We start from the raw sequence: 45271 nt of genomic DNA on the forward strand, positions 1-45271 counted from the left end.
TTCGTTGACCGGATCGTCCCGGTTGTCTGCGCCGACGAGTGTGCGCCCGGCGATCAGGCCGAGCCGGGGGCAGGCGTCGAGCAATCGTTCGGCTTCGGGAAGCGCGTCGGCGGCCCACCACGAGTCGTCGTCACTGAACGCGACATACGGTGTGCGGGCGGCCGCGACGCCGATATTGCGCGCCGCCGCGCCGAGGTTGCGCGCCAGCCGGATGACCCGCACGTCCGGGAAGGCCGCCGCGGTCTCGGCGGTGTGGTCGGCGGACGCGTTGTCTACCACCACGATCGGCGGACGCGGGCGCAGTGCGCTCAATTCGGTGAGGGTACGGGCCAATTCGGCGGCGCGGTCCCGGGTGGCGATGACCACCGTGGTCTTTCCCGCGATGCCGGTACTCATACCGGCAGTCCGGCGCGCAGCTCGTCGAGTAGTTCCTCGGTCAGGGCGTCGGCCGCCGGGAAGTCGCGTCGCCGCGCACGGTGCCTGCCCGCGGGCGACAGGCACCAGCGCCACCAATGGTCGAATGCCCCGGCCTCGACGGCGTCTTCCGCGCTGACCAGTGCGGGCCAGTTCAGCGCCGCCGCCTGCGCGGTGACCTTCCCACCGCCGGCGATGGGATCCACCGCCAGCACCGGGACACCGGCCCGCAGGCCCATGACCAAGCCGTGCAGGCGAGTGGTGACCACCGCGTCGAGCCGGGCGAACACCGACGCGAGCTGGTCGGGGGTGCGGCATTGCCGCCAATCATCGCTTGCCAGCCTGGTATCCAGCGGCAGTCGCGCACAGTCGAGGTCCGCGAGCCAGCGCAGCAACGCCTCATGGACCGAGCGATGCCGCCGGGCCGCACCGTATTCGCGCTGGCCCGGCGCGAATACCGCACCGACCACCGGGACGGTCGTGGTGGACGCCGCGACCGCGATGTCCGGCCGCGGGGTGGACAGGCCGTCGCGTGCCAGCACCCGGTGGAAACCGGTGACCGCCGCATCGCCGGGATCGAGAATGGAAACACCCACCGCGATGCGCCGGCAGCTCGCATACCGCTCGTGCAAGGACCGCACCTGGTGCCCGTGCGCCGGCCCGCACACGAACACCAGGTGCGAATAACGTTCGGAATGGGCATCGCTCAGGTGCAACGCGTCGGCCCGGTAGACCGGGCTCAATGCCATGTCATGAGGTATTCCGGCGGCCGTGAGAGCCGCGCCGACCCGGCTCATACTCAACACATCGCCCGCCGTCGCTTCGCCGTGCACAAAACTGGCCCAGCCGGTGACAAGTACCCGCATGCGGCGCGCATACCCGCTGTGCCGCAAGCCAATCCACCGCTCCACCGGATCATCCCACGGCCGGAGCCGGGCGCAGATGCACCACCTTCATCTGGCTCATCTCGTCCAATAGCTCAGGGCCGTAACCGAACCCGTTGCCGCTGGCCCCGCGTGGCTGCGCCGCGCCGCCCGGCGCCCCACCGAACACCGCGTTGATCTTCACCGTGCCCACCGGCAGTGCGCGCCAGGCCTGCTGGGCGTTGGCCATCGAGGGGGTGAGCACGGTCGCGGCGAGTCCATAGTCGTCGCTCGCGGCCTCCGCGATGCCCTGGTCGAAGGTGTCGACCACGCGCACCGGCGCGACCGGACCGAACGTTTCTTCGCGCATCACCCGCATCGCCGGATCGCAGTGGGTCAAGACGGTGGCCGGATAGTGCGCTCCGGCACCGTCGGGCACCGCGCCGCCGACCAACAGCTCGGCACCCTGGTCTACCGCGTCACGCACCTGCGCATGCACCTGATCGCGATGACGCCGGTCGACCAGCGGCGCGGTATTCCACGACTCGGCTGCCGCGGCCAGGGCCGCGAGGAACGGCTCCGCGACGTCGCGGTGCACGAAGATCCGTTCCACGGACACACAGATCTGACCGGAGTTCGCGAACGCGCCGAGCGCCGCCTGTCCGGCGGCCCACACCGGATCCACCCCGGCGTCGACGACGAGTGCGTCGTTGCCGCCGTTCTCCAGCAAGGCTTTCGCACCGGTCGCCGCCACACTTTTCGCGATCGACCGGCCGGTGGCCGTGCTGCCGACGTGTGCGACGACGTCCACATCGGGGCGCGCGGCGAGCAACGCGCCGACTCGTCCATCGCCCTGCACCGTCTGCAGCACCCCGTCGGGGAGAACGCCTGCGAGGAGGTCGCCGAGCAGCGCACCGGTGTGCGGTGCGCGTTCGCTCGGCTTGTAGACGACCGTGTTCCCGGTGACCAGCGCCGCGCCGAGCAGACCACAGGACACCGCGACGGGATCGTTCCATGGGGTCAGCGCGACGACGACGCCGCGCGGTTCCCACACCATGAGGTCGGTAGCCTCGAAGTCACCCTGCAAGGTTCGACCGCGATGTACCGGTCCGAGTTCGGCGTATTGCCCGAGGGTCGCGGCACCGGCCAGCACGCCCTCTTCGGCTTCGCCCGTCGGGCGTCCGGTTTCGACATGATTGAGTTCGGCGAGTTCATCGGCCCGTTCGCGCAACAAGGCGGCGCCCGCCTGCAGCGCCGCCGCCCGCTCCGCCGCCGGGGTGCGCGCCCATCGGGGTTGGGCCCGGTTCGCCAGCCGCACTTGCCGATCGAGCTCCGCGGGCTCGGTCATGGGCACCCGGCCCACCGTAGCGCCGGTGCCGGGATCGATGATCTCGATCGGTTCGACCTCGCGACGTTCATCAGAAAGCGTGACAGTGTTCGACGCGCTCATGACCCCACCTCACCGGCACTCGGCTCCGTCACGCGCGAGGCGCGCTCTGCCACGGTTCGCTCGCTACGTTCGCTCATGTCGTCAGACTTTGCCGGACACTCGCGGTTCAAACCCGCCGGTGCGCGTCCAGGCGCCGGACGCTCGCTGATAACCGACAAACCGCCCGCGGTGTGGTAGCCGTGTTTGATCCGCCGGGAACAGGCAAAAGCTACCAACATGTCCGCGATGATCGAACGGCGCACAGTGTTGCTGTGGCATGTGCACGGTTCCTGGACGACCTCGTTCGTGCAAGGGCCGCACCGTTATCTACTCCCCGTCGTGCCGGACGGTGGGCCGTGGGGCCGGGGGCTTTGCGGCCGCGACTGGCCGTCCGCCGAGGAGGTACCCGCGCCGGAATTACCCGACCGCGGTCCCGATGTGGTTGTGCTCCAACGCCCGGAGGAAATCGAACTGACCGAGCGGTGGCTCGGCCGGCGTCCCGGCGTCGATATACCGGCGGTCTATGTGGAGCACAACACACCGCGGCCCAGCGCGGCCACCACCAGGCATCCGCTGGCGGATCGGACCGACATCCCGATCGTGCACGTCACTCATTTCAACAATCTGATGTGGGACAACGGACGCGCACCCACCCGGGTGGTGCCGCACGGCATCGTGGATCCCGGCCCGTTGTACACCGGTGAAATACCGCACGGGGTGGCGCTGATCAATGAACCGATGCGGCGCGGCCGGATCACCGGCAGTGATCTGCTGCCGGACTTCGCGATGGCCGGACCGGTCGACGTGTACGGCATCGGTGCGAACGAATACACCCCGGAAAGACCTGCCGGGCACCCGATTCGCGGCATCGGCGATTTCCGGCAGTCGGCCTTGCATCCAGACATGGCCCGTCGAAGGGTCTACCTGCATACCGCGCGGTGGACCTCGCTCGGGCTGTCCCTGCTGGAAGCCATGCACGTAGGCATGCCGGTGGTGGCCGTGGCCACCACCGAGGCGGTCAGCGCGGTGCCGCCGGAAGCCGGTGCGATCTCGACCGACGTCGCGGCGCTCACCGCGAAATTCCATGAATTCCTGCACGAACCCGACTTGGCGGTGCTCGCGGGCAAGTCGGGCCGGCAGTTCGCGCTGGAGCATTTCGGCCTCGATCGCTTTCTGCGCCGGTGGGATTCGCTGCTCGCCGAAGTCACCGCATGACGCAGTTCACCGACCGGAAGGCAGACTCATGAAGATCGCGATGGTGTCCGAACACGCCAGCCCGCTCGCCGCGTTGGGCGGCGTCGACGCGGGCGGTCAGAATGTCCATGTCGCGGAATTGGCTGCCGGACTGTGCAGGCTCGGCCACGAGGTCACCGTCTACACCCGGCGCGAGGACGCGCAGGCGCCGCCGACCGTGCGCACCGAGCAGGGGTATCGCGTGATCGGCGTACCGGCCGGACCGGCCCGCGTCCTGCCGAAGGACGAATTGCTGCCGCACATGGGCGAATTCGGCGAGTTTCTGCGCGAGCAGTGGCGCGTCGACCGCCCCGATGTGGTGCACGCGCATTTCTGGATGTCCGGGCTGGCCGCCCTCGCCGCCGCTCGCCCCGCCGGCATCCCGGTGGTGCAGACCTTCCACGCGCTCGGGGTGGTGAAACGCCGCCATCAGGGTGCCGCCGACACCAGCCCGGCGGACCGGATCCACCTGGAGCAAGGCATCGCCGAACAGGCCGACCGGATCATCGCCACCTGCACCGACGAGGTTTTCGAACTGGCCAGGATGGGGGTGCCGCGGTCAAGGACGTCGGTGATTCCGTGTGGGGTGCGGCTCGAGCAGTTCACCCCGGACGGGCCGAGTGCGGCGAAATCAGCGAACCATCGAATGGTCAGTGTGGGCAGGCTGGTGCCGCGCAAGGGATTCGACACGGCGATCACCGCACTCACCGACCTGCCGGACACCGAGCTGGTCTTGGTCGGCGGCCCGGATGACGGCGCGGTAGCCGAGGATCCCGAAGGCAAGCGGCTGCTGGCCCTGGCCGGTGAGCTCGGCGTACGGGACCGGCTGCACCTGGTCGGTCAGGTGCCGAGGACCGAGGTGGCCCCGCTGCTCAGATCGGCGGATGTGGTCGTGTGCACGCCGTGGTACGAGCCGTTCGGCATCACCCCGCTGGAGGCGATGGCCTGTGGCGTTCCGGTGGTTGCCGCCGCGGTCGGCGGACTCATCGACACCGTCGTCGACGGCGTGACCGGTCGGCTGATCCCGGCCCGGGCGCCCGCGAAACTCGCTGCGGCGGTACAGGATCTGTGCAGCACGCCGGGGGCCGCAGCGCAGTACGGGCGCGCCGGACTCGAGCGCGTCAAGGCTCGCTATTCGTGGGACCGGATCGCCGCCGACACGGTCCGCGAGTACCGGCGGGTGGCCGCCGCGGCCGCGCGGGCACAGGACAGCGCGCCACGGGGCAGCCGCACGCTCGACGCCACCGAACGCCGCGCCGGCCGTTCTACCGGGTAGGCGTCGCTTGGATCATGGTGCCGCCGTACAGAAATGGGAGATAACGTGTCCGAACACAGCAGACGCGCGCTGGTCACCGGCGGTTGCGGGTTCGTCGGATCACACCTGTGCGAGCAGTTGCTCGACGCGGGCAGCGCCGTGCTCGCACTCGACAACTTCGCCACGTCCAACCCGGACAATGTGGCCCAGTTGCTCGGCAGGCCCGGGTTCGATCTCGTCCAGCACGATGTCACCGAGCCGCTACCTCCGCTGGGCCCCGTCGACGTGGTCTTCCATCTGGCCTCGGCCGCGTCGCCGCCGGATTACCTGCGGCTGCCGATCGAAACCCTGCGCGCCGGATCGCTGGGTACCGCCAACGCGCTCGAGCTGGCCGAACGGAATCGAGCGCGCTTCGTGCTCGCGTCGACGAGCGAGGTGTACGGCGACCCGGCCGTGCATCCGCAGCCGGAAGCGTACTGGGGCAACGTCAATCCGATCGGCCCGCGCAGCGTCTATGACGAGGCCAAACGCTATGCCGAGGCGTTGACCATGGCGTTTCGCCGAGAACGCGGCGTCGATTCCGGCATCGCCCGGATCTTCAACACCTACGGTCCGCGCATGCGCACCGACGACGGCCGGATGGTGCCCACCTTCATCGCGCAGGCGCTGGCCGACGAGCCACTCACCATCGCGGGCACCGGGGAACAAACCCGGTCGCTGTGTTACGTGGAAGACACCGTGCGCGGCCTGCTCGCGCTGGCGGCGAGCGACCATCCCGGGCCCGTCAATATCGGCAATCCCCATGAGGTATCGGTGCATGGCCTCGCCGTGGAAATCCGCTCGGCGATCGGCAGCCGGTCGACGCTCACCTACATCGACGGCGCGATCGACGATCCGCAGCGGCGCTGCCCGGATATCTCCCTGGCAAGGCTCGAATTGGGCTGGTCGCCAACGGTTACCAGAGCGGACGGGCTGCGCCGCACGATCGACTGGTTCGCCGCCCGCTCGACCGGACCTGCCGCGCGCGCACTGCCGTGACCAGCGGTTTCCGGCGCAACCGTTTAATGATGATCTCACCGGGTAGCGCCGTAGCTGTCAGCGGGATCATCGTCCGACGTGACGTCTCGAGAGGAAAGGCGACCCGTGCGAATTCTTGGAATCAACGCGGTATTTCACGACCCCGCCGCGGCTCTGATCGTAGACGGTGAGATCGTCGCGGCCGCGGAGGAAGAACGGTTCAGCCGGCGCAAGCACGGCAAACGACCGGTGCCGTTCTCCACCTGGGAGCTGCCCGAACAGGCGGCCGCGTGGTGCCTCGAGCGCGCTGGCCTGCGACCCGACCAGCTCGACGCGGTGGGCTACTCCTACGACCCGGACCTGGTCGATCATTCGCTCGGCGGCCTCGACCGGCGCAGCGAGGCGACCCGGACGGATTACGCGCGTCGCGCGCCGGGCTTCCTCCAGGCCGCGTTGCCCGGTCTCGATCCCGGAATCGTGCGTTTCGTGCGCCATCACCTTGCCCATGCCGCGTCTGCGGCACTCGCTGCGCCCCTTGGTGATTCAGCGGTTCTAGTGGCCGATGGCCGCGGCGAGAGCCAGTCTTATCTTGCGGGTGAATACCGGGACGGCAAGTTCGTGGAATTGGCGGCACAACAATTGCCGCACTCACTGGGCCTGATGTACGAGGATCTCACCGAACATCTCGGATTCGCCAGATCGAGCGACGAGTACAAGGTGATGGCCCTCGCCTCCTACGGCACTCCCCGATTCCTGGACCAGTTCCGCGAATTGATCTACACGACCGGTGACGGCGGATTCCGCACTGAACCCGTGGACTGGGCAGCGTTCGCACCCGCCGTGTCCGGCGGCGCGCTCAGCCAGGACCACGCCGACCTGACCGCGAGCGTGCAACGACGGCTCGAAGATGTGTTGCTGGAGTTGACTTCCTGGCTGCATCAGCAAACCGGGCAGCGCAACCTCACCCTGGCCGGTGGCATCGCGCTCAACTGCGTCGCCAATACCCGGTTGCACGCCGAGGGGCCCTATGAACGAATCTGGGTGCAGCCCGCCTCGGGTGACGCGGGCACCGCGCTCGGCGCCGCACTGCAATTGGCCGCCGAATTCGGTGAGCCCGCCGCCCCGATGCGTGGCGCCGATCTCGGCCGCGAATGGACGGACGAGGAACTGGAAGCCATTCTCCGCACCGCCAAAATTCGGTATACGAAATCCGATGACGTGGCGGCGGAGGTGGCGCAAGCCCTCGCGGAAGATCAAGTGGTGGCCTGGTTTCAGGGCCGAGCCGAATTCGGCCCGCGCGCGCTCGGGCATCGTTCGCTGCTCGCGCACCCCGGCCGGTCGGCGAATCTCGAACGCCTCAACGATGTGAAGGGCCGCGAGCAGTTCCGGCCGATCGCGCCGATGGTTTCGGCCGACCGGGCGGCCGAGATATTCGAGCGCGGGCCGTTGCCGAGCCCGTACATGTTGTTCGTGCACGATGTCGTGCCCGCGTGGCGTGCACGCATCCCCGCGGTCACCCATGTGGACGGCACCGCGCGGGTGCAGACCGTCGATGCCGCGGACAATCCGGTGCTGGCCAGGATGTTGACCGAGTTCGACAAGCGCACAGGTTTGCCCGTGGTGGTGAACACCAGTTTGAACACCGCGGGCAGGCCGATGGTCGACTCGCCCCGCGACGCCCTCGAATGCTTCGGTTCCGCGCCGATCGATCTGCTGGCGCTCGGCCCGTTCCTGGTGCGTCGCCGATGAACGCGCACACCGTGGACTACAGCATCGTGATTCCGACCATGGGCCGGGACAGCCTCCGGTTGCTGCTCGAAGCACTCGGTGCCGCAACGGGTCCGCAGCCGCGGGAGATCATCGTGGTGGACGACCGGCCAGCGGGCGGCGCATTGCCGCTGCCCGACGCCGTGCCGCCGGTGCGCGTCCTCCGGTCCGGTGGCCGCGGGCCTGCTGCCGCGCGCAATACGGGCTGGCGAGTCGCCACCGGAACGTGGATCGCCTTCCTGGACGACGACGTGATCACCCCGCCGGATTGGCCGACTCGCTTGGCCGAAGATCTGCGCGATCTCGACCCGAATACCGCCGCGTCGACCGCTCAGATCGATGTTCCGCTGCTGGCACACCGCAAACCGACCGACGCGGAACGCGGCACCGCGGGACTGGCCACCGCCCGCTGGATCACCGCGGACATGGCGTACCGCCGGTCCGTGCTCACTGCGGTCGGCGGCTTCGACGAACGGTTCCCACGCGCGTTCCGCGAGGACGCCGATCTGGCGCTGCGAGTCTGCCTGGCCGGCTTCACCATCGCGTCCGGGCGACGGCGCACCCAGCACCCGGTGCGCGAATCCGGGTTCTTTGCCAGCGTGCGCGCCCAACGCGGAAACGCCGACAACGCGTTGATGCGGCGTAAGTTCGGTACTCGATGGCGCCAGCGCGTCGGCGAGGGAGCCGGAATGCTGCCGCGGCACGCGCTCACCACGGCCGCGGGCGCGGCGGCCCTCGCACTCGCAGGCACCCGCCATCGCCGCGCCGCCTTGGCACTTGCCGCCGGGTGGACGGCGCTGACCGGCGAGTTCGCTGTTCGCCGGATCGCACCCGGACCGCGGACAGCGGCCGAAATCGGACGAATGCTGGTCACCAGCGCGCTGATTCCGCCCGCCGCGTGCTGGCACCGCCTGCGCGGCGAACTTCGGCACCGCGACGCGACCCACCCGTCGCCGCTGGCGGTGCTGTTCGACCGGGACGACACGCTCATCATCGATGTCCCCTACCTCGCCGACCCCACCAGGGTTCAGCCCGTGCCGGGAGCTGTCGATGCGCTGAAGTCGGTGCGCGCCACCGGAATTCGGGTCGGCATCGTGAGCAATCAATCAGGCGTCGCGCGCGGACTGATCAGCTCCGAGCAGCTCGCCGCCGTGAACTCGCGGGTCGAGGAATTGCTCGGCCCCTTCGAGACGTGGCAACTGTGTGTGCACGGCGAAGACGATGGCTGCGCATGCCGCAAACCCGAGCCTGGCATGGTACGGCGGGCCGCGGCGGAACTCGGCGTCGACGTCAGCAGGTGTGTGCTCATCGGCGACACCGGCGCCGACGTCGCCGCCGCGATCTCCGCCGGAGCGCGCGCGATTCTGGTCCCGACGGCACGAACGCTGCCGGAAGAGGTGCGTCGCGCGCAGCACGAAGCGGCCGTGGCGCAGGATCTCACCGAAGCCGTCCGGCTGGCGATGGCGGGTGTGCCGTGACGCGCCGGGCGCTGGTGGCGCGCATGGACAACGTCGGCGATGTGCTGCTCGCCGGGCCGTGCGTGCGCGCCGTTGCGGCGCACGTCGATTCGGTCACGCTGCTGGCCGGACCGCGCGGACGGACCGCCGCCGAACTACTGCCTGGTGTGGATCAGGTACTGACCTGGTGTGCGCCGTGGATCGACCTGGAGCCGCCCGCGGTCGAGTCGGCGGGCGTCGCCGAATTCGTCGAACGGATCCGCGCGCTGCGTCTGGATGTGGCGTTGATTGTCACCTCTTTTCATCAGTCGCCGCTGCCACTCGCCTTGCTGCTCAAGCTGGCCGGGGTGCCGTGGGTCGGGGCGATCTCGGACGACTACCCCGGTTCGTTGCTCGACCTGCGCCATCGCGTCGACGGCGATCCGCCCGAAGCCGAACGCGCGCTCTCGCTTGCCGAGGCGGCCGGTTTCCGGCTGCCGCCCGGCGATACCGGGAAGCTCGCCGTGCGGCGGCCGCTGCCGGACGTCTCCGGTATGACCGGCGGCCCAGGCTATATGGTCGTGCATCCGGCCGCCTCGGTGCCGGCGCGGCAGCCGTCCGCGGACCGTTCGGCGGCGTTTGTCGCCGCACTGGCGAACGCCGGTCACCGGGTGATCGTCACCGGCGGCCCGGCCGACCGGGCGCTCACCGCTGCCGTCGCCGGTGCGCACGCCCTCGACCTCGGCGGCGCGACCAGCCTGCCGGAGCTCGCCGCCGTGCTCGGCGACGCGCGCGTTGTCGTCGCGCCCAATACCGGTCCCGCGCACCTCGCCGCGGCCGTCGGAACACCGGTGGTTTCCCTCTTCGCCCCGGTGGTGCCCGCCCAACGGTGGGCACCTTACGGCGTACCGGTGGCCGTGCTCGGTGATCAACGCGCGGCATGTCGAGGCAGCAGGGCACGGGAATGCCCGGTCGCCGGGCATCCCTGTCTCGAGTCGATCAGCCCGGAAGAGGTCGTCATGGTGGCGGAAGAACTGAGCGCGGACCAGCCCCAGCGTCTGCGGACAGGAGTGTGAGACATGATCGAGGAGCATTTCGCGGCTTTGCGCACAGCACTGGAACGCAACAGCTTCGCCACCGAAATCCGTAGGTGGGGAAGAGAATTGGCCGAAGTGCTGGACAACGGCGGCCGGTTGCTTGCCTGCGGCAACGGCGGCAGCGCCGCCGAAGCCCAGCACCTGACCGGCGAGCTGGTCGGCCGCTTCCGCAACGAACGACGCCCACTCTCGGCGATCGCCCTGCACGCCGACACCTCGGCGGGCACCGCGATCGTGAACGACTACGGCGAGCACGAACTGTTCGCCCGTCAGGTCCGGGCGCACGGCAGAGCCGATGACGTACTGATCCTGTTGTCCACCAGTGGCACCAGTCAGAACGTGGTGGCCGCGGCGAAGGCGGCCAAGGACATCGGCGTCACCACCTGGGCGATGACCGGGCCGGCACCCAATCCCCTTGTTGCAGTGTGTGATGACGCGCTCGCGGTGGACGCGCCGAGCACCGCCACCGTCCAGGAGGTGCATCTGGTTCTGGTGCACGCACTGTGCACAGCGCTCGACGAAGCACTCGGGATACCCACGTGAAGCCGTTGGTGGTGCTCGGCGACACCATTCTCGACGTCGACATCGACGGTGTCGCCGAGCGGTTGTGTCCCGAGGCGCCGGTGCCCGTCGTCGACGTGGAACGTGAGTGGATCCGCCCGGGCGGCGCCGGCCTGGCCGCGCTGCTGGCCGCGCGGGCGACGGCGGAGGTCTCGCTCATCACGGCGACCGCCGACGATCGGGACGGCCGCACCCTCACCCGGCTACTCGACCAGCATGTGCGGGTGGTGCCGATAGCGTTGCGCGGAGAGACGATTCGCAAGTCTCGCGTCCGCGCCGCCGGTCAGTCGCTGTTGCGGCTGGACACCGGCGGCGGGACGGCGGATGCCGGTGCGGTGAGCGACTCGGTGACCAGCACCCTGCGCGGGGCCGGTGCCATCCTGGTCGCGGACTACGGCCGCGGCGTCGCCGCGCATCCGCGGATCCGGCGGCTGCTGACCGAACTGGCCAGCACAATCCCGGTGGTGTGGGATCCGCATCCGCGCGGCCCGGCGCCGACCAGGGGTGCGTCGCTCATCACGCCGAACCTCGCCGAGGCGCGCCAATTCGCGCCCGGCTACGACCAGCCCGACGAACTGGCGAAGGTGCTGCGCGACGAGTGGACCGCGGATTCCGTCGCGGTCACCACCGGATCCAGCGGTGCGGTACTCGCCAACGGCAAGCGGCTTCGCGTGGTCCCGGTGCCCGCCGAGGTGCGCATCGCCGGACACCTCCGTTCCGACACCTGCGGCGCTGGCGACCAATTCGCCTCGGCCGCGACGGTCGCGCTGCTGGACGGCGCCACGGTGGCGGACGCGGTGTCGCACGCGGTGGCCGTGGCCGCCGGATTTGTCGCCTCGGGCGGTGCCGCGAATCTATCGACCTGCGAAAGCGCCTCCCCCGCAACCGAAGCCGAGGACACCGAACCGGACCGGTCGGCGTTCGAGTTCGCGGCCAGGGTGCGGGCGCGCGGCGGCCGACTGGTGGCCACCGGCGGCTGTTTCGATCTGCTGCATTCCGGCCATGTGAGCTTGCTGCGGCAGGCCCGCGCGATGGGCGACGCGCTGGTGGTGTGCCTCAACTCCGATGCCTCGGTGCGGCGGCTCAAGGGCGCGCCCCGCCCGATCGTCACCGCCCATGACCGGGCGCGGCTGCTCACCGAGCTTTCCTCGGTGGACGCCGTCGCCGTGTTCGACGAGTCCGAACCGAGCGCGCTGCTCGACCGCCTTCGCCCCGACATCTGGGTCAAGGGCGGCGACTACTCCGGCGCCGATCTGCCCGAGGCCGAGGTGGTCCACGGCTACGGCGGCCAGATCGCGTTGATTCCCACTGTTCCCGGGTACTCGACGTCGCGGCTGGTCGCCGCGGCCCAGTCCCACGATTGACCGACGAAGGAGCGCGATGCGAAACCTTGGCAATATCTTGATCACCGGCGGCGCGTCCGGGCTCGGCGCGGCGGTGACCGCCGCTGTCCGGAAAAACGGGGGCACCCCCTACGTCATCGATCGGGTTGCGCCCGAGGCGTCCGTCGACTACGTGTGCGCCGACCTCGCCGACACCGCGGCCGCCGAACAGGCGGTGCGCGAACTCGTCGAGCGCGCGGGCGGTCGCATCGACGGCGTGTTCACCGCGGCCGGAACCGACGCCTGCGGCGCACTGGATCAGGTGCCGACGGCGAAGTGGGAGAACGTGATCCGGGTCAACCTGCTCGGCACCGTGGCCGTGGTCCGGGCCGCCCTGCCTGCCCTGCGGGAAAGCAAGGGAACGGTGGTGACCTGTGCTTCCACCCTCGGCATCAAGGCGGTGGGGGACGCGACCGCCTACTGTGCCTCGAAATTCGGCGTCGTCGGATTCACCAGGGCACTCGCCGCCGAAACCGCGGGCAGCGTCGGCGTGACCCTGCTGATCCCCGGCGGCATGCACACGGCGTTCTTCGACGACCGCGACGAGCAGTACAAGCCGCCGCCGGACGCGAAACTCAACCAGCCCGAAGACGTCGCCGACGCAGTGGTTTTCGCGCTCAGCCAGCCGCCCGGCTGCGAGGTCAGGGAAATGGTGGTGTGCGCGTCGGTCGAAGGATCGTGGCCTTGACCCGCTCCATTCTCGTGCTCCGCGCGCTCGGCCTCGGCGACCTGCTGACCGTCGTGCCCGCGCTGCGCGGAATCCGCCGCGCCTACCCGGACGACCGGGTGGTCCTCGCCGCCCCGGCAGCGTTGCGCGACTTGGTCGACCTCATCGACGCCGTCGACGAACTACTGCCGACCGCGGGTTTGGGTGCGCTGCGGTGGCCGGACGAGCCGCCGAGACTGGCCGTCAACCTGCACGGCAGCGGGCCCGAAAGCCTGCGCGATCTGCTGGCCGCGCAACCGGAAGTGCTGCTGACGCATCGTCATTCGGAGTTTCCCGAGCTGCCCGGTCCCGAGTGGCGTTCGGACCTGCACGAGGTGGATCGCTGGTGTCGGCTGCTGCGCTACGGCGGGATCGACGCCGACCCCACCGCATTGCTACTGCCCGCACCCGCTCGGCCCGCCGCCGAGTCGAACGCGATCGTGATCCATCCCGGTGCGGCCTTCCCAGCACGCCGCTGGCCGCCCGACCGATTCGCCCGCGTCGCAAGGGAACTCGCCGCCGACGGCCACCGCGTAGTGATCACCGGCGCGCCGGACGAAGTGCCGCTGGCGAACGCCGTCGCCGAACTGGCCGGCCTACCGCCGCACGCCGTCTACGCCGGACGCACCGACCTGGCCGAACTCGCCGCGCTGGTGGCGGACGCGGCCCTGATCGTGTGCGGCGACACCGGTGTAGGGCATCTCGCCACCGCGTTCGACACCCCGTCGGTGCTGCTGTTCGGCCCGACACCGCCGCACCGGTGGGGTCCGCCGGCCGACGCGAAACACCACCTCACCCTGTGGGCCGGACGCGCAGGCGATCCGCACGACGACCACCCGGACCCCGGGCTGCTCATGCTGCGACCCGAACAAGTGCTGACCGCCACATCTGATCTGCTCGGAGAGAAGGTACGCCATGGGTAGTCGAGTCGGAGTGATGGGCGCCGGGTACGTCGGCCTCACCAGCGCCGCCTGCCTCGCCCACCTCGGACACCATGTGGTTTGTGTGGACAACGACGTGGCCAAGGTCGAACAGCTTTGCGCGGGAACGGTTTCCATCGTCGAGCCGCGCCTGCCGGAACTCGTCCGGGAGGGCCTCGCGGAGCACCGTCTCGGCTTCACCGCCGACCCGACGGCACTGCGGGAATGCGAAGTGGTGCTGCTGTGCCTGCCCACGCCGATGAGCCCCGACGGAACGGCCGACCTGAGCGTCCTCGAACAGGCGCTGCACACTTTGTCCACCATCCTGTCCCCCGATTGCGTGCTGGTCACCAAGTCCACCGTGCCGGTGGGGACCGCGGCGCGCATCCCCGCCATGTCCGGCTCGGCGGGGCTGACGGTCGTCAGTAATCCCGAATTTCTGCGGGAGGGTCACGCGGTCGAGGACTTCCTGCGCCCCGACCGCATCGTCGTCGGCGCCGAACCACCGGATCGGGATGCGGCCGACCGCGTCGCCGCGCTCTACGCCGAGACCGGCGCGCCGGTGCTGCGCAGCGACCCGGCCAGCGCGGAACTCGCCAAGTACGCCAGCAACGCGTTTCTCGCGGTGAAGCTTTCGTTCGTCAACACCATGGCCGAACTGTGCGAACAGGTCGGCGCCGACATCGGCACGGTGACCACCGCGATGGGCATGGACGATCGGATCGGCCCGGCCTTCCTTGCGCCTGGCCCCGGCTGGGGCGGCTCGTGCCTGCCCAAGGACACCCGCGCGCTGCTGCGGACCGCGGAGGCGGCGGGAGTGGATTTCGCGCTGGTCCGGGATGCGTTGCGCGCCAACGATCATCAGCACGCCCTGGTGATGCGCAAGATCCGGCGCGCGGTCACCGGTGCGGTCGACGGCTCGCTGTCGGGTTCCCGGATCGGCGTGCTCGGCCTCGCCTTCAAAGCCGGGACCGGCGATCTGCGCGAGTCGCCCGCCGTCGCGGTCGCGCGGCAGCTGTGCAGGCACGACGCCACGGTAACGGCCTACGATCCGTGCGTTCCCGAGTCGGACTGTCCCGACCTCGGCATCCGCGTGGTCGACGACCCGTACCTGGCCGCGAAGGACGCCGACGCGCTCGTGATCCTCACCGAATGGCCCGAGTTCCGTTCGCTGGACTGGCCGAAACTCGAGACCTGCGTCGACCAGCCGGTGATCGTGGACACCCGCAACCTGCTCGACGATCGGGTCCTGACCGGCACCGGCTTCACCTTGCTCGGCACCGGCACCGCGAGGTAGCGCTACTTTCGGCGCGCCCTCGCGGCGACGAAAACCGTTGTCAGTGCTGAGGTTTGCTGATCGCGTCCTTCACCCGGTCGAGTACCGCGACGAACGGGCCTGCGAACATGTTCGCCGGCGCGGACTCCACGCCCGGATGCGGCCGAGTGGGGGCGGTCTTCTCGGCGAATTCGACGACCTTACGCATGCGGTCGAGCTCGTTCTGGTCGAGCTGGGTGCGCAGCTGCTTGAATTCCTCGCTCTCCTCGTGCCCGGCGTGGTTGAGTACCGCGTCGCGCAGCGCGGCCAGTTTGGCCACGAATTCTGGTGTGGACACGTCCATCTCATCGAGTTCGGACAGCGCCTTCTTCGCCTCGTGCTCCTCGTGCAGCCTGGCGTCCACGACGGCGTCGCCGTTATCGAGCTCGCGGCGGGCCCGCGGATGGACGATCTCCTCCTCCGCGGTCTCGTGCACCGCCAGCAGGCGGCGCAGCTCGAAAAACTTCTGCTCCCGCTCCTGCGGGGTCACCGCGTCGGTGGTTTCGGCGAAGAGCTGACGAATCCGGTTGTGCTGTTCCAGCAGAAAGTCGATGACATCCGCAGTGCTCTCGATGCGTTGTGTGGCCATGATTGATATCTCCCGATCGGCATCGACGGCTGGGCTGATAGCCGTCTACCGACGCCGTACCCCACCGGCACAGTGGCAAACGACACACCGGAACCGTTGGTGTCGAAGACCTTCGGGCCCCTGCGCCGTCAGCACCTCGCCACAGGATCACCACCGAGCTGCCCGCCTCCTGTCAGGACAGTTTCAAGCTGCGCCCGATGATCTCCTTCATGATCTCGGTGGTGCCGCCGTAGATCGTCTGGACGCGAGCGTCCATGTACGCCTTGGCAATCGGGTATTCCTTCATGTAGCCGTAGCCGCCGTGCAGCTGAAGGCAGCGGTCGATGAGTTCGACCTGTTCCTCGGTGCTCCACCACTTGGCCATGGCGGCGTCCTCGACGGAAAGCTTGCCGCGGTTCAGGTCTTCGATGAAGCGGTCGACCAGGACGCGGACGGCAGTGGTCTTGGTGGCGAGTTCGGCCAGGACGAAGCGGGTGTTCTGGAAGGTGCCGATCGGCTTGCCGAACGCCTTGCGGTCGCGCACGTACTGGATGGTCATGTCCAGGCACGCTTCCATGGCCGCGGCGGCCATCACGGCGATGGACAGGCGCTCCTGCGGCAGGTTCTGCATCAGGTGGATGAAGCCCGCGCCCTCCTGGCCGAGCAGGTTGGCGGCGGGCACCCGGACGTCGGTGAAGCTGAGTTCGGCGGTGTCCTGCGCCTTGAGGCCGAGCTTGTCCAGGTTGCGGCCGCGCTCGAAGCCGGGCATGCCGCGCTCGACGACGAGCAGGCTGAAGCCCATCGCGCCCTTCTCCGGGTCGGTCTGGGCGACCACGATGACGATGTCGGCGTTGATGCCGTTGGTGATGAAGGTCTTGGCGCCGTTGAGCACCCAGTCGTCACCGTCGCGGACCGCGCGGGTCTTGATGCCCTGGAGGTCGGAACCGGTGCCGGGCTCGGTCATCGCGATCGCGGTAATGATCTCGCCGGAACAGAAGCCGGGCAGCCAGCGCTGCTTCTGCTCCTCGTTGGCCAGCTCGGACAGGTAGGGCGCGATCACGTCGTTGTGCAGGGCGAAGCCGAGGCCGGAGTACTGGCCACGAACCGATTCCTCGGCCACGATCGCGTTGTAGCGGAAGTCCTTGACCCCGCCGCCGCCGTACTCCTCCGGCATGGCCATGCCGAGGAAGCCCTGCTTGCCCGCCTCGAGCCACACCGCGCGGTCGACAATCCCCTGCTCTTCCCACTTCGCGTGGTTCGGCGCGACGTGCTGATCGAGAAACTTGCGGAACGACTCCCGGAACAGATCATGCTCGGGTTCGAACAGTGTGCGCTCCACACCAACCTCCTAGTGACCACACCGGCCGGTCCACACCGACCCGTCATTGCCTCATACGGTACCCGGAACGAGAATGCCAGTTCACTTCTGGGGCGGAATCGTTGGTTAACCAGGCGCGCCGTGGAGTAGCGCGGAAGAAGGGCGAGATTCTCGACAAACCGCTCGGGCGCGCGCAGTGTCCTCGACCACAGAATTCCGACGCTGTGTTAACCCGCTGTCCAACTTTTGGTGAACATCAGCGTGCGACGGTGGGGCGATGGCGGCGACCCTCATCGCGACGGCTCCGACCGGTTCCGTCGCCTCAACCCCCAGTCCGACAACCCTGCCACCGGCCCGGCCGGTGGAACGTCTCGGATTGACCGTGCTGCTGCTCGGTACCGCGATCGCATACCTGTGGCGCATCACCGTCAACGGCATGGGCAACAACTTCTACGCGGGCGCGACCTGGGCGGGGTCGCGGGACTGGAAGGCGCTGCTGTTCGGGTCGCTGGATCCGAGCAACTTCAGCACGGTCGACAAGCCGCCCGTCTCGCAGTGGGTGATGGGACTGTCCGGGCAGTTGTTCGGCTTCAGCAGTGCGAGCATGCTGATTCCGCAGGCTTTGATGGCGGTGGCCGCGGTCGGGTTGACGTACGGGGCGGTGGCGCGAGCGACCGGCAATCGGGGTGCCGGGCTGTTGGCCGGGGTGGTGCTGGCGGTTACGCCGGTGGTGGCGTTGATGTTTCGGTTCAACAACCCGGACGCGGTGTTGGTGTTGCTGATGACCGCGGGCGGCTACTGCACGATCAGGGCGCTGGAGCGGGCGAACGGACGGTGGCTGATGTTGGCCGGTGTCGCGCTCGGGTTCGCGTTCTTGGCCAAGTTGCTCGAAGGATTGATGGTGTTGCCCGCGCTGGGCATCACGTACCTCATCGTCGCGCCGACCTCACTGCGGAATCGGTTGTGGCACTTGGTAGGTGCTGCGGCAGCGTTGGTCGTCTCGGCGGGCTGGTATGTGTTGCTGACCGTACTGTGGCCCGACTCGTCGCGGCCGTATCTCGCCGGCTCGACCGACAACAGCTTTATGGATTCCGTCTTCGGCTACAACGGATTCGGCCGGTTCCTCGGCCATACTCCGGCGACCGGGCAGATCGCGTTGCCGTCCGGCTATCAGACGCCGCCCGGATTACTGCAGAGCTTCAACGATTTCGGTGCGCCCGGGGTCGGGCGATTGTTCGTCGGCGAGAGCGGGTTCGAGATTTCCTGGCTGGTTCCTGCCGCCCTGTTGTCGTTCGTTGTGGTGTTGATATCCAGGTGGAGCGCGCCGCGCACGGATCAAATACGCGGCGCGGCATTGGTTTTCGGGTTATGGTTGATCACCATGGGCGGGGCCTTCAGTGCGATGAAGGCCATCGAGCACTCGTACTACACGCTGACCCTCGCGCCCGCCGCCGCCGGGATGGTCGCGGTCGGGGTGCATGAGCTGTGGCTGCGGCGCGACGAGTTGCTCGGCAAGCTCGGGGCCGCCGCGCTGATCCTGACCATGGGGCTGTGGGCTTTTGTTGTGCTGCAACGCAATTCGGACTGGTTGCCGTGGGTACGCTGGGCCGTCGCCGCGACGGCGGCGGTGGCGGCGGTTGGGCTGCTGGTTGCCGCGATTCCGGTGCCGGCCGGCTGGCGTGCCGCGCGGACCAGGGCTACCGCGATTCTGGTCGTCGTCGGGGTGTTCGCCGGACTGGGCGGATCGACGGCCTACGCGGCGGCCACGCTGCCGCAGGCCCATGTCGGCCGCAGTCCCGTTGTCGGACCGGCCAAACCCGTCGAGACCGGGATCGCGGCGCTGATCCACCGGCAGACGCAGAACTTCGCCGACGGTGGTGCGTTCACCAATCCGCAGCTCGTCACGATGCTGATGAGCAGCACGACGAAATGGTCGGCCGCGGTGGACCGAGGCTCGATCGCCGCCGCACTCGAATTGGCCAGCCGCACCCCGGTGATCGCCATCGGCGGTTTCGCGGCCGAAGACCCCGTACCAACGCTAGAGGAGTTCCAGAAGATCGTGGCCGACCATGAGTTGACCTATTACCTGGTGCAGGAGATGCAGCTACCCGCGTCGTGGAAAGTCGGCGGCCAGCCCGGCGCCACAACCACACCGTCTACCCCCGAAAAGCCGTGGCAGGTAACCGGAAAACCGGAAATCGCGGAGTGGGTAAGCCACCACTACACCGCAACCCACATCGGCAACATCGCGGTATACGACCTCACCCCGCACCCGAACTAGCGGGCAACCCACCAGCCGCACCACTTCTGATGTGCCGCACCGAAATTCGCATGCGATTCTCGGTGCGCAGAATCAGGGAGGGTGCGGCAGCTTCACCGCGGCGCCAGGTCGGGCGGCGCGGGGTCGGTTAGCGGCGGAGACGGTCGCGTAGGCGGCCGACGAGGGTGCGGCCGGAGTCGCGGTCGCGTTCGGTGAAGAGGAATTTCAGTTCCTCCTCCAGGGCCTTGCGGGTGACGTCGCGTAGTTCCTTTGCGGCCGTGGTGAGGTCGTCGGCGTCGCGCCAGGGGGCCGGGTCGATGGGGGTGCCTGCGGAGAAGTAGAAGCGCTCGGGGCGCGGGAGGATGGTCGGGCCGAGGCCGCGCAGCAGTGGGGGTGTCAGCTCGGGGTTCATGCCGAGGGCCGCTACGGTCCAGCGCAAGGGGCGTAGGAGTGGATGGTCGCCGTCGATGACGATGTCGTAGGCGTCGTCGACGCCGATCATCGCGATCGGCACGATGGGTGCGCCCGCTTCGATCGCCATCCGGGCGAAGCCGGTGCGACCCTCCCATTTAAGGACGTATTTCTCGTTCTTGCGGCGCACTGCCTCGCGGCCGCCGCCGGGGAACACGATGACGGCGTCGCCGCGCTTCAGCAGGGCCAGGCAGTTACCACGGGTGCCGCGGACCGCGCCGTAGCGGTGCAGGAAGTGGCGCAGGCCGGGGACGCCGATGAGTACGTGTTCGGCGAGGCCACGGATGAGGCGGCCGCGGCGGCGCAGCACCTCGGGCAGCAGCAGCGGGGCATCGATGCCGCCCATCAGGTTGTGGTTGCCGACGAGCAGGACGGGCCCGTCGGCCGGGATGTTGTCGAGGCCGTAGAACCGCGGGCTGGTCCACGCGCGCAGCGGCGACAGCAGCGCCTCGATTACCCGAAGATCGCTGTCGGTCAGCGAAACCGCCAGCGGGGCACCGTCGCTGAGCGCCGGCTTGTCACGCAACAGCACACCGGACGCCTTATCCGCGGAATCGGCCGAGCCAACACGGTCGTGCGACATACATCCCTCCTGATGTCGACACGAACGATACCGTAACGAAATCCACTGTGCCGCATCGAATGTGAGCGCCAACACAGTCCGGCCGGTATGCTATGAACTCGGCGCCCGCTCTCCCGCCCCCAAAACCACCGCCTGCCTGCCGCGCACCCCTCCGCGTCCCGCGCCCAAATTTGCTGGCAATTCCATCCGCATCAGCACAACATGTGCGCGCGGCATGACGCATGTGCGCCAGCACAACCAACCGAGAGCCAGCCAAGCGCGCCGACACAAACCATGCGCGGGGTGACAGACCGGTAATCTGCGCGGTTCGGCCGACGCGACAGCCGGTTCGCCGAGCGGGACATGGCGGCGGCAAAGTGCGAGTGAGCGCGCCGTCATGTCCCGTTCGATGTCGCGGAGGGGCTAGCCGTTAGTTTCTGGAGTAACGGTGCCGCCGGCGTGGGCGTATTCGGACAGGGCCGCGGCGAGGGAGTGGGGCACTCGGGCGTGGACTCGGGTGCCGCCTTCCTCGTGGGTCGAGTCGATGATGCGGCCGTCGGCGTGGATGCGGGCGAGCAGGTCGCCGCGGCTGTACGGGAGCAGGATGCTGATTTCGGCGTCGAGGCCGCCAAGTACCTCGGCGAGACGATCGCGCAGGGCGTCGATGCCGAGGCCGGCGCGGACGGAGACGTATTCCGCGTCGGGGAGCTGGCCGCGCAGGCGGGTGAGCGCCATCGGGTCGAGGGCGTCGATCTTGTTGACCACCAGTAGTTCCGGCGGAGCCGAGGTGCCCTGCTCCTTGATGACGTCGGTGATCACCTCGCGGACCGCCTTGATCTGTTCGGCGGGCAGCGCGTCGGAGCCGTCGACCACGTGCAGCAGCAGGTCGGCGCCCGTCACTTCCTCCAGCGTCGACCGGAACGCCTCGACCAGCTGGGTCGGCAGGTGCCGGACGAAACCGACGGTGTCGGTGAACACGACCTCGCGGCCGTCGTCGAGATCGGCGCGGCGGGTGGTCGGGTCGAGGGTGGCGAACAGCGCGTCCTGCACCAGCAGACCAGCACCGGTGAGGGCGTTCATCAGGCTGGACTTGCCCGCGTTGGTGTAGCCGACGATCGCCACCGACGGGATGCCGCTGGAGGTGCGGCGGGCCCGCATGGTGTCGCGCGCGGTCTTCATCTCGCGGATCTCGCGGCGCAGCTTGGCCATTCGCTCGCGGATACGGCGACGATCGGTTTCGATCTTCGTCTCACCGGGACCACGCAGACCCACACCGCCGTTGCTGCCCGCGCGACCACCGGCCTGCCGGGACATGGACTCACCCCAGCCGCGCAGTCGCGGCAGCATATATTCCATCTGAGCGAGCGCGACCTGCGCCTTGCCCTCGCGGGAGGTGGCGTGCTGGGCGAAGATGTCCAGGATCAGCGCGGTCCGGTCGATCACCTTGACCTTGACGACCTTCTCCAGCGCGGTCAGCTGCGCGGGCGTGAGCTCACCGTCGCAGATCACGGTGTCGGCGCCGGTTTCCAGCACCACGGCCCGCAGTTCTTCGGCCTTGCCGGAACCGATGTAGGTGGCCGGGTCGGGCTTGTCGCGGCGCTGGATGAGCCCTTCGAGCACCTCGGAACCCGCGGTCTCGGCGAGGGCGGCCAGTTCGGTCATGCTCGCGTCGGCCTGCGCCGCGCTGCCCGTGGTCCACACGCCGACCAGCACGACCCGTTCCAGGCGCAGCTGCCGGTACTCGACCTCGGTGATGTCGGTGAGTTCGGTGGACAGCCCGGCGACGCGACGCAGTGAGCTGCGTTCGTCGAGCTGCATCTCGCCGACCGTCGGTTCGGCGGACGTCCAGCCGCCCGACCGCTTCATCCGCGCGGCGTGCTCGGCCACGACATCGCCGGTGACGGCGTCGTCGGAGGGAGCGCCCTCGGTGGCAGCGTCGAGCTGGATGTCGTCATCGGCCGTCTCGGTGAAGTCGTCGGCCGGAGTGAATTCATAAACTTTAGATTTCGTCATACAAGATCCATGATCCCACGATGCACCGACATGGCGCATTCGGATATTGAGCACAGCGTGTTGGGGGTTGTGGGTCAAGTTCCGTTCGGGACGGCACGAGATGCGCCTAGAGCGATCCGAGGTGCTGCCACCAGCCCTCGGCGATGGCTCCCGAGGCGACAAGCACCGACGGCCCGCGCAGCCATGCGGTGCCCTTGTCCAACCCGACGGTGACCTCGCCGCCGGGAATGCGGACGCGCACCTCGCCGGTGTCGGTGGCGATCCGGAAGCCCTCGCGGGCCAGGGCCGCCGCGGCCGCGGCAACGGTTCCCGTTCCGCAGGAACGGGTTTCGCCGACGCCGCGTTCGTAGACGCGCATGTCGACGGACCCGTCGGCGAGCGCCGTCACGATTTCCACGTTGACGCCGTGCGGGAACAGGTCAGGGTCGTAGCCGGGGGGCACGGTGAGATCGAGTTTGGCAAGGCCGTCGGCGGACAGATCGGGAACAACGCAGGCCAGATGCGGATTGCCGACGTCGATGCCGATACCGGAGTAGGCCCAGCCCTCGACGGTCGCGGTGGATTCGCCCAGTTCGCGCACGGTGCCCATGTCGACCGTGACCATGTCGACGGTGACGTCACCGTCGACCGCGGTCGCGGAGTGCACCACGACCGGTCGTCCACCCGCCCGGCTGCCGACAACGAATTCGTGCGCGGGCTCCAAGCCGGACGACACCAGGTAGTGGGCGAAAACGCGCACGCCGTTGCCGCACATCTCGGCAATCGAGCCGTCGGCGTTGCGGTAGTCCATGAACCAGTCGGTCTCGGCCACCCCCGCGGGCAGCTCGGCGAGCACACCCGCGGCACGCAACGCGCCGGCCCGCGCCACCCGCAGCACACCATCGGCACCCAGGCCGCGCTGGCGGTCGCACAGTGCGCTGATCCGCTCCGGGGTGAGCTGCAGCCGAACCTCGAGGTCCGGCAGCACCACGAAGTCGTTCTGGGTGCCGTGCCCCTTGGTGAACTCGATATCCGACACGTACGTGTTCTCCTACCTACTCGTCATTTGGCAAACGTCCGGCGCTGCCGGGAAATTTCGTAGAGGGCGACGGCCGCGGCCGAGGGCGCGCCGAGCGAGCTGGCGGTGCCACCCATCGGGATGTGCACCATGGCGTCGCAGGCCTCCTGCCAGGCAGCGCTCATCCCGCTGGTCTCGTTGCCGACGACGAGGATGGTTGCCTCGGTGAAGTCGTGGTCGTAGGCGGCGTGTGCGCCGTTCTCGTCGGTGCCGATGATCCGGGTGGGGATGCCGCGCCGCACCTGCCGGTCGCGGAATTCGAGGACCTGCGCGGCCCCGGCGGCACGCACCACCGGCATCGCGAACAGCGAGCCCGTCGACGCGCGAACCGCCTGCGGGTCGTACTGGTCGGCACCGTGCCCGGTGACGATCACGCCGCTGGCACTGAACGCGTCGGCCGACCGGATCAGCGTGCCAAGATTGCCCGGCGAATTCGGGCGGTCGAACACCACGACCACGGGCGCGTCCTCGCCGGGCTCCCCCGGCTCGAAGGCGTCGAGCTCCTGCTGCCGCGACACCGCGACGGCCACCAATTCCGGTATACCGCCGACCTTTTCGCCGAGCTCGGCCATCAACTCCGGAACCAGGCCGACCTGCGGGACGTCGCTGGTGTCCAGCAGCTCCCTGGCCCAGTGGGACAGGTCGGGGGTGCCGAGGCGGTAGAGCAGCGTCTCCAGCGGCCAGTCGTTGGCGACGGCCTGGGTGATCGGGCGGACGCCCTGCACCAGGAAGCGCCCGTCGCGGTGGCGTTTGGTCCGGTTGTTCAGGTAGGCCTGCCACACCTGGACCGAGGCATTGCGGGTGCTCACACGTCGGGTCACTGCGGGGTCCGTTCTTTCTCGTCGAGCAGGGCGAGCGCGGTCGCCATCAGATCGGGGGCGGCGCCGTCCACCCAGCGCACCCGCGGGTCACGCCGGAACCAGGAGCGCTGCCGCCGAACGTAGCGCCGGGTGCCGATCAGGGTGCGTTCTCGCGCGTGCGTCAAGTCGTATTCGTTGTCGAGGTACGCGAGGACTTGTGCGTACCCGATGGCGCGCCGGGCGGTGACGCCGTCACGCAGGCCGTGTTCGATCAGCGTGCGTACTTCATCGATGAGACCGGCGGCGAACATCAGCTCGGTGCGGCGCTCGATCCGTTCGTCGAGTTCGGCGGTGTCGCGGTCGACGCCGATGATCACCGTGCCCCAGCGCGGCGTACCGATCTCCGGTGCCGAAGCCGCGAACGGCCGGCCGGTGAGTTCGACGACCTCGAGCGCGCGCACCATGCGGCGGCCGTCGGTGGGCAGGATGGTGGCCGCCGCAGCGGGATCGGCGGCGCGCAATGCCGCGTGCACCGCCTCGACTCCGCCTTCGGCGAGCACGGCCTCCCAGCGGGCGCGCACCTCCGAGTCGGTGGCCGGGAACTCCCACTTGTCCAGCAGCGCTTGGACATACATCATCGAGCCGCCCACGATGACCGGCACGCGACCGCGCGCCATGATGTCGACCACGTCGGCGCTTGCCGCGGCTTGGTAGGCGGCGACGGTCGCGGTTTCGGTCACGTCGAGTACATCGAGCTGGTGATGCGGGATGTCGCGTCGTTCTTCGACGGTGAGTTTCGCGGTGCCGACATCCATGCCGCGGTAGAGCTGCATCGCGTCGATATTGACGATCTCGCCGCCGAGTCGTTCGGCCAGGTCGAGGCCGAGATCCGATTTGCCGGTGGCGGTCGGGCCGACGACGGCGATCGGAGTGCTGCCGGGATCGCTCATGACTCGGCTCCGTGGTGCGCGACGACATCCCGCGGTGCGCGCGCACGATCGCGGCTCACCGACGCCCGACGTGCCGATGCCGTCGCGTCCATGATTCGCTCGCTCATGCGGACTCCGCCGGGCGCCACAGACTCACGTCGTAGCCGACGCCGAACGGCGCGGCCTGGTAGCGCGTCTCGACCATCGGATCAGTGTCGAACAACCCGGCCAGCACCTGGTACGCGGCCCGGCCGGACACCACCAATTCCGCACTCAGTTCGGGATCCATGGCGCGTAGACCGGCCCGGTCACCGGTGGCCAGCGCACGATCCAGCTCGGCCTGCACGGCGGCAGCTCGCTCATCGAGGTACCCGGGCGCCTTCAACGACAACGTCGCGGCACCATCCGCGACAACGAGCACCCCGCGCCGGTCGTCCGAATTGTCCAATTCCGCACGCAGTTTCGCGCCGAGTTCGAAGCAGCGCGCCACCGGAGTGTCTTCGGCGATGACGCGAACCTCGGCATCGATCGCAGGCGCGACCTGTCCCCGCAACCATCCGGCGATCAACACCGGCAGCGGATGCTGAGGATCCGGCTCGGCCGTCGCGCCTGCCGACAGCGCGACCCGCACGTCCGCGCCGAACCCGCGGAACGTACCGACCGTCTCGGAACCGAACACCTGGTCGGCGGCCCCGGTGCCGATTACTGTCCAGCGGTCTGTCACTGTCGCAAGGACTTCCGCGGCGGCCAGCACGGCCGCGCGCAGCACCGCTCGCGGATCACCCTGCTGCCCGGGAAGCGCGCCCGTCGCGCCGCCACAGAGCTCGGGCACCAGGATCGGTGGCGACGGGACCAGCGCGGCAATCGAGAACACGTGGTAACCGTAACCGTTGCGCGCGACGCCCCTACGCACCCCGGGTACCGCCCGGCTTCGAGTGTCTCTGCCGCAAAGCTGGTCGAGATTGCTACTGTTCGATGAGCTACAACCCAGGTCATCAGGGGTTGCAATCCCCGAGATTCCGCCACGTGAAGGCATGGGTCGATGGTCACAAGGGCTCAAACCGGGTTCAATGGAATGAGCTAGGGCGTAACCAGGCAGCCGTGACGCGCGGCAGGGACGAGGAGCAATGACCGACAGCAACGGAACCGCGAAAGCCAGCCCCGGCGCGATGCCGCGCTCTTCCGGTGCCCCGAAACCCGGTGGCTCGATCCAACCCCCAAAGCCGCACGCGACGCCGGGCCAGGCTCAGCATCCGCATCCCGTGGTGCCCACCACCTCCGACCCGAGCGCATGGGGCCGGGTCGACGACGACGGCACCGCCTGGGTGAAGACCGCCGACGGCGAACGTCAGGTCGGTTCCTGGCAGGCCGGCGATGCCGCCGAGGGGTTGGCCCACTTCGGCCGCCGGTTCGACGATCTGGCCACCGAAGTCGCATTGCTGGAAGCCCGCCTGGCCGCCGGCGCGGACGCCCGCAAGACCAAGGCCGCCGCCGTCACCCTCGCCGAGTCGCTGCCCACCGCGGCCGTCATCGGCGATATCGACGGGCTGGCCAAGCGCCTTGCCGCGATCGCCGAACACTCCGAAGAGGCTGCCGCGCACGCCAAGGAGGAGAAAGACAAGGCGCGCCACGAGCACACCGAGCGTAAGGAAACGCTGTGTGCGGAGGCCGAGAAGATCGCCGCCGAGTCCACCCAGTGGAAGGCCGCGGGCGACCGGCTGCGCGAGATCCTCGACGAGTGGAAGTCGATCCGCGGCGTTGACCGCAAGGTCGACGACGCGCTGTGGAAGCGGTACTCCAAGGCGCGTGAGGCGTTCAACCGCAGGCGCGGTGCGCACTTCGCCGAACTCGACCGGGAACGCGCTTCCGCGAAGACGCGCAAGGAAGAGCTGTGCGTGCGCGCCGAGGAACTGTCCGGCTCGACCGACTGGGTCGGCACCGCGGCCATCTTCCGCGATCTGCTCGCCGAGTGGAAGGCCGCGGGCCGGGCGCCGCGCGAGGCCGACGAGGCGCTGTGGCGGCGCTTCAAGAGCGCGCAGGACGTGTTCTTCGCCGCCCGCAACGCCGCCGTCACCGAGCGCGACGCCGAGTTCGACACCAACGCGGCAGCCAAGGAAGAGCTGCTGCAGGCCTACGAGCACATCGACCCGACCAATGGCCTGGAGGCCGCCCGCGCCTCGTTGCGTGAGCTGCAGGACAAGTGGGACGCCATCGGCAAGGTCCCGCGCGAACGCATCCAGGAGCTGGAAGGCAAGCTGCGCGCCATCGAGAAGCGGGTCCGCGACGCCGTCGACGCCCAGTGGCGCCGCACCGACCCGGAGGCCATGGCCCGCGCGGCCCAATTCCGCGAGCGGGTAGCCCAATTCGAAGAACAGGCAGCCAAGGCCCAAGCCGCAGGCAAGGCCCGCGACGCCGAGAAAGCCCTCGAACAGGCCAAACAATGGCGCGAATGGGCCGAAGCGGCCGAAGGCGCAGTCACCAACCGCTAGCTCGTCCGCCTCTCCGCCTCACCGCGTCTTCAGGCCAGACTCATGCGCGGCGAGAGTTGCGCTGGCAGCCGCCGGGCTCGTGACGGGCGGGGGCAGCAGCCGCTGTGTCCGCCTGACCGGACAACGGCTATTGACCCTGCCTACTCGCCGGTTCGGCGGCGGCGGTCGCGTTCCTCGGCGGCGATCGAGGCGTTGCGACGTTGTTCTTCGGCGGCCAGTTGCAGGGTGGTGCGGCTCCAGACCACGCGAATCCAGTGGAAGGTCAACACGATCGCGGCGATGGTGCCGAGGATCAGGCCGATGGCGGGGCCCGCGCCGTGGTAGTTGTTGATGCCGGGGGTTTGCCGGTGCCAGATGGAGAAGACGCCGAACACACTCGTTATGGCGGTGCCAGCGACCGCGATCCAGGCCAGGAACCAGCGGCGGGTCATCAGCGCCAGGGTCGAGAAGCCGACGCCGAAGACGACGAGGAACCAGACGAAGATCCGCGACGGCAGCCCGATGTGCTCCAACCGGGCGGCCTCGGTGCCGAGCAGCACATCGAAACCGCGCGCGCCACCGGCATGCGGCAGCACTAGCGAGAGCAGCAGGACGAACACCGCGCCTGCCACCACCATGGCGCGCACACCGGGGTCGATCTCGCCCGCGATGCGGCGTTCCACCGCGTCCAGGTCGTCGCGGAACTGCTCGAAGTTGCTGCTCTCGACCGAGTTCACTGAACCCTCGTTTCGTTCGGCTTGTTCGTGGTTCGCTGTACTGCCCGCGTCCACTGTGCCATCACCGGGTTCGTTCGCCTCGGCCGACCCACTACCGCCGGTAGTAGGTTCGCGATGCGTGGGCTGATCGCTGGGCTCCGCGCCGCCGGCCACGAAGCCGTCTTCGCCAGGCTTGTCGTTCACGCTTCCCCTTCGCGGATACTCGGTTCCGTCTCGCGCGCTACGCGTCGACCCGTATCGCGTTCGGCTACAGCATGACCGAGTACCTCGGCGATGTCCGCGGTTCGCGAACTCACGCGCCGCAACCGGTCGAACAGCCCGCGGCCGCCACCGGTTCCGGCGCGGGGGCACCGATGCGGGGCAGACCGAGGCCGACGCCGATCGGTGCGGTCTTCGGGGTGCGGCCCTGTTCGTGCGCGTCACCGGCTGCGGTGCGGCGGTGCGTCTTGATCGGCGCGTCGGCGATCAGGTGATGCGGTGCCGCCTCGGTGATATCGACGGTGATGATGTCGCCGGGACGGATCGACTCGGGTGTGCCGCCCGGCCGGAAATGCACCAGTCTGCCGTCGCGGGCACGGCCGCTCATCCGGGCGGTGGCGGCGTTCTTCTTGCCCGCGCCGTCGGCGACGAGCAGTTCCACCCCGGTGCCGATGAGTTCGCGGTTCGCGTCGAGCGAGACTTCCTCCTGCAACGCGATGAGCCGCATATAGCGTTCCTGCACAACGGCTTTCGGCAGCTGATCGGGCATCTCGGCGGCGGGCGTGCCCGGGCGCTTGGAGTACTGGAAGGTGTACGCGCTGGTGAATCGCGCTTGCCGGACCACGTCCAGGGTCTCCTGGAAGTCTTCCTCGGTCTCCCCCGGGAACCCGACGATGATGTCGGTGGTGATCGCCGCGTGCGGCATGACGGCCCGCACCTTCTCGATGATGCCGAGGTAGCGCGCCTTGCGGTAGGAGCGGCGCATCGACTTGAGCACCTTGTCCGAGCCGGACTGCAGCGGCATGTGCAGCTGCGGGCAGATGTTCGGCGTCTCGGCCATCGCCTCGATCACGTCGTCGGTGAACTCGGCCGGATGCGGCGAGGTGAAGCGCACCCGCTCCAGTCCGTCGATGCCGCCGCAGGCCCGCAACAGCTTGGCGAACGCGCCACGATCGCGCGCCTCGTCCGGATCGGCGAACGAGGCACCGTAGGCATTCACGTTCTGCCCGAGCAGCGTCACCTCGAGCACGCCCTGGTCGACCAGCGCCTGCACCTCGGCGAGCACGTCACCGGGGCGGCGGTCGACCTCCTTGCCACGCAGCGACGGAACGATGCAGAAGGTGCAGGTGTTGTTGCAGCCCACCGAGATCGACACCCAGCCCGAGTACGCGGACTCGCGCTTGGCGGGCAGGCTCGACGGGAACGCCTCCAGCGATTCCAGGATCTCCACCTGCGCCTCGGCATTGTGCCGCGCCCGTTCCAGCAGGACGGGCAGCGAGCCGATGTTGTGCGTGCCGAACACCACGTCCACCCACGGTGCCTTGCGCACCACGACGCCGCGATCCTTCTGCGCCAGGCAGCCGCCGACGGCGATCTGCATGCCCGGCTGGTCAGCCTTGATCGACGCCAGATGGCCGAGGGTGCCGTAGAGCTTGTTGTCGGCGTTCTCGCGCACCGCGCAGGTGTTGAGGACGACCAGATCGGCCGTCTCCCCCGCCGCCGCCTTCACGTAGCCCGCGTCCTCGAGTAGTCCGGACAGGCGTTCGGAATCGTGCACGTTCATCTGGCAGCCGAAGGTGCGGACCTCATAGCTGCGGGTGCCTTCAGAGGCGAGGTGGGTGGGTGTCACCACTGCCTGTCCGATCGATTCCACGGGTCCAGGGTACGGGCTCGCTTAACCCCAATTTTAGGGGCATGCATCTTGCGAACGCGCCGCCAAACGACGGCGCGTTGGACGTCGGCCCGCTCTGTCGCGATTGTGGCCTTACTCACCCGCACCACCCCTGATCAGGCATGGCGCGACGGTGGCAGGCCCGGACGCGGCCAGAAAACCGGCGATCCGGACGAACCGGTCGATCCGGTTAACGTGACGTGTCATCTCGGCGTGGCAAAACGGTGTGTCGCGGAAACTCGGGCAAATCCACATTTTGCCTTTACAGTCTTGGACCATGACCGACGACGCCGCCGCGCCCGATACAACCGGGATCGCTTCAACCGGGGACGCCAGCGCCGCCAGCGTGCCGATGATCTCGATGCGCAACGTGCAAAAGCACTTCGGTGAATTGCACGTCCTGCGCGATATCGACCTGGAAGTCCCCAAGGGGCAGGTAGTCATTGTTCTCGGGCCCTCGGGCTCCGGGAAATCGACGCTGTGCCGCACCATCAACCGCCTCGAACCCATCGACTCCGGTGACATCGCCATCGACGGTGTCCCCCTGCCCGCCGAAGGCCGCGGCCTGGCCGCGCTACGGGCCGACGTCGGCATGGTTTTCCAATCGTTCAACCTGTTCGCGCACAAGACGATCCTGGAGAACGTCATGCTCGCGCCGATCAAGGTCCGCAAGGTCAAGAAGGACGCGGCGCGCACGCACGCCATGGAACTGCTCGACCGGGTCGGCATCGGCAACCAGGCCGACAAGTACCCGGCCCAGCTGTCCGGTGGCCAGCAGCAGCGTGTCGCCATCGCCCGCGCACTGGCGATGAACCCCAAGGTGATGCTTTTCGACGAGCCGACCTCGGCGCTGGACCCGGAAATGGTCCAGGAAGTGCTCGACGTGATGGTCTCGCTGGCCAAGGACGGGATGACCATGCTGGTAGTCACCCACGAGATGGGCTTCGCCCGCCGCGCGGGTAACCGGGTCCTGTTCATGGCCGACGGCCAGGTGGTGGAGGACGCCGAACCAGAGGTGTTCTTCACCGCGCCGAAGTCCGAACGTGCCAAGGACTTCCTCGGCAAGATTCTGAGCCACTGAAACATAGAGATCGACCCGCTGAGCTCGTGCCGAACCGAGGGACGGCCTCGTCCCCCGAGCACGACCGGCAAACCCATGAGAGGGAGAAGGAAACTCGATGAGGATCAACCGCGCTCTGCGACTCGGAGTCGGCGCGATCGCGCTGACCGTCGTCGCCGCGACCGCCACCGCGTGTGGCGGCGGTGACAGCAAGTCCGCCCTGGATCACGCCAAGGACGGCAAGCTCACCATCGGCATCAAGTTCGACCAGCCCGGCATCGGCCTGCGCAACAAGGACGGCTCCTACAGCGGCTTCGATGTCGAGGTCGCCAAGTACGTGGCAGGCAAGCTCGGTGTGAAGCCGGAGGGCATCACCTTCAAGGAGTCGCCGTCCAGCCAGCGCGAGACGCTGATCGAGAACGGCCAGGTCGACTACATCGTGGCCAGCTACTCGATCAACGACGCACGCAAGCAGAAGGTCGACTTCGCCGGCCCGTACTACGTTGCGGGACAGTCGTTCCTGGTGCGCGCCGACAACACCGACATCGGCAGCCCGGAGTCGCTCAAGGGCAAGAAGGTCTGCTCGGTGAAGGGTTCTACGCCGGCCCAGAACATCGATAAGAACTTCAAGGACACCCAGCTGCAGGCCAACGACACCTACTCGCTGTGCCTCGAGGGCCTGCGCGCCGGTTCGTGGGACGCGGTGACCACCGACGACATCATCCTGGCCGGCTACGCCGCGCAGAGCACCGGCGCGTTCAAGGTCGTCGGCAAGCCGTTCACCACGGAGAACTACGGCATCGGCCTGAAGAAGGGCGACAAGGAGCTCCGCGACAAGGTGAACGACGCGATCGAGGCGATGTTCGCCGACGGTTCCTGGAAGAAGGCCTTCGACGCGAGCGTCGGCGGATCCGGATACCAGGCGCCGACGCCGCCGAAGGTCGACCGGTACTGAGTTCTAACCCGCACGGGCGGCCCGATCTCACCGGGCCGGGCCGCCCGCCGCACTCCCCCTGACAATCGAGACCCGATGGGAGGGACACGTACGCCGTGTTCGACCTGATCTCGAGGTATGACGATCAAATCCTCGACGCCTTCTGGGTGACCATCAAACTGACCGTTCTCTCCGCGGTCGGCGCGCTGATCCTGGGCACTTTAGTCGCCGCGCTGCGTGTGTCCCCCATACCGATCGCCCGCGCGGTAGGCACCGCCTACGTCACCATTTTCCGCAACACCCCGCTCACGCTGATCATCGTCTTCATGTCGCTGGGCCTCTACACCACGATGGGCTGGAAGCTCGCAGGCGAGGGACCGGATTCGGTCGCGCAGAACAACTTCCGCTACGCCATCGTCGGCCTCAGCATCTACACCGCGGCGTTCGTCTGTGAATCCCTGCGCTCCGGCATCAACACCGTCGCGATGGGCCAGTCGGAGGCGGGCCGGTCACTCGGGCTGACCTTCAGCCAGAATCTGCGGCTCATCGTGCTGCCGCAGGCCTTCCGGGTAGTCATCGCCCCGCTCGGCAGCGTGCTCATCGCGTTGACCAAGAACACCACCATCGCCTCCGCCATCGGCGTGGTCGAGGCCGCGTTCCTGATGGCCGACATCAACGAGAACGCCGCAGACGTCATCTCCGTCGGCGCCATCTTCGCCCTCGGGTTCGTCATCCTGACCCTGCCGACCGGCCTGTTCTTCGGCTGGCTCGCCAAACGATTCGAGATCGCACGATGACTGCTGCGCCTTCGGTGCTGTTCGACGCACCAGGCCCTCGTGGCCGCGTTCGGCACCATATCTACTCGGTCGTCGTTGTCGTCGCCGTGGCATCCTTTCTCTGGGTGCTCTACAGCGGCTTCGCCGACAAAGGACAGTTCACCGCCGAGAAGTGGAAGCCATTCCTCGACCTGCAGGTCTGGCAGACGTATCTGCTGCCCGGCCTGAAGGGCACCGTCGTCGCGGCCCTGCTGTCGATCGTGTTCGCGCTGGTGCTCGGCATGATCTTCGGCATTCTGCGGTTGTCCGAACATCGCGTGGTCCGATTGGTCGCAGGCACGATCGTCGAGGTGGCGCGAGCCATTCCGGTGCTGATCCTGATGATCTTCCTGTTCTTCACGTTCGCGAAGTATCAGACGTTCAAATCGGACGATCTTGCGTTGGCCGCCGTCGTGATCGCGCTGACCATCTACAACGGTTCGGTCATCGCGGAGATCGTGCGAGCGGGCATTCGCTCGCTGCCGAAGGGCCAGACCGAGGCCGCGGTGGCCTTGGGCATGCGCAAGAACCAGCTGATGCGACTGATCCTGCTGCCGCAGGCGATCACCGCCATGCTGCCCGCGTTGATCTCCCAAATGGTTGTCGCCCTGAAGGATTCGGCTCTGGGCTACCAGATCACCTATGTCGAGATCGTGCGCTCCAGCCAGCAACTCGGCTCGGCTGAACAGAACACGATCCCCAGCCTCATGGTGATCGCTGTCGTCATGATCATTCTCAACAGCGCGCTGACCCAGGCCGCCACCAGGCTCGAGCGGCGGCTACGCGCACGCAAGCGAGGCAAGGGTGCAGTCGCAGTAGTCGGGGCGGAATCGGTACTCACCGATGCCGCGCCCGGATTGGACCTCACCAAGAAGTAGCTATTCGACTCCGACGCGACGCGGCGGTGCCTTGGATGCGGTAATCCGCTCCAGCGCACCGCCGTTCGCATTGAATACCGTGATCCGCCGCATCGCATCCGCAGGTGCCGAGTGCTCGAGACGGCATCCCGAAAATTCTGAAAATCCGATGGAACCGATCGCCGCTCTGATGCGTCAATACCTCTGAAAGAACAACTCAGGGGGGCTCAGGGGTCCGCAGCACAGCCGACGCCTGTTCGAGTCTTGTTTGTTGCCAACACGATCAACCATCGAAGGTAGAACTTCATGCGGTATTCCAATCCAGTTCGCAAACAACCATCCGTGACAACAAGGGTGACGTCGGGTGCCCTGGCAGTAGCCTGCATGGGAGCGCTGGTTGCGGCACTCAGCACCGGCATTGCCTCTGCACGACCTGAAAACTGCGACGACACCATCGATTTCAGGAAGATTTCGGTGACAACGGTGTGCAGTTCCGGCTCGGGGCAGCACCGGGCGGTTGCGGTATGCGAAGACCCCGGCACGGGGGAGCGCTCGTTTCAATATGGGAATTGGGAAGACGCAACCACCGTATCCAGGGCATTCTGCCAAGGAGCACAGTATGTGTCCTCTAGCGGCATCGACTCGAAGAACTAGAGGAAAAAGCACATGCGCATCAAACACATCACCCTTGCCGGTCTCTTTGCCGCCGCATCGGTCGCACAAATTCTGGGCTCAGCATCTGCCACTGCGGATACACCAACAGATTGCACATCACACTTGGTCGGACGAGGCGCGATGGCGACTTGTGTGAATCCGAACGGTGGGAGCTTTCGAGCGACCGCGGTTTGCGTCAGCTTCGACGGCACGCAGATAATCCCTCGCACTGCGCCGATCTGGATGCAAGACGAGCCATCCATGGTGACCTGCCCCGAATTCACTGTCGAGACGAACGCCGGAATAGAGACGCGGGACTACTGACAACGTCCTTCGGCCATATCTCCGCTGACAAGCATCCGAGTGGTTGATCGCCAGGACAGGCCCGCGCCTGCATAACCGCGGTGCGCTGGATGCGGTTTCCACTCCAGCGCACCGTCTTTCGTTTGCGCTTGAAACAGACGCACGGGTCTGGGCGGCAAGTAGTGGTGCGGGACATCAGGATTCGTGTGGCGGGGTCGGCGGTTGCCGCGGCAACCTGTCTGGACACGGCGCCCGCGGACTTGTGCGCGGGTCGAGTAACCGTGCGCGAGACCAGCGGGGGCGGTGACATTGGGGGCGGCCGGTTGTCAGAGGGGCCGACTACGATCGGGTCGTGGAGATGGGGCGACGGGTTTCGGGGTTCTTGGCGTTTGCTGTGCTGCTCGCTGTTGCGGTGTTGACCGCGTGGGATCAGCAGCCGCACGGGCATCGGGCCGAGTCGGCGCCAGCCGATGTGTTCAGTGCTGAGCGGGCATTTCGGGTGGTGCAGGAGATCGCGCGGCAGCCACATCCGATCGGCACGGCGGAGCATGACCGGGTTCGTGATCATCTGGTCGGGGAACTGCGCAAGCTCGGGGTGGACACCGAGATTCGAGAGGGGGTCGGGCGTTACCCGAGCGGGCTGCGGCGAGACGTGCTCGGGATGGGGCGGGTTGCCAACATCGTCGCCCGGCTGCCTGGGACGGATTCGACCGGAACGGTTTTCCTGACGGCACACTATGATTCCGTCGCTTCCGGGCCTGGCGCGAATGATGATGGCGTCGGGGTCGCGGCGGTACTGGAAGCCGTGCGTGCGCTGCGAGCCGGCGGTACGGCGTTGCGTAATGACGTGGTGGTGCTGCTGACCGACGGCGAGGAGACCGGGCTGCTCGGCGCGGAAGCGTTTGTCGCGGCGGGTAAAGACGGCCGCCAGAACGGTGTGGTCATCAATCATGAGGCGCGCGGTGCGGGTGGCCCACCGTTGTTGTGGCGGACCACCCATCCCGACGGCGCGCTGGTGGACGCCGTCGAGCAGGCTGCGCCGTATCCGAACACCGACTCGTTGACCACGACGCTGGCCGGCGCGCAGACCGGAAGCAACACCGACTTCGCCTCGTTCGAGCCCGGCGGCCTGCGCGTGCTCGACTGGGCCTTCGCCGGTCGCAGCGCGTACTACCACAACCGTCTCGACGATCCGGCGCACGTGGACCTGGCGACGGTGCAGCAGATGGGCGACAACAGCCTCGCACTGGTCAAGGAGTTCGGCGGCAAGGACCTTACCGTCGCGGACGACACCGATCGCGCGTACTTCCAGCTGCCGTTCGGTGTGCTTGTGGTGCTGCCGTTCTGGGTGATCATCGCGCTGGCCGCGGGCACCGTGGTCGGCGTGGCATGGCTCTGCTTGCGGCTCCGGCGGACCGGCGAGACCAGTCTGCGGGGGATACTCGGCGCTGCCACAATGGCTTTCGTCGCGGCACCGCTCGCGGCGGGCGCCGTCTACGGGCTGTGGGAAGCGGTGCAGACGATCCGGCCGGAGTACCGGCCGCTGATCGGCGACCCGTATCAGCCCGAGTTCTACTACGTGGCGATTCTCGTGCTGTCGGCCGCGGTGCTCGTCGCTTGGTATGCGATCGCGCGACGACTGTTCGGCAGCACTGGCGCCGTGGCCGGGCTGTTGTGCTGCCTGGCGATACTGGGCGCGGCACTCGCGATCCTCGCGCCGGGCACCGCGCACGTGGCGGTGGTGCCAACCCTCGGTGCGCTGGTGGGGATGGCGGCCACCTTCGCGGTACCCGATCGATGGCGGCTGCCGGTGCTGACCGTCTTCCTCGTGCCTGCGGCGATATTCCTCGGCAGCGCAACGTGGCCCGCGTTGCAAACCGGCATCACCACGGCCCCGTTCCTGGTCGCACCCGCAGTGGTGCTACTCGGCGGACTCCTCCTGCTCACCCTCACCCAGGCGTGGCCCGATCGGCGCGGCTGGGCAATTCCGTCGACCGCGTTTGCCCTCGCCCTCGCGCTCGCGGCCGCCGGGCTGGCGGTGGACCGCTTCGACGATCAGCATCCGCTGCCGTCCCAACTCATCTACGCGCTCGACGCCGACCACAACGAGGCGCGATGGCTCTCGCGTGCAGCGCCCGATCGCTGGACCCGCCATCTCATCGACGACACCGCGCCCGGCGCGCGCTTCGCCCAACTCTGGCCGGACATCGCCGCGAGTGGTGTCGCGCCTGCCGAAAAACTCTCCCCGCCGACCGCCGAAATCCTCTCCGACACCACCGAATCCGGACAACGCACGGTCCGCCTGCGGCTGCGTTCCACCCGCGGCGCGACGAACATCGCCCTGCGCTACGACACCGCACCGCTCTCGCTGCGGGTGGCAGGCCGCGACGTGACTCCTCCGCCGAAATCAGGCTTTCAGTTCTACGCTCCCTCGCCCGACGGCATCGAAGTGCAGCTGGTCGCACCCGCCGGACCGCTACCGCTGCGACTGGTGGACTACACCTGGCTCCCCGACTCCGGAATACCGTCCTACCGAAATCCCCCGGCCGACATCTTCTTCCGACAGGACAGCCTCGGCGCCGTCTTCGTCACCATCCCGGGACTGTGAGCGGTCCTATCCGTCCAACTCGCTCAGCACCTGCAAGATGAGTCCTCGTGCGTCGCGACCATAGACGGCCGCGCCCTTGAGGACCTCGAACATGCGCGCATACATCGCGCACTCGGCAGGCTGGGTGACCTGAATGCCCGCGGTCGGCGTCTCCAACGCGACCATGGCATCGTCGAAGATCCAGAATCCGGTGGAGCCGACCGCCTCGCGTTCGGTCATGAGCGGAATGATGCCGAGCGAGATGTTCGGCATCGACATCAGTTCCAGCAGCCGACCCAGTTGTCCCGCTTGGATTTCCGCCGTGCCGAACCAGGTGCGCAGCGCCTGCTCCTCGAGCAGGGCCACGAACCGTTTGCCGCCACGATGTAGCACGCGTTGCCGCTCCATGCGCACGGCGACGGCTTCCTCGAGGTCGTTGGGGGTGTCGAGAAAACGGATCCAGAACGCCAGCATGGCCGCCGTGTACTCCGCTGTCTGAAAGAGGCCGGGGATGACGTTGTGCTCGTAGATGCGAAACACCTTCGTCGCCTGATACCGCTCGGGCGTGTGCGCGCCGAGCACCCGCTTCATGCCTGCCCGGCTCTGCCGCCGGTATTCCAGATAGGCCGTGTCGACCGCGCGCAGCGTCGCGACCAAGTCGAGTTCCTGATCGACGGCGGCGCAGACCTGACACCAGGCGCGGATGTCGCGATCGGTCGGGAACTGCACGCCGTTCTCGATCTTGGACACGCGCGTGAAATGCTGGCCGGTTTCCGCGCCGAGCTGACGGATGGTGATACCGGCGGCTTTGCGGATGTCCCGCAGCCGGCTGCCGAGGGCCCGTCGGGCCTCCTGCGCGGAACTAGCTGGGCCGGTAGTCACGGTGCGGTATGGCCAGCCGCCACACGGCCTCGAAGGCGGTGCGGCACAGCTGAATATCGTGCGGGTCTATGGAAGTAACCCTATCGGTGGCCACCCCGCTGCCCGCGTAGTGGAGGAAGATCACGAGTCGGTTGTCCAAGAGGTAGAAGTCGTTGCCGGGGATGGCCACCGACGACGTCAGACGCCGAGGAACCCAGCGGATGTCCTCGCCTGCCTCGACCATCGGCGCGGCGATGCTGTGCGACCAGCGCTGATAGTCGCTCAACGGTTCCGACACGATCCTGGCTCGGCGCACCGACCGGCCCGCCGACACGTGGTCGCGGACCGTTGCGCACCAATCCCGCAGCCAGACCAGGTCATCGGGCTCACCGGCGGTCCACTGGGCGATATGTGGCAGCTCGACCGCCGTCCGGTAGGTGTCCCGAGTCTCCAGATGCACTGACTGCACCGCGAACTCGCCCAGTAATCGCTCGAACTCTTCATAGGCTATCGATGCCACGGTCTCCCTTCCTGAAGAACTGGATCATCCTGTCGGGGATCTCTACGCAGGTTTCGCCCTGCGGAATGTTCATGTGGGCAAGAGCATCGGGGTCGGTCACTACCCATCCCTGCACGATCCACGAATCCCGGTCGGTGCGATACACCGTGGGCGAGCCGTTCGGATTCGAGCCCGGATCTTCGCCGATAAAAGTCAGACGCATCGTTGACCCCTTGTCATGGGATGTTGCGAACTGTTGCCCCGAGCGTGTCGATTGTCCCGCTTCGCCGGACTACGGGTCAAGAGGAAAGAGCGTCTGGGAACTAGCGAATATGTATGCTGTGCAGGGGAATCCGCCACGGTGACCAGTCATCTATAGGCAGAGTGCTTCACTCCCGCAACCTTTCGCAACATGCTATCCATGCGGCACTAGCCACTTCTAATCTCGGAGATTGCACGGGACACGAGCAACCAACGAGAGGGCAACTGGGGATGTGGGGAAGGCCTACCGCGATCGGCTATCTGCGCCGCGACGTGTCGGGGGTGTCGCAGGTCTGGGACGAGACCCAGATCCGCAGCGTGGCAAAGAGACTCGGCTATGAGCTGGCCAAGATCGTGGTGTTCGGCCCGCACACCGATGAGCCGGTGTCGCAACTGCTGAACACGATCACCCGAGTCGACGCGGACGCGGTGGTCACGCCGACCCTCGCCCATCTGTCAGACGAGTTGGATCGGTTGGTGCGCGTCTGCGATGTGATCACAGTGAACCCAGAAAACACCTACGCCCGCTGGGCTTTGCCGACAGACCGCTGGCCTGCCCCCGGAACCGACGCGACAAGCCCCCTCGACACAACAGCCCGACAGCGCCCGGACGGCGCCGAATACCCGGACTAACGTCCAGCCAGGCACCGACGACGTCAACCGCCCGAACTCAGCCGCAGCGAGGAACCTACAACCTCGAACGTCCAAACCAGACACAGCAAGCAACGGCCCCGACACCCGACATAAGCCACGGCAAGGCACCGACGGCCCTCGCTAACTCAGCGAGGCAGCAGCGGCTTGAACCGCCGAACTCGGCTACGGCGAAAAACCTACAACCTCGAACGTCCAAACTAGACACAGCAAAGCAACGGCTCGATACGGGGATAAGGCACGGCAAGCAACGGCGGTCTTGACCGTCGGATTCAGGTCGGCGGGCAAGAGGCCGCCTCGCAGACCGGCGAGAAGCTACGGCCCGAATATAAGAACTCAGGGCCGCCGAGCAAGCAGCGGACCGGACATCCGACTCGAACACCGGAGCTCAGCCACGGCAAGCAGGCCCACGCGACCGTCCTGATTTCAGGTTGGCGAGCAAACAGCCACCTCGCGCATCCGAGCTCGGACCTGGCGGGGAAGGGAATTCTTCGCTAGTCCTGTTCGAGGTCCGCGGTGTCGAATTCGGCTTGGGACAGTTCGGATTTCACCACGGTGAAGGCGGTGGATTGGTTGTAGCCGCGGCGGGCGAGCATGCCGACGAGGCGGCGGAGTGTTTTGTCTCGGTCGAGGCCGGACGGGATGCTGCGGAGTTTGCGGCGGACGAGTTCGCGGGCGCGGGATTCCTCGTCGTCGGAGCTGATGGCGTCGAGGGCGGGCGCGGCGTCGGTGTCGGCTACGCCTTTGCGGCGGAGTTCCTGGGCGAGCGCCTGTTTGCCCTTGCCGGAGAAGGTGTGCCGGGCGTGCACCCATTCTTCGGCGAAGGCGGCGTCATCGATCAGGCCGACCTCGGTGAGCCGGTCGAGGGCCGGGTCGGTGACCTCCGCGCTGTAGCCCTTGGCCGCGAGGCGTTGGGCGAGTTCGGCACGGCTGCGGGCGCGGACGGCGAGCAGGCGAAGACATGCCTCCTTCGCCTGCTCGACCGTCCCGCCTGGCGGGGTGAGCTCCGTAGAGCGGGCACCCCGCTCGGATCCGGCCGCCACCGGATCCGCCCATCGGCCTTCGGCATGTTCGGAGTCAGCCGACTGGGAGTCTGTGCGCCGGGACGCCTTTCGACGTCCGCGGCCGGACCCAGTCGAACGCGCCCGCTGCGGATCGGACGCGCTCGACCGAGTTCCCATGGTGTCCGGTTCGGTCGAACCACCTTCGACCGACCGGACTCGTCCGGGGTCCTGTTCGCCGGGCCAAGATCCGAGCGGATCGGTGGCGGCACCGGAGGCGGACAGGAGTTCATGGAGCCGACGGCGCATCTCCTGCACCGGCTCGGACCGCGACTCATCGGGCGCGGTCCGGCGCGGCGGGGACTGGCGTCGGTCGTTCATCGGATCAGAAATCGGCGGGGGCCTCGGCGGCAGCCGCATCCGCGGTGACGTCGGCGCCGATGCCGAGCTTCTCCTTGATCTTCTTCTCGATCTCGTTGCAGATGTCGACGTTCTCCAGCAGGAACTTGCGGGCGTTCTCCTTGCCCTGGCCGAGCTGGTCGCCCTCGTAGGTGTACCAGGAGCCGGACTTGCGCACGAAGCCGTGCTCGACACCCATGTCGATGAGCGAGCCCTCCTTGGAAATGCCATGGCCGTAGAGGATGTCGAACTCGGCCTGCTTGAACGGCGGGCTGACCTTGTTCTTCACGACCTTCACCCGGGTACGGTTGCCGACCGCGTCGGTGCCGTCCTTGAGCGTTTCGATGCGGCGCACGTCGAGGCGGACCGAGGCGTAGAACTTCAACGCCTTACCGCCCGTGGTGGTTTCGGGGGAACCGAACATCACGCCGATCTTCTCGCGCAGCTGGTTGATGAAGATGGCGGTGGTGTTGGAGTTGCTGAGCGCACCGGTCATCTTGCGCAGCGCCTGGCTCATCAGGCGGGCCTGCAGACCGACGTGGCTGTCGCCCATTTCGCCCTCGATCTCGGCGCGCGGCACCAAGGCGGCCACCGAGTCGATGACGATGATGTCGATGGCACCGGAGCGGACCAGCATGTCCGCGATTTCCAGCGCCTGCTCACCGGTGTCCGGCTGCGAGACGAGCAGCGCGTCGGTGTCGACACCGAGCTTCTTGGCGTAATCGGGGTCGAGCGCGTGCTCGGCGTCGATGAACGCGGCGACGCCGCCCGCGGCCTGAGCATTGGCCACCGCGTGCAGCGCGACGGTGGTCTTACCCGAGGATTCCGGGCCGTATACCTCGACGATGCGGCCGCGCGGCAGACCGCCGATACCGAGCGCGACATCCAGCGCGATGGAGCCGGTCGGGATCACCGCGAGGGGCTGACGTACCTCATCACCGAGACGCATGACCGCGCCCTTGCCGAAGTTCTTCTCAACCTGAGCAAGAGCGAGTTCGAGAGCCTTGTCGCGGTCGTACGCCTGTGGTGCCATGTCTTGATCCCCTTTTCGACGGGTAAGTCTCTGCTGTGGTTGGCGCCAACATTAGAGGGCGGCACCGACAAGTTCTGGCGCCAAGATTAGACGAACACGTGTTCGAGTCAAGCGACGCGCCCGGGAACATGGATTAGAACTTCCGCGGCCTCGGCAAACGCCGCGCTAGTGGGTCTGGTTAATGCACGGGCGACACCCGGTCGCTGTCGAGCAGCGTCTGCGCCTGCTTGAGCACGCGCAGCGCCGGGGTGACCTCCAGGTCGGTGATGCCGTTCAGTGCGCCGAGGCGTTCGGTGATGTAGCGGTAGAGGTGGGGCGTGTCGCGGCAGAGGATCGACGCCATCATGTTGGTCGGGCCGGTGGTCGCGGCGACGAACACGATCTCGGGGTGGTTCACCATCGCCCTGCCCACGGCGTCCAGGTCGGCCGGGCGCACCCGCAACCACAGCGCCGCCCGCACGGTGTAGCCCATCCCATCGATCGCGAAGTCGAGGTCGAAATAGAGCACGCCGGACTGCGCGAGCTCGGTCATCCGCCGCGCGACTCGTGGTGCGGTCCAACCGGTTTCGGCGGCGATCTGCGCGTAGGGCGCCCGCCCGTCGCGGCCGAGCAACGCGAGCATCGCCTCGTCCTCGGGCGTCAGGTCCGGCGGCGTATCCGGTCCCGGTCCGGCCGCCCGGGAGCGCTGCGGAGCCAGTTCGCGCAGCTGCTCGTCGGTGAAGAGGTGGCTGAGGCGCGGCCATTCCTCGTCGGCCTCGAACCGGTGCATCACCTCGTGCGCGGTCACCTCGCGCACCTGACTCGCCCGCGGCAGCGTGTGCAGCAGCAGCGCGTCGCGTCGTTCGAGGGAGCGCGGCCTGCTCACACACGTCACCTCGGAGCCGGTGGACAGCAGCGTGACCCAGCTCAAATCCGGGAATCTGGCCAGTGATTCGGCCAGCCGCAGCGCCTTGTCCGGTGTCGACTTGATCCGCAGCACCCACCGCGCGTGCCCGAGCGGCACCGCGTTCACCTGCCCGGACACGTGCATGATGCCGCGCTCGCGCAGCGCGCGGTAGCGGCGCGCGACCGTCTGCTCGGAGACATCGAGAATGCCGCCGAGCTTGGCGAACGGGATCCGGGCGTCGTGCACCAGCGCGTGCAGGATTTGCCAATCGAGAACGTCCAGCACGGAGGATTCCAAAGTGACATCGGGCTGCATAGGAGGAATCTAACGCAGCAGGCGGTCTGACTAGGGGGATACGTTCGATTGCCGCACGCTTGGCGTCGATATCGTTCGATTCCGCCGTGGAGGCCCCCGTGAAGAAATGGCTCCCCCTGTTCGCCGCGTGTCTCGGCACGCTCATGCTCCTCATCGACGTCACCATCGTGAATGTCGCGCTGCCCAACATCGCGGTCGATCTGCACGCCGGACTGTCCAGCCTGCAATGGGTGGTCGATGGTTACGCACTGGCGTTGGCCGCCCTGTTGCTCGTCCTCGGTTCGCTCGCCGACCGGGTCGGCGCGAAACGCGCCTATCTCGCCGGGCTAGTCCTGTTCGCCCTCGCCTCGCTCGGCTGCGGCATCGCCGATACCTCGTCGAATCTCATTGCGGGGCGGGTACTTCAGGGCATCGGCGGGGCCGCGATGTTCGCGACAACGCTGTCGCTGCTGCACTCGACCTACACCGGACGCGACCGCGGCATCGCCTTCGGCGTCTGGGGCGCGGTGTCCGGCGCGGCGGCGGGCATCGGTGTGGTGCTCGGCGGCGTGCTGACCGAGGCGTTGTCGTGGCGGTGGATCTTCTTCGTCAACCTGCCGATCGCGGTGCTGGCAATCGCGTTGACCGCCAGCGTGTTCCCCGCGTCGGTGCGCCGCGCGGACCGTGCCGTCGACGTACCGGGCATGCTCGCCTTCGCTACCGCGGCGACCGCACTCACCTACGGCGTCATTCGCGGCGGTGAGCACGGCTGGTCGGACGGTCGCGCGGTGACCGCGCTGATGCTGGGCGTCGTCGCGGTGGCCGTCTTCGCGGTCGTCGAATCCCGCAGTGCCGCACCGATGTTCCCGCTGGCGCTGCTGCGTAATCGCGACTTCGGGGCAACCCTGCTCGGTGCAGGCGGGCAAACGTTCGCGGCTTTCGCCAGCGCTCCCCTGGTTTCGCTGTGGTTGCAGCAACAGTTGCAGATGACGCCGCTGCACGCGGGCTTGGCGTCGCTGCCGATGGCCGCGACCGCGTTCCTGGTCGCCGGGGTGTTCGGTCGGTTGATGCACGACGCGCCGCCGAAGTGGACCATCGGCGCGGGATTGGTGGTGGTCGGCATCGGCACCGGTCTGCTCACCGTGATCGACGCCGGATCATCATGGCCTGCACTGATTCCCGGGTTCGTGGTGATCGGCGCCGGGATCGGCATCAACGCACCCGCCCTCGTGTCGGTGGGCATGGCGGCGGTGCCGCCGCAGCAGGGTGGCACGGCGGCGGGTGCGGTGAACACGGCACGGCAACTCGGGCTCGCGCTCGGAGTCGCGGTGCTCGGCACGGTATTCCGTGGCGTATCGAACGGGGATCAGCCGATGACGTTGCCGCACTTCGTAGCCGGGCTCGACGCCGCCTTCACAGTCGCCGCAGCCGTAGGCATCGTCTTCGGGCTACTCGCCTTCGCCCTCTTCCACCGCCAACGCCCCCTCGTGCCATCGGTCAACGTCGAGCAGAAAGTCGCCGCCGCCTGACGATCCGAGTTTCCCGACCACGGCGCCGTCCACCCCGGACGGCGCCGTCATTCGCCAACCTCCCACCTCGCGACCAAGATCAAGGGGAACTGGTGCAGGTGCCCTCTTGGGCGGATTCACGCGGTCGATGCAACAGTGGGTGGTTTGGTGAGTATGTCATTGAGGATGTGGATGGGTGTGCGGAAGCCGTGACGTTTGC

41 protein-coding genes (1 of these 41 cut by a window edge) are annotated in these 45271 nt (G+C 67.8%); 21 read left to right on the top strand and 20 right to left on the bottom strand.

All coding sequences use genetic code 11. The annotated features are described in order from the left end of the window. The 3 genes in view from ACIA8C_RS19610 to ACIA8C_RS19620 are tightly spaced (at most 49 nt apart) and all read right to left on the bottom strand, a layout consistent with a single transcriptional unit that may run on beyond the window. Positions 1-396: the 5' end (the start) of a glycosyltransferase family 2 protein gene (locus ACIA8C_RS19610; RefSeq protein WP_397136474.1), read on the bottom strand. 486 nt of this gene lie to the left of the window's left edge; the window shows 396 of its 882 coding nt (coding positions 1-396); the start codon lies at positions 394-396; its stop codon lies beyond the left edge, outside the window. Then, the gene (locus tag ACIA8C_RS19615) at positions 393-1280 is read right to left on the bottom strand and encodes a polysaccharide pyruvyl transferase family protein (protein ID WP_397136476.1); all 888 of its coding nucleotides are present in this window, start codon (positions 1278-1280) and stop codon (positions 393-395) included. The genes ACIA8C_RS19610 and ACIA8C_RS19615 overlap by 4 nt, the downstream gene beginning before the upstream one ends. A 49-nt stretch (positions 1281-1329) precedes the next feature. Next, positions 1330-2727: an aldehyde dehydrogenase family protein gene (locus ACIA8C_RS19620; RefSeq protein WP_397136478.1), complete on the bottom strand. Its 1398-nt coding sequence runs from the start codon at positions 2725-2727 to the stop codon at positions 1330-1332. Positions 2728-2943: 216 nt separating this feature from the next. Here ACIA8C_RS19620 and ACIA8C_RS19625 point away from each other — a divergent pair, with 216 nt between their 5' ends. The 11 genes from ACIA8C_RS19625 to ACIA8C_RS19675 all read left to right on the top strand — a co-directional run bounded on the left by ACIA8C_RS19625 (position 2944) and on the right by ACIA8C_RS19675 (position 15377). After that, the gene (locus tag ACIA8C_RS19625; RefSeq protein ID WP_397136480.1) at positions 2944-3921 is read left to right on the top strand and encodes a glycosyltransferase; all 978 of its coding nucleotides are present in this window, start codon (positions 2944-2946) and stop codon (positions 3919-3921) included. A gap of 28 nt (positions 3922-3949) precedes the next feature. After that, complete coding sequence (locus ACIA8C_RS19630; protein ID WP_397136482.1) at positions 3950-5215, top strand: glycosyltransferase; 1266 nt, start codon at positions 3950-3952, stop codon at positions 5213-5215. 45 nt (positions 5216-5260) lie between these two features. Continuing rightward, positions 5261-6232 (top strand): UDP-glucuronic acid decarboxylase family protein, encoded by a 972-nt coding sequence (locus ACIA8C_RS19635; protein ID WP_397136484.1) that lies wholly within the window; start codon positions 5261-5263, stop codon positions 6230-6232. 105 nt (positions 6233-6337) lie between these two features. After that, positions 6338-7960 carry a carbamoyltransferase gene (locus ACIA8C_RS19640; RefSeq protein WP_397136486.1) on the top strand — a complete coding sequence of 541 codons (1623 nt, stop codon included), beginning with the start codon at positions 6338-6340 and terminating at the stop codon, positions 7958-7960. Further along, on the top strand, positions 7957-9456 hold the full coding sequence (locus ACIA8C_RS19645) for an HAD-IIIA family hydrolase (protein WP_397136488.1): 1500 nt from the start codon (positions 7957-7959) through the stop codon (positions 9454-9456). The genes ACIA8C_RS19640 and ACIA8C_RS19645 overlap by 4 nt, the downstream gene beginning before the upstream one ends. Positions 9457-9479: 23 nt before the next feature. Then, positions 9480-10490, top strand: a complete 1011-nt coding sequence (locus ACIA8C_RS19650; protein ID WP_397136586.1) for a glycosyltransferase family 9 protein — start codon at positions 9480-9482, stop codon at positions 10488-10490. 3 nt (positions 10491-10493) lie between these two features. Continuing rightward, a complete protein-coding gene (locus tag ACIA8C_RS19655; protein WP_397136490.1) occupies positions 10494-11054 on the top strand; it encodes an SIS domain-containing protein in 561 nt (186 codons plus the stop codon). Continuing rightward, complete coding sequence (locus ACIA8C_RS19660; RefSeq protein WP_397136492.1) at positions 11051-12436, top strand: PfkB family carbohydrate kinase; 1386 nt, start codon at positions 11051-11053, stop codon at positions 12434-12436. Before ACIA8C_RS19655 ends, ACIA8C_RS19660 begins: the two co-directional genes overlap by 4 nt. 16 nt (positions 12437-12452) lie before the next feature. Further along, positions 12453-13142 (top strand): SDR family oxidoreductase, encoded by a 690-nt coding sequence (locus tag ACIA8C_RS19665; RefSeq protein ID WP_397136494.1) that lies wholly within the window; start codon positions 12453-12455, stop codon positions 13140-13142. After that, positions 13139-14083, top strand: a complete 945-nt coding sequence (locus tag ACIA8C_RS19670) for a glycosyltransferase family 9 protein (RefSeq protein WP_397136496.1) — start codon at positions 13139-13141, stop codon at positions 14081-14083. The genes ACIA8C_RS19665 and ACIA8C_RS19670 overlap by 4 nt, the downstream gene beginning before the upstream one ends. Beyond that, positions 14076-15377 (top strand): UDP-glucose dehydrogenase family protein, encoded by a 1302-nt coding sequence (locus ACIA8C_RS19675; protein ID WP_397136498.1) that lies wholly within the window; start codon positions 14076-14078, stop codon positions 15375-15377. The genes ACIA8C_RS19670 and ACIA8C_RS19675 overlap by 8 nt, the downstream gene beginning before the upstream one ends. Positions 15378-15417: 40 nt before the next feature. Here the strand turns inward: ACIA8C_RS19675 and ACIA8C_RS19680 are convergent, their stop codons facing one another. Then, a complete protein-coding gene (locus ACIA8C_RS19680; RefSeq protein WP_397136500.1) occupies positions 15418-15984 on the bottom strand; it encodes a hemerythrin domain-containing protein in 567 nt (188 codons plus the stop codon). A gap of 172 nt (positions 15985-16156) precedes the next feature. Then, on the bottom strand, positions 16157-17302 hold the full coding sequence (locus tag ACIA8C_RS19685; protein WP_397136502.1) for an acyl-CoA dehydrogenase family protein: 1146 nt from the start codon (positions 17300-17302) through the stop codon (positions 16157-16159). Positions 17303-17558: 256 nt separating this feature from the next. On the opposite strand from ACIA8C_RS19685, the gene ACIA8C_RS19690 reads away from it, so the two are divergent. Beyond that, positions 17559-19562, top strand: coding sequence for an ArnT family glycosyltransferase (locus tag ACIA8C_RS19690; RefSeq protein ID WP_397136504.1), 2004 nt, complete (start codon positions 17559-17561; stop codon positions 19560-19562). 127 nt (positions 19563-19689) lie between these two features. Here the strand turns inward: ACIA8C_RS19690 and ACIA8C_RS19695 are convergent, their stop codons facing one another. From ACIA8C_RS19695 to ACIA8C_RS19720, 6 genes are all read right to left on the bottom strand, one after another. Beyond that, positions 19690-20595, bottom strand: a complete 906-nt coding sequence (locus ACIA8C_RS19695; protein WP_397136506.1) for a lysophospholipid acyltransferase family protein — start codon at positions 20593-20595, stop codon at positions 19690-19692. Between the two features lie 402 nt (positions 20596-20997). Next, positions 20998-22440, bottom strand: a complete 1443-nt coding sequence (hflX, locus tag ACIA8C_RS19700; protein ID WP_397136588.1) for a GTPase HflX — start codon at positions 22438-22440, stop codon at positions 20998-21000. A gap of 253 nt (positions 22441-22693) precedes the next feature. Next, positions 22694-23596, bottom strand: coding sequence for a diaminopimelate epimerase (gene dapF / locus ACIA8C_RS19705; protein WP_397136590.1), 903 nt, complete (start codon positions 23594-23596; stop codon positions 22694-22696). A 32-nt stretch (positions 23597-23628) separates the two neighbouring features. Beyond that, a complete protein-coding gene (locus tag ACIA8C_RS19710) occupies positions 23629-24465 on the bottom strand; it encodes a TrmH family RNA methyltransferase (RefSeq protein WP_397136508.1) in 837 nt (278 codons plus the stop codon). Then, positions 24462-25394, bottom strand: a complete 933-nt coding sequence (gene miaA / locus ACIA8C_RS19715; RefSeq protein ID WP_397136510.1) for a tRNA (adenosine(37)-N6)-dimethylallyltransferase MiaA — start codon at positions 25392-25394, stop codon at positions 24462-24464. Before miaA ends, ACIA8C_RS19710 begins: the two co-directional genes overlap by 4 nt. Positions 25395-25497: 103 nt before the next feature. After that, the gene (locus ACIA8C_RS19720; RefSeq protein WP_397136512.1) at positions 25498-26247 is read right to left on the bottom strand and encodes a hypothetical protein; all 750 of its coding nucleotides are present in this window, start codon (positions 26245-26247) and stop codon (positions 25498-25500) included. 253 nt (positions 26248-26500) lie between these two features. Between ACIA8C_RS19720 and ACIA8C_RS19725 the strand changes: the two genes are divergently transcribed. Continuing rightward, positions 26501-27862, top strand: coding sequence for a DUF349 domain-containing protein (locus ACIA8C_RS19725; RefSeq protein ID WP_397136514.1), 1362 nt, complete (start codon positions 26501-26503; stop codon positions 27860-27862). 140 nt (positions 27863-28002) lie between these two features. Here the strand turns inward: ACIA8C_RS19725 and ACIA8C_RS19730 are convergent, their stop codons facing one another. The 3 genes from ACIA8C_RS19730 to ACIA8C_RS19740 form a co-directional block, all read right to left on the bottom strand. Next, positions 28003-28578 (bottom strand): hypothetical protein, encoded by a 576-nt coding sequence (locus tag ACIA8C_RS19730; RefSeq protein ID WP_397136592.1) that lies wholly within the window; start codon positions 28576-28578, stop codon positions 28003-28005. Between the two features lie 292 nt (positions 28579-28870). Next, entirely contained in the window at positions 28871-30430 is a 1560-nt protein-coding gene (gene miaB, locus ACIA8C_RS19735) for a tRNA (N6-isopentenyl adenosine(37)-C2)-methylthiotransferase MiaB (protein ID WP_397136516.1), read from the bottom strand. A 111-nt stretch (positions 30431-30541) separates the two neighbouring features. After that, positions 30542-30817 (bottom strand): hypothetical protein, encoded by a 276-nt coding sequence (locus ACIA8C_RS19740; protein WP_397136600.1) that lies wholly within the window; start codon positions 30815-30817, stop codon positions 30542-30544. Here ACIA8C_RS19740 and ACIA8C_RS19745 point away from each other — a divergent pair. From ACIA8C_RS19745 to ACIA8C_RS19770, 6 genes are all read left to right on the top strand, one after another. Next, a complete protein-coding gene (locus tag ACIA8C_RS19745) occupies positions 30801-31529 on the top strand; it encodes an amino acid ABC transporter ATP-binding protein (protein WP_397136594.1) in 729 nt (242 codons plus the stop codon). The genes ACIA8C_RS19740 and ACIA8C_RS19745 overlap by 17 nt on opposite strands. 97 nt (positions 31530-31626) lie before the next feature. Next, positions 31627-32463, top strand: coding sequence for a glutamate ABC transporter substrate-binding protein (locus ACIA8C_RS19750; RefSeq protein WP_397136518.1), 837 nt, complete (start codon positions 31627-31629; stop codon positions 32461-32463). 95 nt (positions 32464-32558) lie between these two features. Continuing rightward, a complete protein-coding gene (locus tag ACIA8C_RS19755; protein ID WP_397136520.1) occupies positions 32559-33239 on the top strand; it encodes an amino acid ABC transporter permease in 681 nt (226 codons plus the stop codon). Then, a complete protein-coding gene (locus tag ACIA8C_RS19760) occupies positions 33236-34135 on the top strand; it encodes an amino acid ABC transporter permease (protein WP_397136522.1) in 900 nt (299 codons plus the stop codon). The genes ACIA8C_RS19755 and ACIA8C_RS19760 overlap by 4 nt, the downstream gene beginning before the upstream one ends. Before the next feature lie 645 nt (positions 34136-34780). Then, complete coding sequence (locus tag ACIA8C_RS19765) at positions 34781-35092, top strand: hypothetical protein (RefSeq protein WP_397136524.1); 312 nt, start codon at positions 34781-34783, stop codon at positions 35090-35092. A gap of 337 nt (positions 35093-35429) precedes the next feature. Further along, positions 35430-37679 (top strand): M20/M25/M40 family metallo-hydrolase, encoded by a 2250-nt coding sequence (locus ACIA8C_RS19770; RefSeq protein ID WP_397136596.1) that lies wholly within the window; start codon positions 35430-35432, stop codon positions 37677-37679. A 6-nt stretch (positions 37680-37685) separates the two neighbouring features. Here ACIA8C_RS19770 and ACIA8C_RS19775 read toward each other — a convergent pair whose 3' ends face one another. Genes ACIA8C_RS19775 through ACIA8C_RS19785 form a run of 3 tightly spaced genes read right to left on the bottom strand, consistent with a single transcriptional unit; the run spans position 37686 to position 39241 of the window. Beyond that, positions 37686-38540, bottom strand: a complete 855-nt coding sequence (locus ACIA8C_RS19775; RefSeq protein ID WP_397136526.1) for a helix-turn-helix domain-containing protein — start codon at positions 38538-38540, stop codon at positions 37686-37688. Beyond that, positions 38521-39039: a DUF6879 family protein gene (locus tag ACIA8C_RS19780; protein ID WP_397136528.1), complete on the bottom strand. Its 519-nt coding sequence runs from the start codon at positions 39037-39039 to the stop codon at positions 38521-38523. The genes ACIA8C_RS19775 and ACIA8C_RS19780 overlap by 20 nt, the downstream gene beginning before the upstream one ends. After that, entirely contained in the window at positions 39020-39241 is a 222-nt protein-coding gene (locus ACIA8C_RS19785) for a hypothetical protein (RefSeq protein ID WP_397136530.1), read from the bottom strand. The genes ACIA8C_RS19780 and ACIA8C_RS19785 overlap by 20 nt, the downstream gene beginning before the upstream one ends. Before the next feature lie 269 nt (positions 39242-39510). On the opposite strand from ACIA8C_RS19785, the gene ACIA8C_RS19790 reads away from it, so the two are divergent. Continuing rightward, the gene (locus ACIA8C_RS19790) at positions 39511-39912 is read left to right on the top strand and encodes a hypothetical protein (RefSeq protein WP_397136532.1); all 402 of its coding nucleotides are present in this window, start codon (positions 39511-39513) and stop codon (positions 39910-39912) included. Positions 39913-40424: 512 nt separating this feature from the next. Here ACIA8C_RS19790 and recX read toward each other — a convergent pair. From recX to ACIA8C_RS19805, 3 genes are all read right to left on the bottom strand, one after another. Then, positions 40425-40973, bottom strand: a complete 549-nt coding sequence (gene recX, locus ACIA8C_RS19795; protein ID WP_397136598.1) for a recombination regulator RecX — start codon at positions 40971-40973, stop codon at positions 40425-40427. Positions 40974-41316: 343 nt separating this feature from the next. Then, positions 41317-42363 (bottom strand): recombinase RecA, encoded by a 1047-nt coding sequence (gene recA / locus ACIA8C_RS19800; RefSeq protein ID WP_397136534.1) that lies wholly within the window; start codon positions 42361-42363, stop codon positions 41317-41319. A gap of 178 nt (positions 42364-42541) precedes the next feature. Continuing rightward, the gene (locus ACIA8C_RS19805; protein ID WP_397136536.1) at positions 42542-43564 is read right to left on the bottom strand and encodes an Lrp/AsnC family transcriptional regulator; all 1023 of its coding nucleotides are present in this window, start codon (positions 43562-43564) and stop codon (positions 42542-42544) included. 98 nt (positions 43565-43662) lie between these two features. On the opposite strand from ACIA8C_RS19805, the gene ACIA8C_RS19810 reads away from it, so the two are divergent. Next, positions 43663-45072, top strand: coding sequence for an MFS transporter (locus ACIA8C_RS19810; protein WP_397136539.1), 1410 nt, complete (start codon positions 43663-43665; stop codon positions 45070-45072). Positions 45073-45271 lie beyond the last annotated feature (199 nt).

The sequence above is a fragment of the Nocardia sp. NPDC051321 genome, from assembly GCF_044455225.1.
Classification (GTDB): domain Bacteria; phylum Actinomycetota; class Actinomycetes; order Mycobacteriales; family Mycobacteriaceae; genus Nocardia.

Coding starts and splice junctions, on each gene's coding strand:
- ACIA8C_RS19615 (WP_397136476.1), bottom strand. CDS start 1,280: ATGCGGGTACTTGTCACCGGCTGGGCCAGTTTTGTGCACGGCGAAGCG.
- ACIA8C_RS19620 (WP_397136478.1), bottom strand. CDS start 2,727: ATGAGCGCGTCGAACACTGTCACGCTTTCTGATGAACGTCGCGAGGTC.
- ACIA8C_RS19625 (WP_397136480.1), top strand. CDS start 2,944: ATGTCCGCGATGATCGAACGGCGCACAGTGTTGCTGTGGCATGTGCAC.
- ACIA8C_RS19630 (WP_397136482.1), top strand. CDS start 3,950: ATGAAGATCGCGATGGTGTCCGAACACGCCAGCCCGCTCGCCGCGTTG.
- ACIA8C_RS19645 (WP_397136488.1), top strand. CDS start 7,957: ATGAACGCGCACACCGTGGACTACAGCATCGTGATTCCGACCATGGGC.
- ACIA8C_RS19650 (WP_397136586.1), top strand. CDS start 9,480: ATGGACAACGTCGGCGATGTGCTGCTCGCCGGGCCGTGCGTGCGCGCC.
- ACIA8C_RS19655 (WP_397136490.1), top strand. CDS start 10,494: ATGATCGAGGAGCATTTCGCGGCTTTGCGCACAGCACTGGAACGCAAC.
- ACIA8C_RS19665 (WP_397136494.1), top strand. CDS start 12,453: ATGCGAAACCTTGGCAATATCTTGATCACCGGCGGCGCGTCCGGGCTC.
- ACIA8C_RS19675 (WP_397136498.1), top strand. CDS start 14,076: ATGGGTAGTCGAGTCGGAGTGATGGGCGCCGGGTACGTCGGCCTCACC.
- ACIA8C_RS19680 (WP_397136500.1), bottom strand. CDS start 15,984: ATGGCCACACAACGCATCGAGAGCACTGCGGATGTCATCGACTTTCTG.
- ACIA8C_RS19690 (WP_397136504.1), top strand. CDS start 17,559: ATGGCGGCGACCCTCATCGCGACGGCTCCGACCGGTTCCGTCGCCTCA.
- ACIA8C_RS19695 (WP_397136506.1), bottom strand. CDS start 20,595: ATGTCGCACGACCGTGTTGGCTCGGCCGATTCCGCGGATAAGGCGTCC.
- hflX (WP_397136588.1), bottom strand. CDS start 22,440: ATGAAGCGGTCGGGCGGCTGGACGTCCGCCGAACCGACGGTCGGCGAG.
- miaA (WP_397136510.1), bottom strand. CDS start 25,394: ATGAGCGATCCCGGCAGCACTCCGATCGCCGTCGTCGGCCCGACCGCC.
- ACIA8C_RS19725 (WP_397136514.1), top strand. CDS start 26,501: ATGACCGACAGCAACGGAACCGCGAAAGCCAGCCCCGGCGCGATGCCG.
- ACIA8C_RS19745 (WP_397136594.1), top strand. CDS start 30,801: ATGATCTCGATGCGCAACGTGCAAAAGCACTTCGGTGAATTGCACGTC.
- ACIA8C_RS19750 (WP_397136518.1), top strand. CDS start 31,627: ATGAGGATCAACCGCGCTCTGCGACTCGGAGTCGGCGCGATCGCGCTG.
- ACIA8C_RS19760 (WP_397136522.1), top strand. CDS start 33,236: ATGACTGCTGCGCCTTCGGTGCTGTTCGACGCACCAGGCCCTCGTGGC.
- ACIA8C_RS19765 (WP_397136524.1), top strand. CDS start 34,781: ATGCGCATCAAACACATCACCCTTGCCGGTCTCTTTGCCGCCGCATCG.
- ACIA8C_RS19770 (WP_397136596.1), top strand. CDS start 35,430: ATGGGGCGACGGGTTTCGGGGTTCTTGGCGTTTGCTGTGCTGCTCGCT.
- ACIA8C_RS19785 (WP_397136530.1), bottom strand. CDS start 39,241: ATGCGTCTGACTTTTATCGGCGAAGATCCGGGCTCGAATCCGAACGGC.
- ACIA8C_RS19790 (WP_397136532.1), top strand. CDS start 39,511: ATGTGGGGAAGGCCTACCGCGATCGGCTATCTGCGCCGCGACGTGTCG.
- recA (WP_397136534.1), bottom strand. CDS start 42,363: ATGGCACCACAGGCGTACGACCGCGACAAGGCTCTCGAACTCGCTCTT.
- ACIA8C_RS19805 (WP_397136536.1), bottom strand. CDS start 43,564: ATGCAGCCCGATGTCACTTTGGAATCCTCCGTGCTGGACGTTCTCGAT.